The sequence below is a fragment of the Salinibacillus aidingensis genome (assembly GCF_039522525.1).
GTDB lineage: Bacteria > Bacillota > Bacilli > Bacillales > Alkalibacillaceae > Salinibacillus > Salinibacillus aidingensis.
In genome coordinates this window covers 1-57,671 of record NZ_BAAADO010000005.1, presented here as the reverse complement: position 1 = coordinate 57,671, position 57,671 = coordinate 1, and the positions used below count along the sequence as shown (strand labels likewise).

Annotated in this window: 54 protein-coding genes, 2 tRNA genes, 1 rRNA gene and 1 riboswitch (1 of these 58 running past the window's edge); of the genes, 19 read left to right on the top strand and 38 right to left on the bottom strand. The window is 36.6% G+C overall.

Annotation, left to right across the window (positions count from 1 at the left end; all coding sequences use genetic code 11):
- The 3 genes in view from ABD006_RS12600 to ABD006_RS12590 are tightly spaced (each overlapping or abutting the next) and all read right to left on the bottom strand, a layout consistent with a single transcriptional unit that may run on beyond the window.
- A protein-coding gene (locus ABD006_RS12600) for a ribonucleotide-diphosphate reductase subunit beta (RefSeq protein WP_343841649.1) crosses the window boundary here: on the bottom strand, nucleotides 1-878 show its 5' portion. It extends 166 nt beyond the left edge of the window; 878 of the gene's 1,044 nt are visible here — the first part of the coding sequence; it begins with the start codon at nucleotides 876-878; the stop codon falls past the left edge of the window.
- Nucleotides 859-1,305, bottom strand: coding sequence for a flavodoxin (locus ABD006_RS12595; protein ID WP_343841647.1), 447 nt, complete (start codon nucleotides 1,303-1,305; stop codon nucleotides 859-861). Before ABD006_RS12595 ends, ABD006_RS12600 begins: the two co-directional genes overlap by 20 nt.
- Nucleotides 1,290-3,497, bottom strand: coding sequence for a ribonucleoside-diphosphate reductase subunit alpha (locus ABD006_RS12590; RefSeq protein WP_343841645.1), 2,208 nt, complete (start codon nucleotides 3,495-3,497; stop codon nucleotides 1,290-1,292). The genes ABD006_RS12595 and ABD006_RS12590 overlap by 16 nt, the downstream gene beginning before the upstream one ends.
- A gap of 117 nt (nucleotides 3,498-3,614) precedes the next feature.
- Nucleotides 3,615-3,806: riboswitch (cobalamin riboswitch) on the bottom strand.
- A gap of 483 nt (nucleotides 3,807-4,289) precedes the next feature.
- On the opposite strand from ABD006_RS12590, the gene fdhA reads away from it, so the two are divergent.
- Entirely contained in the window at nucleotides 4,290-5,504 is a 1,215-nt protein-coding gene (gene fdhA / locus ABD006_RS12585; protein ID WP_343841642.1) for a formaldehyde dehydrogenase, glutathione-independent, read from the top strand.
- Nucleotides 5,505-5,588: 84 nt separating this feature from the next.
- On the opposite strand, the gene ABD006_RS12580 is transcribed toward fdhA, so the two are convergent.
- The 3 genes from ABD006_RS12580 to betA all read right to left on the bottom strand — a co-directional run bounded on the left by ABD006_RS12580 (nucleotide 5,589) and on the right by betA (nucleotide 10,314).
- Nucleotides 5,589-6,992, bottom strand: coding sequence for an MDR family MFS transporter (locus ABD006_RS12580; RefSeq protein WP_343841639.1), 1,404 nt, complete (start codon nucleotides 6,990-6,992; stop codon nucleotides 5,589-5,591).
- Nucleotides 6,993-7,409: 417 nt separating this feature from the next.
- Entirely contained in the window at nucleotides 7,410-8,429 is a 1,020-nt protein-coding gene (locus ABD006_RS12575) for a hypothetical protein (protein WP_343841636.1), read from the bottom strand.
- A 199-nt stretch (nucleotides 8,430-8,628) separates the two neighbouring features.
- Complete coding sequence (gene betA / locus ABD006_RS12570) at nucleotides 8,629-10,314, bottom strand: choline dehydrogenase (RefSeq protein ID WP_343841634.1); 1,686 nt, start codon at nucleotides 10,312-10,314, stop codon at nucleotides 8,629-8,631.
- A gap of 478 nt (nucleotides 10,315-10,792) precedes the next feature.
- Here betA and cudC point away from each other — a divergent pair, with 478 nt between their 5' ends.
- The gene (cudC, locus tag ABD006_RS12565; protein WP_343842195.1) at nucleotides 10,793-11,368 is read left to right on the top strand and encodes a choline uptake/conversion transcriptional regulator CudC; all 576 of its coding nucleotides are present in this window, start codon (nucleotides 10,793-10,795) and stop codon (nucleotides 11,366-11,368) included.
- Nucleotides 11,369-11,525: 157 nt separating this feature from the next.
- On the opposite strand, the gene ABD006_RS12560 is transcribed toward cudC, so the two are convergent.
- The 8 genes from ABD006_RS12560 to ABD006_RS12525 form a co-directional block, all read right to left on the bottom strand.
- A complete protein-coding gene (locus tag ABD006_RS12560) occupies nucleotides 11,526-11,936 on the bottom strand; it encodes a Spx/MgsR family RNA polymerase-binding regulatory protein (protein ID WP_343841632.1) in 411 nt (136 codons plus the stop codon).
- Between the two features lie 29 nt (nucleotides 11,937-11,965).
- A complete protein-coding gene (locus tag ABD006_RS12555; protein ID WP_343842193.1) occupies nucleotides 11,966-12,574 on the bottom strand; it encodes a TetR/AcrR family transcriptional regulator in 609 nt (202 codons plus the stop codon).
- A 723-nt stretch (nucleotides 12,575-13,297) separates the two neighbouring features.
- Nucleotides 13,298-13,534, bottom strand: a complete 237-nt coding sequence (locus tag ABD006_RS12550; RefSeq protein WP_343841629.1) for a hypothetical protein — start codon at nucleotides 13,532-13,534, stop codon at nucleotides 13,298-13,300.
- On the bottom strand, nucleotides 13,531-14,055 hold the full coding sequence (locus tag ABD006_RS12545) for an RNA polymerase sigma factor (RefSeq protein WP_343841626.1): 525 nt from the start codon (nucleotides 14,053-14,055) through the stop codon (nucleotides 13,531-13,533). The genes ABD006_RS12550 and ABD006_RS12545 overlap by 4 nt, the downstream gene beginning before the upstream one ends.
- Nucleotides 14,056-14,238: 183 nt before the next feature.
- A complete protein-coding gene (locus tag ABD006_RS12540) occupies nucleotides 14,239-14,412 on the bottom strand; it encodes a hypothetical protein (protein ID WP_343841623.1) in 174 nt (57 codons plus the stop codon).
- 134 nt (nucleotides 14,413-14,546) lie between these two features.
- On the bottom strand, nucleotides 14,547-15,146 hold the full coding sequence (locus ABD006_RS12535; RefSeq protein WP_343841620.1) for a hypothetical protein: 600 nt from the start codon (nucleotides 15,144-15,146) through the stop codon (nucleotides 14,547-14,549).
- Nucleotides 15,147-15,149: 3 nt separating this feature from the next.
- Nucleotides 15,150-15,359: a hypothetical protein gene (locus ABD006_RS12530; protein ID WP_343841618.1), complete on the bottom strand. Its 210-nt coding sequence runs from the start codon at nucleotides 15,357-15,359 to the stop codon at nucleotides 15,150-15,152.
- 1,536 nt (nucleotides 15,360-16,895) lie between these two features.
- Entirely contained in the window at nucleotides 16,896-17,354 is a 459-nt protein-coding gene (locus tag ABD006_RS12525; protein WP_343841616.1) for a hypothetical protein, read from the bottom strand.
- Between the two features lie 325 nt (nucleotides 17,355-17,679).
- On the opposite strand from ABD006_RS12525, the gene ABD006_RS12520 reads away from it, so the two are divergent.
- Nucleotides 17,680-17,832, top strand: a complete 153-nt coding sequence (locus ABD006_RS12520; protein WP_343841614.1) for a hypothetical protein — start codon at nucleotides 17,680-17,682, stop codon at nucleotides 17,830-17,832.
- Nucleotides 17,833-18,262: 430 nt separating this feature from the next.
- The gene (locus ABD006_RS12515) at nucleotides 18,263-18,430 is read left to right on the top strand and encodes a hypothetical protein (protein ID WP_343841612.1); all 168 of its coding nucleotides are present in this window, start codon (nucleotides 18,263-18,265) and stop codon (nucleotides 18,428-18,430) included.
- Nucleotides 18,431-18,787: 357 nt separating this feature from the next.
- Here the strand turns inward: ABD006_RS12515 and ABD006_RS12510 are convergent, their stop codons facing one another.
- Nucleotides 18,788-19,417, bottom strand: a complete 630-nt coding sequence (locus ABD006_RS12510; RefSeq protein ID WP_343841610.1) for a hypothetical protein — start codon at nucleotides 19,415-19,417, stop codon at nucleotides 18,788-18,790.
- A gap of 111 nt (nucleotides 19,418-19,528) precedes the next feature.
- Here ABD006_RS12510 and ABD006_RS12505 point away from each other — a divergent pair, with 111 nt between their 5' ends.
- From ABD006_RS12505 to ABD006_RS12495, 3 genes are all read left to right on the top strand, one after another.
- On the top strand, nucleotides 19,529-20,071 hold the full coding sequence (locus ABD006_RS12505) for a DUF6431 domain-containing protein (RefSeq protein ID WP_343841609.1): 543 nt from the start codon (nucleotides 19,529-19,531) through the stop codon (nucleotides 20,069-20,071).
- A 152-nt stretch (nucleotides 20,072-20,223) separates the two neighbouring features.
- Entirely contained in the window at nucleotides 20,224-21,483 is a 1,260-nt protein-coding gene (locus ABD006_RS12500) for an IS481 family transposase (protein ID WP_343841606.1), read from the top strand.
- Complete coding sequence (locus ABD006_RS12495) at nucleotides 21,476-22,276, top strand: ExeA family protein (protein WP_343842190.1); 801 nt, start codon at nucleotides 21,476-21,478, stop codon at nucleotides 22,274-22,276. The genes ABD006_RS12500 and ABD006_RS12495 overlap by 8 nt, the downstream gene beginning before the upstream one ends.
- A 191-nt stretch (nucleotides 22,277-22,467) precedes the next feature.
- Here ABD006_RS12495 and ABD006_RS12490 read toward each other — a convergent pair whose 3' ends face one another.
- From ABD006_RS12490 to ABD006_RS12465, 6 genes are all read right to left on the bottom strand, one after another.
- Nucleotides 22,468-24,246 carry a coiled-coil domain-containing protein gene (locus ABD006_RS12490; protein WP_343841603.1) on the bottom strand — a complete coding sequence of 593 codons (1,779 nt, stop codon included), beginning with the start codon at nucleotides 24,244-24,246 and terminating at the stop codon, nucleotides 22,468-22,470.
- A 41-nt stretch (nucleotides 24,247-24,287) separates the two neighbouring features.
- Nucleotides 24,288-25,058: an IS21-like element helper ATPase IstB gene (istB, locus tag ABD006_RS12485; protein ID WP_343841600.1), complete on the bottom strand. Its 771-nt coding sequence runs from the start codon at nucleotides 25,056-25,058 to the stop codon at nucleotides 24,288-24,290.
- Entirely contained in the window at nucleotides 25,055-26,611 is a 1,557-nt protein-coding gene (gene istA, locus ABD006_RS12480; RefSeq protein WP_343841597.1) for an IS21 family transposase, read from the bottom strand. Before istA ends, istB begins: the two co-directional genes overlap by 4 nt.
- Before the next feature lie 108 nt (nucleotides 26,612-26,719).
- Nucleotides 26,720-27,307, bottom strand: coding sequence for an AAA family ATPase (locus tag ABD006_RS12475; RefSeq protein ID WP_343841595.1), 588 nt, complete (start codon nucleotides 27,305-27,307; stop codon nucleotides 26,720-26,722).
- Nucleotides 27,294-27,914, bottom strand: coding sequence for an ABC-three component system middle component 1 (locus ABD006_RS12470; protein ID WP_343841592.1), 621 nt, complete (start codon nucleotides 27,912-27,914; stop codon nucleotides 27,294-27,296). The genes ABD006_RS12475 and ABD006_RS12470 overlap by 14 nt, the downstream gene beginning before the upstream one ends.
- A complete protein-coding gene (locus tag ABD006_RS12465; protein WP_343841590.1) occupies nucleotides 27,911-29,635 on the bottom strand; it encodes a dsDNA nuclease domain-containing protein in 1,725 nt (574 codons plus the stop codon). Before ABD006_RS12465 ends, ABD006_RS12470 begins: the two co-directional genes overlap by 4 nt.
- Nucleotides 29,636-30,218: 583 nt before the next feature.
- Here ABD006_RS12465 and ABD006_RS12460 point away from each other — a divergent pair.
- From ABD006_RS12460 to ABD006_RS12440, 5 genes are all read left to right on the top strand, one after another.
- Nucleotides 30,219-30,353 carry a hypothetical protein gene (locus ABD006_RS12460; protein ID WP_343841588.1) on the top strand — a complete coding sequence of 45 codons (135 nt, stop codon included), beginning with the start codon at nucleotides 30,219-30,221 and terminating at the stop codon, nucleotides 30,351-30,353.
- A gap of 71 nt (nucleotides 30,354-30,424) precedes the next feature.
- Nucleotides 30,425-30,595 (top strand): hypothetical protein, encoded by a 171-nt coding sequence (locus ABD006_RS12455; RefSeq protein WP_343841586.1) that lies wholly within the window; start codon nucleotides 30,425-30,427, stop codon nucleotides 30,593-30,595.
- Between the two features lie 7 nt (nucleotides 30,596-30,602).
- Complete coding sequence (locus ABD006_RS12450) at nucleotides 30,603-32,036, top strand: recombinase family protein (RefSeq protein WP_343841583.1); 1,434 nt, start codon at nucleotides 30,603-30,605, stop codon at nucleotides 32,034-32,036.
- A complete protein-coding gene (locus tag ABD006_RS12445) occupies nucleotides 32,029-33,630 on the top strand; it encodes a recombinase family protein (RefSeq protein ID WP_343841580.1) in 1,602 nt (533 codons plus the stop codon). The genes ABD006_RS12450 and ABD006_RS12445 overlap by 8 nt, the downstream gene beginning before the upstream one ends.
- A gap of 436 nt (nucleotides 33,631-34,066) precedes the next feature.
- On the top strand, nucleotides 34,067-34,996 hold the full coding sequence (locus ABD006_RS12440) for a PIN domain-containing protein (protein ID WP_343841577.1): 930 nt from the start codon (nucleotides 34,067-34,069) through the stop codon (nucleotides 34,994-34,996).
- 52 nt (nucleotides 34,997-35,048) lie between these two features.
- Here the strand turns inward: ABD006_RS12440 and ABD006_RS12435 are convergent, their stop codons facing one another.
- The 4 genes from ABD006_RS12435 to ABD006_RS12420 are packed head-to-tail and all read right to left on the bottom strand — an operon-like array spanning nucleotide 35,049 to nucleotide 41,711.
- Nucleotides 35,049-35,762, bottom strand: a complete 714-nt coding sequence (locus tag ABD006_RS12435) for a M48 family metallopeptidase (protein ID WP_343841575.1) — start codon at nucleotides 35,760-35,762, stop codon at nucleotides 35,049-35,051.
- A 13-nt stretch (nucleotides 35,763-35,775) separates the two neighbouring features.
- Nucleotides 35,776-38,928, bottom strand: a complete 3,153-nt coding sequence (locus ABD006_RS12430; RefSeq protein ID WP_343841573.1) for a type I restriction endonuclease subunit R — start codon at nucleotides 38,926-38,928, stop codon at nucleotides 35,776-35,778.
- A gap of 13 nt (nucleotides 38,929-38,941) precedes the next feature.
- Nucleotides 38,942-40,180, bottom strand: a complete 1,239-nt coding sequence (locus ABD006_RS12425; RefSeq protein ID WP_343841570.1) for a restriction endonuclease subunit S — start codon at nucleotides 40,178-40,180, stop codon at nucleotides 38,942-38,944.
- A 13-nt stretch (nucleotides 40,181-40,193) separates the two neighbouring features.
- The gene (locus tag ABD006_RS12420; RefSeq protein WP_343841568.1) at nucleotides 40,194-41,711 is read right to left on the bottom strand and encodes a type I restriction-modification system subunit M; all 1,518 of its coding nucleotides are present in this window, start codon (nucleotides 41,709-41,711) and stop codon (nucleotides 40,194-40,196) included.
- A gap of 205 nt (nucleotides 41,712-41,916) precedes the next feature.
- Between ABD006_RS12420 and ABD006_RS12415 the strand changes: the two genes are divergently transcribed.
- Entirely contained in the window at nucleotides 41,917-42,729 is an 813-nt protein-coding gene (locus ABD006_RS12415; RefSeq protein ID WP_343841566.1) for a site-specific integrase, read from the top strand.
- 120 nt (nucleotides 42,730-42,849) lie between these two features.
- On the opposite strand, the gene ABD006_RS12410 is transcribed toward ABD006_RS12415, so the two are convergent.
- Nucleotides 42,850-43,176, bottom strand: coding sequence for a DUF771 domain-containing protein (locus tag ABD006_RS12410; protein WP_343841564.1), 327 nt, complete (start codon nucleotides 43,174-43,176; stop codon nucleotides 42,850-42,852).
- Nucleotides 43,177-43,573: 397 nt separating this feature from the next.
- Between ABD006_RS12410 and ABD006_RS12405 the strand changes: the two genes are divergently transcribed.
- Nucleotides 43,574-43,810: a helix-turn-helix domain-containing protein gene (locus ABD006_RS12405; protein ID WP_343841562.1), complete on the top strand. Its 237-nt coding sequence runs from the start codon at nucleotides 43,574-43,576 to the stop codon at nucleotides 43,808-43,810.
- Between the two features lie 100 nt (nucleotides 43,811-43,910).
- Nucleotides 43,911-45,104, top strand: coding sequence for a site-specific integrase (locus tag ABD006_RS12400; RefSeq protein ID WP_343841560.1), 1,194 nt, complete (start codon nucleotides 43,911-43,913; stop codon nucleotides 45,102-45,104).
- Nucleotides 45,105-45,209: 105 nt separating this feature from the next.
- On the opposite strand, the gene ABD006_RS12395 is transcribed toward ABD006_RS12400, so the two are convergent.
- Nucleotides 45,210-45,422, bottom strand: coding sequence for a hypothetical protein (locus ABD006_RS12395; RefSeq protein WP_343841558.1), 213 nt, complete (start codon nucleotides 45,420-45,422; stop codon nucleotides 45,210-45,212).
- A 191-nt stretch (nucleotides 45,423-45,613) separates the two neighbouring features.
- Here ABD006_RS12395 and ABD006_RS12390 point away from each other — a divergent pair, with 191 nt between their 5' ends.
- Nucleotides 45,614-46,825: a site-specific integrase gene (locus ABD006_RS12390; protein ID WP_343841556.1), complete on the top strand. Its 1,212-nt coding sequence runs from the start codon at nucleotides 45,614-45,616 to the stop codon at nucleotides 46,823-46,825.
- An 82-nt stretch (nucleotides 46,826-46,907) separates the two neighbouring features.
- Here ABD006_RS12390 and groL read toward each other — a convergent pair whose 3' ends face one another.
- Both groL and groES read right to left on the bottom strand, forming a co-directional pair.
- The gene (gene groL / locus ABD006_RS12385; RefSeq protein ID WP_343841553.1) at nucleotides 46,908-48,542 is read right to left on the bottom strand and encodes a chaperonin GroEL; all 1,635 of its coding nucleotides are present in this window, start codon (nucleotides 48,540-48,542) and stop codon (nucleotides 46,908-46,910) included.
- Nucleotides 48,543-48,603: 61 nt separating this feature from the next.
- Entirely contained in the window at nucleotides 48,604-48,888 is a 285-nt protein-coding gene (gene groES, locus ABD006_RS12380; protein ID WP_044164095.1) for a co-chaperone GroES, read from the bottom strand.
- A 386-nt stretch (nucleotides 48,889-49,274) separates the two neighbouring features.
- Between groES and ABD006_RS12375 the strand changes: the two genes are divergently transcribed.
- Entirely contained in the window at nucleotides 49,275-49,982 is a 708-nt protein-coding gene (locus ABD006_RS12375; protein WP_343841550.1) for a CPBP family intramembrane glutamic endopeptidase, read from the top strand.
- Between the two features lie 6 nt (nucleotides 49,983-49,988).
- Nucleotides 49,989-50,198 (top strand): YdiK family protein, encoded by a 210-nt coding sequence (locus ABD006_RS12370; protein WP_343841549.1) that lies wholly within the window; start codon nucleotides 49,989-49,991, stop codon nucleotides 50,196-50,198.
- Between the two features lie 194 nt (nucleotides 50,199-50,392).
- Here ABD006_RS12370 and ABD006_RS12365 read toward each other — a convergent pair whose 3' ends face one another.
- A complete protein-coding gene (locus ABD006_RS12365; RefSeq protein WP_343841547.1) occupies nucleotides 50,393-51,058 on the bottom strand; it encodes a redox-sensing transcriptional repressor Rex in 666 nt (221 codons plus the stop codon).
- A 141-nt stretch (nucleotides 51,059-51,199) separates the two neighbouring features.
- Between ABD006_RS12365 and ABD006_RS12360 the strand changes: the two genes are divergently transcribed.
- Entirely contained in the window at nucleotides 51,200-53,131 is a 1,932-nt protein-coding gene (locus ABD006_RS12360) for an ABC-F family ATP-binding cassette domain-containing protein (RefSeq protein ID WP_343841546.1), read from the top strand.
- A gap of 340 nt (nucleotides 53,132-53,471) precedes the next feature.
- On the opposite strand, the gene tsaD is transcribed toward ABD006_RS12360, so the two are convergent.
- From tsaD to rrf, 8 genes are all read right to left on the bottom strand, one after another.
- Entirely contained in the window at nucleotides 53,472-54,521 is a 1,050-nt protein-coding gene (gene tsaD, locus ABD006_RS12355; RefSeq protein ID WP_343841545.1) for a tRNA (adenosine(37)-N6)-threonylcarbamoyltransferase complex transferase subunit TsaD, read from the bottom strand.
- Nucleotides 54,518-54,964: a ribosomal protein S18-alanine N-acetyltransferase gene (gene rimI / locus ABD006_RS12350; protein WP_343841543.1), complete on the bottom strand. Its 447-nt coding sequence runs from the start codon at nucleotides 54,962-54,964 to the stop codon at nucleotides 54,518-54,520. Before rimI ends, tsaD begins: the two co-directional genes overlap by 4 nt.
- Nucleotides 54,957-55,664 carry a tRNA (adenosine(37)-N6)-threonylcarbamoyltransferase complex dimerization subunit type 1 TsaB gene (tsaB, locus tag ABD006_RS12345; RefSeq protein ID WP_343841542.1) on the bottom strand — a complete coding sequence of 236 codons (708 nt, stop codon included), beginning with the start codon at nucleotides 55,662-55,664 and terminating at the stop codon, nucleotides 54,957-54,959. Before tsaB ends, rimI begins: the two co-directional genes overlap by 8 nt.
- A complete protein-coding gene (gene tsaE / locus ABD006_RS12340) occupies nucleotides 55,661-56,116 on the bottom strand; it encodes a tRNA (adenosine(37)-N6)-threonylcarbamoyltransferase complex ATPase subunit type 1 TsaE (RefSeq protein WP_343841540.1) in 456 nt (151 codons plus the stop codon). Before tsaE ends, tsaB begins: the two co-directional genes overlap by 4 nt.
- A gap of 14 nt (nucleotides 56,117-56,130) precedes the next feature.
- The gene (gene thiL, locus ABD006_RS12335) at nucleotides 56,131-57,096 is read right to left on the bottom strand and encodes a thiamine-phosphate kinase (protein ID WP_343841537.1); all 966 of its coding nucleotides are present in this window, start codon (nucleotides 57,094-57,096) and stop codon (nucleotides 56,131-56,133) included.
- 201 nt (nucleotides 57,097-57,297) lie between these two features.
- Nucleotides 57,298-57,374, bottom strand: a tRNA-Asp gene (locus tag ABD006_RS12330).
- A 75-nt stretch (nucleotides 57,375-57,449) separates the two neighbouring features.
- A tRNA-Met gene (locus tag ABD006_RS12325) sits at nucleotides 57,450-57,526 on the bottom strand.
- Nucleotides 57,527-57,565: 39 nt separating this feature from the next.
- Nucleotides 57,566-57,671: ribosomal RNA gene (rrf, locus tag ABD006_RS12320) — 5S ribosomal RNA — on the bottom strand; the annotation flags it as partial.

The following is a 57,671-nucleotide window of genomic DNA, read 5'->3' as shown; positions in this document are numbered from 1 at the left end:
AGCATTTTATTCGCGCGGTATTTAATATAGCCGGCCAATTCGTCAAGATCAATCCCATGGATATCGGCAAGGACATACGCTGACCATTCGATTTCGTGTTCTACCGATTGACGAAAGCTGCTGTACACCCATTCAGAAAATTCCCGAGTGTTCCATTCCGGGTTCTCGTTCAATACTGCGCGGAACAATTCGGTTATAAAGCGGCCGTGCTCCAGCTCATCCCGGTTAATGTAGCTAATCATTGTTGACGTACCGACCATTTTATTCTGCCGGGCCAGATGATAGAAGTAAGCAAACCCCGAATAAAAAAACATTCCTTCAAGAAGCGCCGAATAGACGATGGTTTTCAGGATATTTTCCATGGACGGCTCCTCAACAAATGCATTGTATTGCCCCGCTATCGCCTCATTTCGTTTAAGCAGAACCGGATCCTTGCGTCCAAGCTGAAAGGCCTCGTTCTGTTTATCCAGCGAAACGACTGATGACAAAACATAGGAGTAGCTTTCATTATGCACGGCTTCCTGCTGAGCAATCACGGCCATGATTGATTGAACAGATGGATCGGTTGCATAAAGAGATAGAATCAGTGCAGTCCGGGTCTGCGGTGCGTCAAGCGTTGATAAGAGACCGATAATTTTTAAGTATGCGTCCTGTTCCGCTAACGTCAGCGATTTAAACTGCCGCAAATCCTCCGCCATATTGATTTCATCCGCCTGCCAGTAGTTGCCTAAGAGTCGCTTATACATTTTATACCAATGAGGATAAGCGATATCGTTCCAGTTTAAAATACCGCTTGACTTCCCGTTGAACAGGGATGTTGATTTATTGGGATTCAGTGGTTCCAGCGTTTTTGCTTTCTCAAGAAAGAGTTCTGACATCGTAAAGTACTCCCTTCAGCCATGTTATCACGCGTTTTTCCTGTGATCCTCGTGGAGACTGTTCAATTTTCAAGCCATCCCACCGGCTTTGATAGAACCTTGCCAGTTTATCGACAGCAAGACAATACAGATCATCCCCGCCGAATTGCGTATCTCCAGTACCAAATACAGCAACATGTTCAGGCTTATAGCCAACTTCCAGCACGAAATCCTTAACCTCATCAGGTGTTGCCCCCATTTCCCAGGTGAATGTCCCGATAAAAATCAGATCGTATATAGAGACATCCACAGGCAGATCAACACCAATCCTGTGCATGTCAACACTAATCCCGGCATTTTCGAGATAATCAGCTATGATTTCGGCTGTTTCCTTGGTGTTTCCACTGTAAGATAAATAAGCCACTAATGTCCTCAACTTTGGCACCACTCACACTCTTCAACATCATTGGCCGTTGATCTTACATAGTACGTTGTTTTCAGTCCTTCCTTCCAAGCCTGCAAATGCAAATCAAGAAGAAAGGATGCCTGAATCGTATTCGGCACGTAAAAGTTGAAGGAAATGCTCTGATCAATATGTTTTTGCCGGACTGCATTCTGTCTGACTGACCAGCGCTGATCCAGAATATAGGCTGACCTGCGATAGGTCTCATACGTATGATGATTCAGCTCCGGAGCGGTTACCGCAATTTTGAAGTCCTTCTTTTCTTCAAAATAAAAGGGCTTGAATACTGGATCAATGCTTGCCGTAGAGCCTGCAATCATGGAAGTGGATGAATTTGGGGCAACTGCCATCAGGTAACCGTTACGGATACCATAAGTAGCCACATCCTGCTTCAATTGATCCCAGCTATCTCCTGCATAACCTTTATCAGTAAAGTACTGACCTGTATGCCACTGACTCCCTTTAAACGCCGGATAGGTGCCTTTAACCCGACTCAGCTCCATGCTTGATTTAATGGTCAGGAAGGCAATCTTCTCATAGAGTCTGTCCGCATAATCAACAGCTTCCTGTGATTCCCACGAGATCCGTTTTTTTGCCAGCAGGTGGTGCCATCCAAATGTACCAAGTCCAACTGCGCGATACTTTTGATTCGTCCTTTGGGTCTGGGGTAGTGGCAGCGTATTGATGTCGATCACATTATCAAGCATGCGAACCTGGATGGGGATCAGTCTCTCCAGTACTTGATCCGGTACCGCCCGTCCGAGATTAATCGAGCTCAAATTGCAGACAACAAAGTCCCCGGGTTTGTACTTTTTAACGATAGTCCCATCCGGTTCCGTCAGCTCTTCCAAAAGCTCCGTCGGCGACTGGTTCTGTGTTATCTCCGTACACAAATTAGAGCAGTAAATCATACCTTGATGCGGGTTATTATTTTTTCGATTCACCTCGTCCCGGTAAAACATGAACGGGGTACCGGACTCAAGCTGTGATTTCATAATCCGTTTCATAATATCGATAGCTGGAACTACCCGTTTCGTAAGCTGATCCGATTCGACGCACTCCATATAGCGCTCCCTCCACGAACCTGCACCTCTCTCCTCATCATAGAATTCCTCAAGAGAATAGCCCATTACCTGGCGTACTTCATGGGGGTCAAACAAGTACCAGTCGCCCCGGTTCTCCACCTGCTCCATGAAGTAATCCGGCAGACAGACACCTGTAAAAATATCATGTGCACGCAGCCGTTCATCCCCGTTATTCAGCTTTAAATCAAGAAAGGCTTCAATATCTGTATGCCACACATCGAGATAAATCGCAATCGCGCCTTTACGTGTACCTAGCTGATCGACACTGACCGCTGTATTATTAAGCTGCTTAATCCACGGTACGACACCACTTGACATATCCTTAAATCCTTTAATTGAGCTCCCACGACCACGGACCTTTCCCATATAGACACCAATCCCGCCACCATTCTTGGACAGTTTGGCAATGTCTGTATTGCTGTCGTAAATCGACTGAAGACTATCATCCACGGTATCGATGAAGCAGCTGGATAACTGACCATGCGTTTTACCAGCATTCGTAAGTGTAGGTGTGGCAACAGTCATGTATAAATTGCTTAATGCCCAATACGCCTCAGCAACATACCGACGACGATCAGCCGGGTCCTCCTTCTGCATGAGATGCATAGCAATAACCATCCACCGCTCCTGAGGCAATTCATAGGTTCTTTTTTCGTGATCACGGGCCAAATAACGGGTTGCCAGCGTATACAGGCCAAGGTAATTAAACAGCAGATCACGTTCGGGCTCAATAAGGCCTGCATAGTAGTCAATTTCTTCCTTAGGGTATATTTTTAAAAGCTTTTCCGTGTAAATGCCCTTATCTGTCAGTATTTGAATTAATTCATAAAAATTCCCGTAGCACACACTTGGAGCGTAATCCCTGTTCGATGCAGCCTGGTAGTACAGATCATCTAAATAGATTCGACTGGCGACAAATGTCCAATCCGGGCTGCCTTCATCTATATGTTCAAGTGCACGTTTAATGAGATCATTCGTTTTCCTGGTGCCAGTCCTATGTACCATTTCTATAAAGGAATCTTTATCCACATGTAACCCTTGCATAATCCAATCGATCCATTTTGTCTGGGTATCTGTCAAAGCAGTCGTCATTATTTTTCCTCCCTAAAAAAATTAAAACCGCTCACCCCAGGGATGAACGGTTATAAAGGAAACGACAGATTATATGAACCTTGTTCTGTCGTTTCATTCTCTCTTACCCCGGGGAAACGAAACGTCCGAGCTGCGGCAGGTCTCCTGACTTGTGCTTCAGCCTACTAGGGGCCTTCCCATATGAAAACCGTAAAGCCATTCATACAGTGGATATCCCGTTCGTCCACACTCACAGTTGCGGGGACAGTTCCGGATTCTCACCGGATTCCCTTTTAAGACATAACTGTCACCACAGCTCGCGAACACTATATATAGTGATAATTTTTATTTTTTAGCAATATATTGTATCTATTAAACTATCACAGTTTTTGCATAAGTTCAATCATCGATTATTAATAGCCTGGTAAAAACGATATTTCATACCAAGGCCAGCTCATTCCCGTATAGTTCCAAAGTAGGATTTTTATAAATTTCGTAAGCGCTTACAAAGTTTGACACAAAAATGGTTTTGGTAAATGTTATCTTCTAATTACTACTCAAATATACCTATGTTTCCATTAAGAAAGAAATAGAAATGGAGAAAGGCTTCCAGAATTCTTCAAAAAGATAATCGTACAAGCACACAACCAATGCCTGGACTAATGATCCTGCTTTATTAAAGGGGGGGATTCATACAGCTCTTTAATGCAACTTCATCAAAAGAGTATTTCAGTCAGTATCAGCAGGAGTTCAACCGTTATGAAGTACTTCTCAGCGTATAACAGAGGTACTATCACTTTTAGGAGGGTTATCATGGCAGGCAATCGAGGTGTCGTTTATGAAGGTCCCGGAAAGGTTTCGGTTAAAGACATTGATTTTCCCGATTTAGTGTTAAAGGATGGTCCAGGTGTTCCTGCTTCTAATGTGGGACGCAAATGTGAACATGGTGTCATTCTTAAGGTTATTACTACGAACATATGCGGCAGTGACCAGCACATGGTGCGCGGACGTACAACAGCACCTGAAGGACTGGTTCTTGGACACGAAATTACTGGTGAAGTCATAGAAGTAGGAAGAGACGTCGAATTTATTAAAAAGGGAGATATTGTTTCTGTTCCATTTAATATTGCATGCGGACGTTGTGATATGTGCCGTCAACAAAAAACACATATCTGTACAAATGTTAATCCCGAGCGCCCTGGTGCTGCTTACGGTTATGTAGATATGGGAGGATGGGTTGGAGGACAATCCGAGTATGTCATGGTTCCATATGCGGATTTCCAGCTCCTCGTCTTTCCTGATAAAGAAAAAGCCATGGAAAAAATACTGGACTTAACCATGTTGTCCGACATTTTTCCAACAGGCTTCCATGGCGCCTATTCAGCCGGGGTAAAAGTGGGGTCAACCGTCTATGTAGCTGGAGCTGGTCCTGTCGGCTTGGCTGCGGCCCATTCGGCTCAACTATTAGGAGCCTCCACTGTTATCGTAGGCGATTTAAAAGAAGAGCGACTGGAACAAGCCAGAAGTTTTGGATGTGAAACCGTTAATCTTAGTAAACATGATCGTTTAGGTGAGCAGATTGAACAAATCCTGGGTGTACCGGAAGTTGACTGTGCTGTCGATGCCGTTGGTTTTGAAGCATCCGGCCATGGAGCCAACGCAGGAGAACAGCCGGCAACCGTTTTAAACGCCATTATGGATATCACACAGGCAGGTGGACAGCTCGGCATTCCGGGTTTATATGTAACGGAGGATCCCGGAGCAGCTGACACAGATGCACAAACAGGATCATTAAAAATACGGCTCGGCCTTGGGTGGGCAAAAGCACATACATTTGTCACCGGACAGACTCCTGTCATGCAATATAATCGTCACTTGATGAAATCCATTTTCTCCGGTAAGGCGCAAATTGCCAAAGCTGTTAACGCAACAGTTATCAATCTCGATGAAGCCCCGCAAGGCTACAGTCAGTTTGATAGTGGCGTTGCCCGGAAATTTGTTATTGATCCACATGGTTCGATTCGCTGATTTAAACGTATATTCTATAAGGAACGTTTTAAGGAGCTGAAAATGGCACTGTGCCCTTCAGCTCCTCTCTTATTTCCCCTGACTTTATTCCCCCGCATGCCGTTTCTTTTCTCTTAAAAAGAACGAAAGTATCAATCCCGTAATGGCAAATATAAAAGCAACCAGAAAGGCTGTTTTTACACCGTTCAGATAAGCGGAAGGATCCAATGCTTCAGAGCCGGCAGCTGTTCGACTGATAAAGGAAATAATAAAGGTTAACCCCAGCGATCCTCCAAATTGCCGGGCCGTATTGATAACCGCTGTTCCATGCGAAATCAGGTGATCAGGCAAAGCATTAATACCTGCCGTCATAATTGGCATATTAATCATGCCGACACCTGCCATAGAAAGCATAAATAAGACGATGGTCATGACGAACGGTGTATCAAGTTCAAGAATCAAGTGAAAACCAAGTGTGCTTAGACAGAGTAAAACAAAGCCGATGATGGCAATCGTTTTCCCACCGTATCGATCAAACAATTTCCCTGCAAACAGAGACATTGATGCAAGGGTCAAAGCTCCAGGCATCACAATCAACCCACTATAATAAGCTGAATATTGCTGTGCGTTCTGGACATACATTGGCAAAATGGTCTCTGTGGAAATGAGTAAGCTGAAAGAGAGCACTGAAATAAACGCTACAAGCGCAAAAACAGGTACTTTAAGTACACGCAGCTCCAAAATCGGACTCTTTAACCGCAACTGTCTGCGCGCAAATAATCCTATTGCCAGCATACCTGCAATCACACTGCCAAGCGCACCAGCATCTGTTATTCCTGCCTCTTCAGCCCTGTTAAACCCGTAAAGAATTCCTCCAAAGCCAATGGATGACCATAATATAGATAAGACATCGATTTCCGTCTTCCGCTGTTCTGTAATATTACGCATAAACAAAAATACGCAGGCCAGAATACAGGCTGCAACGAAAAGGATTAAGAGAAACAATGCGCGCCATTCAAAATAGTTAATCATAAGACCTGATATGGGAGGACCTATCGCGGGAGCCACGTTAATCACGAGTCCTGCCAGCCCCATCGCAGCCCCTCTTTTTTCTTTGGGATATAGAAGAAACATGATGGTCTGCATTAAGGGAATCATAATTCCTGAGCCAATGCCCTGCACAATACGTCCTGCTATCAGGAATGGAAAGGAAGGCGCAAAAAATCCGAGCAATGTCCCTGCAAAAAACAGAAGCATTGCACTCATCATTAATGTTCTGGTTTTAAACCTGTCAATGAAATACGCCGTTATCGGAATAAGTATGGCAGCTGTTATCATATAACTGGTCGTCAGCCATTGAACGTCAGTGGAATCAATCGCAAACTCATCCATAATTTTTGGAAAAGCTGTAATGAGCAGAAATTGCGTAAGCACCGATAAAAAGGCTGCAGATAATGTAGTTGCGATTATTAATCGTCTATGTAAAGGTGATAAGTCCACCGTATTCATACTGTTGCCGCTCCTTTCCCATCCTCATAGCCCGGCCCATCTCATGAATTCATTAGCGATAAGCTGTCAGCCTCCTATCCTGTAAAAGGAACAATGAATCTATTCATCAAGAGCTCTCGATTTCTTATGATAAACGAAACTTGATGGATATACGTATATTTTGCTTCTTTGAGGAGAAACTATTTCGTAAAGTTTTCCATTTACATAGGATATCAAAATACAGCCTGTAAGTTCCAACTAAGGAGGTATGAGAAAAAAATGTTTAATGACAGTGCGGAAGAGCTTGCAAACAAAATATATGAGGAACAAAAGAAGAAGAATGAGGAAGCGATTAATGAGGCCAAAAAAGATATGAGCGGGAATTAAAAATGGTTAGGATCCCCTAACCATTTTTTTGTCTATTGTCTTTTTAAATCTTTATTTATGGCTCGAGTTTTGGTTATCTGAATCAGTCTCCTTGTTTCCCCGACCAAATTTTCGAATGATTTCAAGACAGAGCCAAAACAATTGAAAGCTTGTCTCCAGGTTCAGCCTCCCATTATTTGTATCTAAATTCAGTTTTTCCCGTTCTTCTGCATCGGTTTCATCCAGGTGAATATTAACAATCCATTGCTCCCCGTTTGTTAAGTCCATTCTTTTTGAAATGATGGTCCGGTCTTCTGAGGGTAACATTTTGTCTGTTCTATTTTTCAAAACGTTTATCAGGTGCGACGGAGAGCTATCCAGGCTGACACTGCTCCCTAATTTTTCAGGCTCTAAACCCTTTCCGTCAATAAATGAGATTGTCTGTCCGTCAATTTTATACAAAGAATAATCACAGCCAAAGTCCAATTGACTCAAGGTTAATTCATCTTTTATAAGTGTTGATAAATTATTTCTGAGCTGACGGAGAAAACGACTCATTTTGTTGTAACGCTCTTTGAAATGGTAAAAACCATCCTGAGTCTCCTGTAAATTTTCGATCAGTCTCTGAATATGTTCGCTATAATCCATTAATTTTTTCTGTGTTTCTTCTGTATCCTTCTGTAGATCCTTAAAAGAGAAATCCCGTTTATCAATAAAAGGTAAAAACAAACGATATTCCTCTTCCTTCACCTTTTCATAAGCCTCCAGATTCATCTTTTTCTGTTCAACCCTGGACAAGTCAATCACTGCATATAAGTAAATGATCCATATGAAGAACACAACTGAGGTTCCGACTAAAAGATAAACAACATATGGCTCCGGCAATAATGTAATACTCAAAGAAATACCCAGTATTCCGAGCAGCTTTACAATCGTCATCATCATACGGTTTATTGAAAAAATTTTTCCCAGCATTGCTTTAACCAGGGAACTGAGCTTTAATTTATTTCTTCTTGTTGAATGAAAGGCATTATGAAGCTCATTAACATAATCATCGATGTTCTTTAAGTCATCCTGCATTTTTGAACTCAAAAAAATATCCCTCTTTCTTTTGAGTTTTATTCCATCCTATTACAGCTTCCGGAATAATATTTATGAAATTCCGATATAATTCGGTTTTCTCAGGATAGTGGATGACTGAACAAACAAAGAAAGGCCTCTTCCAAAAATGTATGTTTGCATGGGCAAATACATTTTGAAAGAGGCCTTCTCTAAGAAAATATTTAAGGGTTTAACCTGTTACTGTACCTGCATCAGCCGGATCTACTCCATGACGGTAGTAATCAGCATGAATTGGCTCAAGCGGTTTACGTCCAAGGATGATATCTGACGCTTTTTCCGCAAGCATTAACACAGGTGCATGGATATTCCCGTTTGTTACATATGGCATAGCGGATGCATCAACCACACGCACATTGTCGAGCCCATGGACTTTCATCGTTTGCGGGTCCACGACAGACATAGGATCTGACTCAGGTCCCAACTTTGCTGTACAGGACGGATGAAGGGCTGTTTCCGCATCCTTGGCCACCCAGTCCAGGATCTCCTCATCTGTTTGAACGGAAGGACCAGGAGAAATTTCACCTGAGTTGTAAGGTTTCATCGCTGGCTGAGACATAATTTCCCTTGTCACTCGAACGGCTTCCACCCATTCGCGACGGTCCTGTTCGGTTGAAAGATAGTTGTAGACCATGCTTGGATGCTCTTTAGGATCCTTTGAACGAATCTTTAATGATCCACGGGCATCAGAGTACATCGGTCCAACGTGGACTTGGAATCCGTGTTTTGTAGCCGCTTTTTGTCCATCGTACCGTACAGCAACCGGGAGGAAGTGGAACATGAGATTTGGATAGTCAACATCCTCGTTTGAACGTACAAATCCTCCACCTTCGAAATGGTTGGTTGCCGCAGGGCCTTTACGTCCTAGTAACCACTGTAAGCCGATCCAAGGCATCCGAGCTTTATTTAAGCTAGGCTGTTGGGAAACCGGTAATGGACAGGAATACTGGATGTAAACTTCCAAGTGGTCCTGAAGATTTTCCCCTACACCCGGCAGGTTAACTTTTGGCTCGATACCAACAGAGCGCAAATGTTCAGCGTCACCTACACCAGAAAGCTGAAGCAGCTGTGGTGTATTGATGGCACCTCCAGCAAGAATCACTTCGCCTGCATTGACATGATGAGTCTTTCCGTTTCGCTGATAGGTCACACCACCGGCACGTTTGCCTTTAATGTCGATGCCTGTAACGAAAGCACGTGTTTTCACTGTAAGGTTCGGGCGTCGCATCGCCGGACGTAAGTAAGCACGTGACGTTGACATCCTTCTTCCTTTATAAACATGTTTATCAAATGGGCCAAAGCCTTCCTGACGATACCCGTTTACATCAGGTGTTCGGGAATAGCCAGCTTCGACTGCTGCATCAAAAAAAGCTTGGAACAATGGATTTGTCGCAGGCCCGCGTTCCAATTTAATCGGACCATTATGGCCACGAAGCTCATCATCCGGATCTGATCCCAAGGCATTTTCCAGGCGTTTAAAATATGGAAGGCAGTGGGCAAAGCTCCACGATTCCATGCCCGGATCGGCACCCCAGCGCTCATAGTCCAGTGGGTTCCCCCGCTGATAAATCATACCGTTAATGGAACTCGAACCCCCAAGCACCTTTCCTCGAGCGTGCTTGATACGGCGACCATTCATATAAGGTTCAGGATCAGATTCGTATTTCCAGTCGTAGAAGCTTTTTCCTGCCGGGAACGGTAAAGCTGCCGGCATCTGAATTAACAGGTCCCATGGATAATCACTGCGGCCAGCTTCCAGGACAAGAACACTTCTCTTTCCATCTTCACTTAAACGATCGGCAAGTACAGAACCTGCACTGCCTGCTCCAATAATGACATAGTCAAATTTTTCGTTCATATTCCAGACCTCCTTAATTGTTGAAAAAACGAAGAGTCAAAACCAAATAAACATAATTCATTAAAATTTGCTTTAGGATTAAGATTAGTTCCATACATTGACTTCTTCGTACACGATGATGTTTATCTAAAATTTCTACACCCCGATTAGAATCAGGACTCGAAATGCCAATAAAAGATCAGGTGGTTCTTTGTATTCATCCAATCCCCACCTGCATCACTTACGGCCCAGGGTGAGACATATGAATTCCACCTCTGCCCGAATTGCTTCTTCATTAACTTTGTTAAATATTTATTTAACATATTGAATATTTTAAATATACCATAGTAAAATTTTTTTGTAAACCTGCGTCTATTCTCTTTTCATTTTTTGACATTTGCTCCAGTTAGGTTTTTAATAGTGGTAGATAATTAAATTTATATTGAATTAATTGAACCTGTAAAACATATGGAGAAAGGTGAGATTTTCCTTGGGAGAAGTGGATGGTAAGCAGAAGAAAGCTGAAGAATTGGTTGACCAGGCAGAAGGTGCAGTCATTAACTCAATTTCCGAGACCATGGATCTGTACGGGGTCACTCCGTCCATTGGCAGATTATACGCAACGATGTATTTTAAACATAAACCGATGACACTTGATGATATGAAAGATGACCTTGGCATGAGTAAGCCAAGCATGAGCACGGCCGTACGTAAATTACAGGATATCAATATTGTCCAGAAGGTATGGAAAAAAGGATCACGGAAAGACTTGTTTCTGGCCGAGAAAAATTTCTTTCAATATTTCTCCCTGTTTTTTGGTGATAAATGGGAAAGAGAAGCGAAATTGAATCTTAACGCGATTAACTACGCAGAAGAGAAGCTGCAGCAAGTCCTGGATGATGAGGAAGCAGGAGAAGATTTAAAGGAGCGAGCGGAACAGGACATACAACAGCTGGAGGACTACAGAAAATATTGTCACTGGCTGGAGCGACTTGTCCAATCTATTGAATCCGGTGAGATTTTTGAGTTTTTACCGATTGAGGAAGAAGATTCAGCTAATAACGAAAACAAATGAACACTCCCAAATTTGAAATGAAATGACGTAACCTAATTTCTAACTCAAAATAATTTCCAGCAGTAAAAAAGCGATGCTTCTTTTAAGCATCGCTTTTTCTAAATGGTGAGTAAAAAACCATGGCCTTCTTCGGTACATATCCATGGTGCGGTAGGTGTTAATTAGTTGGGTTAACGTTAAGCAGGTTCAAACGGCTCATCCTCCAGTTTAAACGGGAATTCCTGGGGAGGAACTGTCGGATCCCTTCATCACTATAGCCTGCCTGCAATCTTTTTTCATCAACAATAATAGGACTTTTAAGTAACTTCGGTTGTCTGTGAATCAATTCAATGAGCTCCTGAAGTGATAATTCATCAAGGTTAAGATTCAAATCTTTATATGCCTTAGACCGCGTGGCCATAATTCCATCGGTCCCATCTTCTGACATGCGTAAAATATTATGAATTTCACTTACAGTTAGAGGTTTATGTAAAATATTCCTCTCCACAAAAGCTATTTCATTCTGTTCCAGCCACTTTCTCGCTTTCCTTGTTGATTTACACCCTATTCCATAAATCGTAACCGTCATTGGGAGTCCCCCTTTCATTTTTTGAAGGCTTAGGTTTCCTGGTAGACACCATGTTTTAATAATTCCATCTGAACTTTAAATTGTTCAGTTGCCTCATCATCCGATAATTTATTCGATAATTTTACAATTATATTATGGAAGGCTACAGCAGACATCACTTGCAGAATGGAGAGCAAATCCTCATCCTCTTTAACCTTCAATTTTTCTCTGTTAATGGATTCAATCACTTTATAATAATGGTTATTGTCATACGTCGAATCAAATATTGAGGTGAAGGAGTTTTCCACTTTATTCGTCGCATATAACAGTGCATTTTTTATAAAGTTATGCTCCTCCTCATCAGGCATCATGACCAGAAATTTGTGATACATATCCACCATAGCTTCGAAAATATCGCCATTATGATGATCCAGTATAGATACAAAATACCGTTTACTCTCATCTAATTTCTTATCTAATAAATAAAAATAAAGGTCCTCTTTATCCTGAAAATATTGATAAAAGCTTCCCCGCGGAATACCAGCTGTTTTTACAATATTTGCAATGGAGGCTTCAAATAGAGCGACCCTTGCAAACTCCTTTTCGGCTGCATCTATCAATTTCTTTCGTTTATGATCCGGCAAATTAAAAAACGTCATTTTTGGCAATGTTATTCCTCCAAAAATATGACAGCGTGTCATTTTCTGATACGTTTATTTTATATGACACACTGTCATATGTCAACAAATAAAGATGGCAAAAGTCATCTTTAATCCGAAGATGATTGATCTCCATCTTACTTCATTGAGCATGAAATTTCTAAACCGCATAATATTAGATTAGCCAAAAAGAACTTTTACATTCCCCTCTTTTTTGGCTGTTGTTAAACAAGTGGAGAAAATGTGCGGTGTTCTATATCATCATTCCATGAAAGGACAGAGCAGTCAAAACTCAAATATTCAAAAATGCCAAACCTGAATTGCTTAATAATAGATGAATAGGTATGTAAAAAGGAAAGATTGGATTGAGAAACGTCCAATCTTTCCTTTTTACAGATTTATTTCCTTTTTTTATGAATGAATAAGCCTGATCCGCTTCTTGCAGCATTTGACAGGTCGCAGCATAAGTCTCGCGCCCATCACTTGGAATATCATAGTTATCGGTAATTCTGCGTAACTCTTGAAGCTTCCCATAAGTCTCGTAAACTCATGGAAAAGGAACCCACTATTTTTCATTAAAAATTACTCCCATTAGATTTTTGCTAATCATAATATGTATTTCTTAAAGAGGGTCCGTCTTTGCTTCAGCCTGCTTCCGTTCCAAATATTTATTAATTAGATTTACTATGGCTTTATATCTATTGCCCATTACCGGAATTCATTTCAAATAAAGAAAATGGGTGTGAAGAATAATAATAGTACAAAAGCCAATGGATAGAATACAAGGCGACCAATGGAATTTCCGCTTATGCCCAATATCTCCAGTGGATCCCGGGCTGGTCCGTAAATCCAGTTTGGCAGTCGTTCCAGCTTACTGCTTTTCATCGGAAGTTCCGGTACTTCCACGTGAAATTCATCTAATTTGTTTTGAATCTCATTCGGAATCTCCTTATTACTCATTTATTACCCTCCAATAATGCTTTTAATTTTTTTAGCGAAGCATCCAGTCGTGATTTTACGGTCCCTATCGGAATTTCAAGAATTCCAGAAATATCCTTCTGTGTAAGATCGTGATAGTAAGTTAAAAGAATAACTGCTCGTTGTTTATCGGGGAGTTGTTGAATTGCTGCTTGAATTGTAAATTTATCTTCGTATGATAAGTTCTGTTGCTGACTATTCACATATAAAAAAGGCAGTATCTTTTTCATTCGACTGCGTTTTTTAAGGCGGTTGATCATAAGTTGGTAGGCTATGCGAAACAAATAGGTTTTGATATTGGACTTTTTTTCGTCGAAGTATGCCTGATATTTATGAAATTTGACAAATGTATCCTGAACAAGATCAAGGCACAGTTGTTCATCCTGGCAGTATCGGAAAACAAACCGATAAATTGGCGCCTTATAAATAACAAATAATTCCTCAATCGTATGCTCAACTCGCTTTTTACTTTCGTAGGATGCAGCATCATTATTTGAACTCATCGGACCACCGCTCTTTTATCCCTTTAAACACAAATGCGATTCTGGTGATGAACCAAATAAAAGTGATTAATGAAAACACAAACGTTTGATGAATAAAAAACTGTATCCAAGGACTGTCAATATTTTCGCCCCTAAGCAGGAATAACATTAAACCTGTTATACACAAAAATGTATAAAGAGAGGCTATAATGATGACATAATCCCATCTCGTCCAGTAAAAATAAATATCGGACTTCCTAAAATCAATGTCTCCCTTTTGTCAGGTACAACCTTTTTATTCATTGTCCCAATTAGGATTGCAAGAGTTGTTCCGAGAATTGCTGCTACAATCAAACCAATTAACCATCCCAAAGCCATAAGTAATCGACTCCTTTTCATCCTTTTACTAACTTATACAGTTGAACTGATGAAAAGGTTCACTTATATTTCAAATTTTTATTTATTCCGCAAAAATGGCCCATTTGCGGAATTCAACACACACGATACCGTCTTTACTCAGTTGGTTCATTCCATAACCTCTCAAAGGTTCCCCCTTTACTATCTGCAATAATAGCAGATACTGCAAATATTGTACCTACATATGGAACAAATGATAAAATACCAAGTGCAATACTCTCAACATCACCTTGTAGTTTAGTATTATAGGAAGTTGTATTAACATAGTAATATGTAAAGCCATCTTTTCCTTTAAAATACTTTGGATTAGTATAACCATTTGGTGATATTTTTTTAGAATGATTTACTTCTATAAAACGTTCACCATCTAAATATATATTTCCATCAGCATCTGTGGAATATTTTTTTTCATTTCCGTTAATATCCGTATAAATACCTTTTGTTTGGTTAGAATTTGTAAATGTTAGCTCAACCTTATTATTAGTTTTTTTATTAAGTGTAGTTCTTGAATTATCAGTTTGAGTTACTTTAAAAGTATCATCTTCATATAAGACACCATTCTTCTTAATATTAAATTGTTCAATTTGATTTTGGGGAGTCTCAGTAGCAGCTTGTACAGCTTGGACTGGTAAAGAAGTTGCTAAAATACAAATGACCATAATAAGAGATAAAGATTTTGCAATACTTTTCTTCATAAATTACAGCTCCTTATTTTTTGATTTTTCTTTTGAATATAAGTGTATATTGAACAAGATACCTAGAATACTAATAAATCCAGATATAATAAAAATCAAATCAGCTGTTTTTTTCCATGCAATAACAGAAGTTATAAGCATACATATTATTAAAATACTTGAAACAGCAATGATTACATTAAAAATTTTGTTATTAAGATTTTTATTACTCATAATAGTCTCCTTAGAATAATATTATGTGAACCTATTAGTGATTATAAAACAGTAGAATTGAAAAATAATACATCTATTCAAAAGTTACTATTTACCATATTATACAACTAAAGCAAAGGAAACCTGGATGTACTCAGACATATTTGTATTTGACCAATGTCGTTATTTATATAACTTAATCCCATCAATTGATTTATTTAAAGAATTTTTCAATGAAAATATACAAAACCAAATTAAAATAAGAGCATGTATCGATTTAATATTGAGAAACCACCATGACATCGATCCTCAACTATTTCGGGGTGGGTCTATAGAAAGCCTATATGGTTATAACAAAATTCCTTATTCAGGACTAACTGATCGAAAAAACATAAATAAGAATATTAAATGATAGATTAAACATGATATGTTTTTTTAATCTGCTAAGGAAAAAGGCTTCCAAAAAGTACTGGAAGCCTTTTTTAACAAAGCATCTTAATACATGAGCAAAAACATGAGCAATCATGAATTTGAAACTTTAAAAACCCTGTTATAATAAAGTTTTATAAGTTATATTACATCATGCCGCCCGTAAGCTTTGAGAGTGTAATATCGTTAACGAGAGGTGCAAAATGTGCGGTGAATCAACGTTTTGGATATTTTTGGCTGTAACATCTTTAACGTTGGTTTACCGTTTTTTATGGGATTGCGTTAACAAAATGTTAGCATTTTGTTAACTCCTTTTATCAGTTTTATTTGATTTCATCGCTATCAAAATTAAAACAAGTAAATGAATTGACAAATTGAGTAGTTCTTAGGCATATGGCAATAAAGCAAAAATATATAGCGTCCCCTCCCCTGTCAAGAGCGTTTTGGGAGATTTAGCAAGTTCATTTAGTTAAAACAAGCTCGATCAAGTTCTTCGAGAACACATTGATAAATTTTAGTGTTTAGATTCACACTTTTGACAAAAGGCTCCGTGTAATGTTTCGCGTTCAAATACTATACCACAATCGGGACTAGTATCACTACTTGACATACAGCTTTCACAAACAAACCCACCTGAATTATATATGTATTGCCCACTTCTCTTTACGTAATTTTCATTTTTCAATTCTATAATACTACATAAAAATAACTCCCTCTAAGTAGCAGTTTAATTTTTAACCTGTCTACTTAGAAGGGAGCATATCAGTATAGATATTTCTCTTGAAAATTAAGTTTTTCAAGGCGGTTTTCTCATCTTTAGTAGAATGTTCCATAAAAGAGCAAATTAATAATAACAATAACAACAGGCGTACCAAAGATTAAAAGGGCTGATTCTTTTCGAGAAGGATTCTTAAACAAAAACTCCGATGTAATCATTAAATACATCATAAGGTAGTACCAAGCCCTTGACGGAAAAATTTGATTAAGAGTCACAGAAATTAAGATTACAATGAATATATAAATAGATTGTTTTTTATCAGCTTTCATGAGAATACACCCTAACAGCAAAAGAACACTGATTTACGTGCTACTTGCCATAATTTCCCTTCATTTAGATTATACTATATTTTAAGTATGTTCAACAACGGAATATTGAGTGATTAAATTGTTTCTACCTGAATCTGAATAAACATAAACTTCGTATTTTACGTATACAGTATCAGTCTTATCAATATCATAATATTTTTCAGTTGTCCACCATGTGTTTTGATCTTTGGGCACTAGTTTTGAAACTTGTTTCCCGATAGCAAATCCAGCAGCCTGTCCAAGTAATCCTTTCTTGATTAATTTTCCTACTTTTCCCCCAGCGTAAATAATTGCTGTATCTGTGGCAACTTTCGTTATGTTATTTACTGCAACATTATCCCTTTTAGTAGTTTCCAAATGCTTCCAATCAAACCCGGTACCAAAGCCTGGATCTTCATAAGCAAATGGTTTAATTCCAGACGAGGTTTGTGCAAAGCTGGTAGTCGTAAATAATGACATCACCATTACTAAAGCTCCTAAAATTGTTAAAGTTTTTTTCATTTTAGTTCCTCCCCTATTGTAAGAATTACTAAAATTGATTTCTAGTATTTGCCATTCTAGCAAAAAATATTTAGTTGTAAATAGAATTTTAATAAAGTTATTATAAGTGTTAATATTAAAAAAATAGTGACAAAAATAAAACGATTCCTCAGAAACTTTATCTGTAACTGCTAGATTAAGTTAACAGTTTCCGCTAGATAAGATTGAACACTTTTTCTCCAAAATCACCTCAATTCATCTACTATTAAATAAGAATAATAGATGAGTTAGAGGGTGAATATTGCCATTTTTTGAGCCACCTATAACAAAAGGGAACCATTATCATTTGAAAGCAATTATTTATAAATCTAAATCACCTTTATTGAATTTGGAACGTAGCTTCGGAAAAGTGGTGATGCTCAAAAAACGTCAAAAGGTTGAAGAGATTGAAACAACTCCGATTGAGGAAAGAAAAGGTATTTGGAGCGGTGAGAATTAGAAGAATTTTTAAAGGTAGTCCGTGAAAATGGCTTAGATTTAAACCTGGAACGTTTTTTTGTTAGCCTTTTCCAGGATGCGGTCAAGGGAGTCGCGCGCTCTCAAATGGTCGGATATTACATTTAGTAAAAAGGAAGTAATAATCACGAAATATTATGAATTGACGCCTACATAAGACAGGATCCATTCATACGATTAATATGGAAGATGAAATCATACAACTCCTAAATCCCATCGTTAAGGGCATATCAAAATTAAAATGAACACCGTCACAAAATCAAGGACTGCGCATGATTCGACTTTCATGTTTTGTAGGGAGAAAGGTTATCCGTTTATCCAGAAAACCATTTTCAATAGAATGAGTCGGTTGCTCCAATATACCAAGATCACAAAAAAGCGACTCCTCACATTTTAGACACTCTCATATTGGTATGATGGCAGAAGCAGGGATCGATTTAGCGACCATTATGGAAACTGCTGGTCATGAGGATGTGAAGACAATCATAAAAATTATACACGTAACCAATAAAATAAAAAAGGACGCTTCCGTAAAAGTAAAATCTTTATACGAAAACGCCCTTTCAGAAATAATTTTATAAAAAATGTGATTTTTATGTGACTTTTTGCATCATATTATGAAATAACACTTGCCACAAACATTGTCACATCAGCGATTACGGGCGATATTACATCATGCCGCCCGTAAGTTGAAAGTGTGTAATATCTTTAACGTGGGGTGCGAAAATCGCGGTAAATCAACGTTTTTGATGTTGTTGGTTGTAACATCTTTAACGGTGATTTACCGTTTTTTATGAGATTGCGTTAGCAAAATGTTAGCATTTTTATTAACATCAATTGACAAAACTAAATATACTTGGGTTATGATTACCTTTAAACTACTATATAAAAATTAGTTTTTTTAGATGATAATTCACTTAATTTGAATTTTACAGTTATTACTTAGAGGAATGTACATTAGAGCTAATTAACATTTTATCTTTGTTGTACGATAAGAACGTGATATTACCAATTTCATTGTCTTCTATATTTAATTTAGAGTTAATTAGTTTAAAAAAATCATTATTATGTGTACTTAAAAAAATTTGCTTTTGATTTCGATTTATAAGTGTACCAATCACATCCACAAAAGAATAAATGTTTACATCATCTAAATTTTGAAATGGATCGTCTATACCTAATATTTTAAGGTCACTCCAACTATGCGTAGTATTAAGTGATAAAAATACACTTAGAGCCAAAATGGTTGATTGTGCAGCACTAAAAGTAAGACTTGCATTTACTTCTTGCTTTAATTCTTCAAGATCATCATTTATAATTTCTCCATCTTGTTCCATAAGTAAAATATATAGTTCACCTTTTGCTGCAACTAACTTAATTTTTTTATAGAAAGCATGCGGTGAAATTTGCTTAAAATAATAGTTAATGTTCTTGCTTTGTTCTTCAAGGTACTTATTTAAGAGACTTGTTTGTACTCTTTTATGCCCCTTTAAAAATAGGTCAATCTGATCTAATAGATTATTGTTCTCATCGAGTTTTATATTTAATTCATTAATGTGAATCAGCATTTTGTTTCATACAAAACCGCCCGAATTTAATCAAAATTTTTAAGATAGTCCTCTAGGCCCTTCTGATATAATGTGCTAAATTTTAAGCAGATTATTTCAGGGGGAATTTTTATGGCTCAGTTATATCATAACTTCGAAGTTGATTTTAAAACTTACGCTAGATTAGGCCAAAACAATTGTTTTCCTGACTACGATTCTTGTCCTGAGTGCCATTCTAAAGATCGATTGTCTCGTCATGGATTTTATTGGAGGTATGGTGTGACTGGTATTATTACGCAGAGAGTTCCTATATGTCGGTATCGTTGCCGGAACTGCAAAAAGACATTTTCAGTCCTGCCCAGCTTTTTTATTCCTTATTTTCAACACACTTTAGAGACTGTTATGGATATGATTCATGAAAAACTAGTAAATAATAAGAAGAAGAGTTATAGACAATTAGTAGACTTCTATGTCAAACGATTCTTTAGCCAACTATCTTGGGTTCATATGTGCTTGGCTGACTGGGGGAATATCATTGATTTTCAAGAGGTGCATCAACAAAAAACAAAAGCCATAAAATATATGACAATGATCCGAGATTTTGGCGAATCCACCTTCTTACGAAGGTCAAAGGGTCATTTATCATCTTATTTTATGGCTCCTCCTCCATCATAGCATAAGCACATTATTTGGGGAAATGATGGGGGATGGTTATTTAATTCAGCCATTCCACACACCTTTTGCATAGGCAGGCTTGAAATCTGGCAGTAGAATAGAGGTATATGGATGGCCGGCCGTCCTTCTTATTTAGAAGGAGGTATCCAAATATGGATGAAAAAACAAGAGAATCCATAGCACTATTTAGATATGGAATGATTACACCATTATTAAATGAAATAGTAGAGCCAAAAGATTATTTAGCTGAGCAGAGTGGCAAAACGCATGATATTCCCTACTATGGCGAAAAACGAGTAGCTGCCAAGACGATTCAAGGTTGGCTGTCAACCTATCGGAGATATGGATTTGAAGGATTAAAACCAAGTAAACGCAATGATCGTGGTCAATCTCGCAGACTATTACCTGACCAACAGGATCATATTATTCAGTTACGCAAACAAACCCCTGAAATGCCGGTTACCGTATTTTATGAGCAGTTGATCAAAAACGGTGAAATCCGAGCTAATGAGGTTTCTTATTCAACCATACGGAGACTAATCAATAAGCATCAATTGAAAAGTCATCGCTCATCATCACCTGAACGAAGGCGTTTTTCACACAATCAAATCAATGTCTTATGGCAAGCAGACTTGTCTCACGGGCCATATGTCCCAGTCCAAGGGAAAAAGAAAAAGACATTTTTAATTGCATATATTGATGATTGTTCACGACTCGTTCCGTATGCGCAATTCTTTTCTTCCGAAAAGTTTGATGGTCTTAGAGAAGTCACCAAAGAGGCCTTTTTACGGAGAGGGTTGCCAAAAATGATCTATGCGGATAACGGGAAGATTTATCGTTCTGAAACCCTTCAGTTCGCCTGTGCGCAATTGGGGGTTACATTGACTCACACTCAGCCATATGACCCCCAAAGTAAGGGCAAAATTGAACGATTTTTCCAAACCGTACAGACGCGCTTTTACCCATTATTAAAAGCGAATCCCGCACTCTCATTAGAGGATCTGAATGAACGTTTCTGGAGATGGTTAGAAGAAGATTATCATCGGAGGGAACATGCCTCCCTTGATGGTGACACACCTCATGCGGTATTTCACTCACAAATTGATCGTGTTCGATTTCTGGATGATCCTTCGATTCTTGATACGATTTTCTTAAAGCGAGAACATCGTAAGGTGAAGGCTGATGGAACCATTTCTTTAAACAAGCAGTTATATGAGGTTCCACCTCGATTTATAGGTCAAACCATCGACATCCGTCTGGATGATTCACGTGTGTACATCTACGAGGAAGGTCAAGTGATAACCGAGATCACTCCCGTATCCTTAAAGGATAATGCCCACGTGAAGAGACAGCAATCATCATCACTTTCTTTCTCAAAAATGACGGAAAAGGAGGATGAGATTGATGTATAAATCCTATTATTCATTAGCCCAGGAGCCTTTCACAAAAGAGGCAAACACCTCCGAGGCATTTACTTCTTCTCCGTATCAAGAGGCCCTTGCCCGCTTGGATTATTTACAAAAAGCGAGGGGTATGGGGCTTATCGTGGGAGAACCGGGCGCAGGGAAGACATTCGCTTTAAGGTCCTTTCAAGAGTCCTTGAATCCTTCATTATATCATGTCGTTTATTTTCCCTTATCAACGGGAGGTGTTATGGATTTTTACCGGGGGATTGCGTATGGATTGGGGGAAGAACCAAACTTTCGTAAAGTGGATTTATTTCGTCAAATTCAAAGTGGCATTGAGCGTATGTATAAAGGGAGGAATATCACCCCAGTATTCATCCTTGATGAAATGCATATGGCCAAAGATGCTTTTCTGAATGATTTGAGTGTCCTATTTAACTTCCATATGGATGCGTTTAATCCATTTATTCTAGTGCTTGCGGGATTACCGCATTTACGAATGCGGTTAGGTTTAAACCAAAACCGACCACTAGCTCAACGATTAATCATGCGATATCAAATGGAGGCGTTAAATAAAGATGAAGTCTCGGAGTATGTAGCACATCACCTCAAAGCAGCTGGAGCTAAGATGCCCATCTTTACCGAACCAGCGCTTGAGGCAATCGCTTTACATTCGCAAGGTTGGCCACGTCTTATTAATACTTTAGCGACCAATAGCCTATTATTAGGCTATCAAATGAAAAAAGAAAATATTGATGAAGAAGTCGTTCGTTTGGCCGCAGAAGAGAGTGGCTTATGATAAAGCTTAATACAAATTCATATCTATATGATTGATTATAGACCATGAATGGCCCCTTTGTGAAGCAAAGGGGCCATTTTCCAAAGTATAACAACTTAAAAATTTTGAAAAAGGAGATGGAATAATGTGCAAATCTGATACATTGTGAAAATGTATCCAAATTATTTCAGATTTTAGACTCAAATAATGTGCTAAAGCTGACCTGAAATAATGTGGTGTTTCACATCATTAAGGTCTAACAATACTTTGTCTTTTTCTTTCTTTAATTTTATATAATCATCCTCATTGATGAAAGAGTATATAGATTGGGTAATATTATCAATTTCGAAATTAAGACTCTGTAAATTAGAATATGTATTTTGGATACTCTTCATCAATAATTCCTCATCTAAAATACAATGACTGTAATTAAGCTCATTTTGATATTTTTGAGCTAAATCTAATATTGCAATTTCTCGTTGCTTCAACAAATTAAGATTACTTATTTTATTATCAAGAATTTCTTCTAAATAATTATTTCTTTCTTCAACTAGGTCAATATAATTTCTATACATAGAAACCTTTTCATTAATCTTCTCAGTTGAATCATTATATATTTTATACCTTGAAGGTATGCTCCTAATAATGCTTTCTTGTAATACCTTTAACTCTTTTAGAGAATCTTCTAATTTTCTCTTTTGTTTCTTCTTATTTTGTATAACACTAATATTATTAAATGTTTGCTCATAGTCATGTAAAAACTTTTGGATTGATTCAAGATTTTTTTTGTTTTTAACTAAGCCATTGTCTTCTTGTACACCAATTAGGTTTGATTTTATTTCTGTTATCTTTTCAATAAGTTTATTAATGTTCTTGGATATATTCTTTCTATTTTCTTCCATTCCTTCAATTTTACTTGAAACAGAAACATATTTATCTTCAAATTTATTATATTGACTAACAAGCTCTAACTTTTTTTGTTGTTTTTCATCTAACTTTTTTTCTGACTTTAAAAGTGTCTCTTTCACTTGCGCTTGTAATGAATTATTAAATGATTTAAAATCAGTCCCACATACAGGACAATCACTACTTGTATGTTCTCCATTTAAAATATGTTTTTGAACATTATAAATAATCTGGTTTATCTTTGAATCTTCTTCATGTTTAAGTTCTTTATTTACTTTTTCTAGTTTACCTTCATAATTTAATAACTGCTTTTTAATAGATTGAATTTCTTCGTTCTCTTCCTTATGTATCTTATCTAATTTCTTTAATTCATTTTTTAATTTTGCAACCTTACCTTCATATTCATTTACTTTTATCAAATTACTAAGATCATCAAGTTTTTCCTGCTGATTCTTATAATATCTTTGAAACTCTTCTAAACCCTTCCCATTCCAAATTTCATTTATATCTGCAGTATATATTAGTGTTTCTATGTTATTATTTAACTCTTTAATACTTATCTGTTGTTCATTTATATCATCATTAATTTCTAAACTCTTCGTAATTTTTATTCTCACTTGGTTTAAAGTGTTCATTCTTTGATGAGCCTTATCAATAAACAGTTTTTTTATTTCAATCTTATCTCTTGTAAGCTCAATCTGATTATTAAGCAGTTCAATGTTCGCTTTTACATTTAATAAATTTTCATTATTTAGACCTTTAGTCAAACCGCTATCTTGAATACTTTTTAAATTGTTTATCTTTATAGCCAGTTCCTCTTTAAAACTTAATAATTTATCAAGATTTTGCTGATTGATTTCTTTTACTTCTTGAGATACATCGTTTATTGGTAAGAATTTATTTTTTTCCATTATGGATTTAAGACTTTCTAGCAATTTCTTCTCAGTCATACCACCTAAATTATCATACAAATGCTTTTTCTCAGACAATTTAGCTTCAATAATATTCTTCTTATTATCTACAGTAGCTTTCTTCTCTTCTAATTCTTTTATTTTTGTATCTAACAAAGATTTAGAACTATTCAAGTAGGTGTAAGTGTCAAGTAAAAATGAACACTTTTTGCTAATTAACTCTGAACACTTTCTGTCTGAAAAATAGAAGTTCGATACTTCATTCTATGACTATCTTCCTTACGAAACTGAATCACTTCCACACGATGGAGGATACGATCTAAAATAGCTGCCGTTATGCCAGGATCGCCTAATAGTTGCCCCCACTCGGATGGCCCTTTATTAGAAGTTAAAACAACCGAGTCACTATCATGTAAATCATTAATTAAATGGAAAAAGAGGTTTGCCTCACGTTGTTCCATTGCCATGAACATGAGATCATCGATTATAACCAGATTAGAATCTCTGATACGTTTCATTTTAGTCTGTGCCTTTTTTGTAATGTCTTCAGACTTCAAGGTACGAATCAGTTCCTCCATTGTAATAAACATGACCCGGTAACCTTGGTTAATCGCTTCTATACCAAGCCCTGTTGCCAAATGGGTTTTCCCGACCCCGGCTGGTCCAAGAAGGACCAAGTTGTATAATTGGTCAATCCAAGTCAGCTCTTTAAGCTGATTCATCTGTTTTCTGCTTAGGGTTTGTTGTTCCTCCAGGTTATACATATCTAGAGTCGTATGAGCGGGAAATGCTGCCCACTTCAGCCGTCTCTCCACTTGCTTTTCTTCACGCCTCTTTAATTCATAACCAGTCAATTCATGTAAGAAAGACTGATAGGTCCAATCTTCCGATTCTGCTTGTCGTATCAAAACTGGAAGATAACTGGCTGTTTCTGATAAGCGTAATGTTTTTAACTGTTGTTGTAATTGTTCAAGGGATTTCTTCATTTTACTGCCCCTTCCAACACTTCGAGATAAGGTGCCAGATCTCTTTTTTCCGGTGTCATACTTTCATAATCTGCTTCCTTCCCATTGATTTCTTTTGGTATCTCTACTTCCGTTTTAATGGATGTAAGCTGTTTTTCCAGGAAGGAGACGACATCCCTGAATTCCGTGGCACTATACAGACTACGCTTTACACACTCGTCTAAAGCTTCTTGTCGAATGTCCGAAGAAACAGACTTTGCCGCATGTGAAATAATTTCCAGTTGATCCCGAATATACCGAGGGTATCTCTGGTGAACTTCCTGTAGATATAAAAGAGCTTTATCAGTGTTCCTAAACTCTTGCGAAATGGTTGTAATGTAGGAAGCAATTCCCTTAGTACGATCTCTCCGATGTTGTGTATCTTGGATAAGCTCCCCTTTATTTTCACAGAGTTTATGCTCTGCCAGCAGGGGTCCGTCCTTTTCTTCACGTATTTGCAGTCTTCCATCTTCTGTTGTGTTAATAAACACATTCTTATCTTTCTGATACGTTCCCAATGGTACGGAGTAGCGATTTGATTCGTGTAAAATTGTATTGTCCTTTCTGACTATCCTTGTTATACTTGAATTGATATTTGAAAGAACTATTTTCTTAGTGATCGGCTTAAGGTGTTTCTTTTCGACGGAGAACACTTCAACCGGTCTCTTTTTTATGGTGTTATGAACTTTACCGTTGCCTGTCCTGTCCAACCATGACCAACATAATTCATTCCACTTATCAATTTGACTGAATACACGATTTTTAGCGAAGTTTTGCTTAATGAATTTCACCGTGTTTTCCACTTTTCCTTTACTCTCCGGATCAGCCTTCCGGCATACAAAAAGCTGAAATTCTCTTTCGTTATGATACTTTTGGAAGGCTTCCGTTAAAATAAGATCTCCACCATTCTCACTCACTACAATCAAGGAATCCTGGTCGTAGACCAATTCGTAGGGGATGCCATCAAAGTATTCAAAGGCATTCTCATGAGTCCTTATGACATCCTGAGTAGTGAAAGGCTTGTCTAGCCATTCCGCGTACTTATAACGCGAGCGGGAAAGAACGAAACTGATAAAATACATCTTTTTCCACCTTCCTTCTGTCGTTTTCTGTTTCGTCTCCCCGAAATCTACCTGAGCCTGTTGCCCCATCGGACGATCGGGAATGGCTTCATAAACACGAGGAGAAGCAGCCTTCGGAATCGCATATTTTTCTCTCAATTCCTGAACAAAACTGCGAGCCGTACTCTCCCCGACTTCCAGTTTTGGAAATCGCTCACTAAGCCAATCATAAACCTGTGCTCCAGAAAGATCAGGATGTTCACTGAGCCATGTGTGAATCAGCATTTCATATTGGTCTAATTTCCTCCGCCTTCTTTGAGTGGAAGCCATCCATTCACTCATCTCTTCTGGTGATTTTTCAAGATATTTATAAACTGTGGTTCGTGAGAGACCTAATTTTTTTGCAATTCTTCTGATCTTGAATCCCTGTTGTTTCAATTGATAAATTTCCATGTACATTTTCCACTTTTCCACCTTTTTTCCCTCCATCTGATAGATTTCACATATCTATCATACTATGGAAGGTGATATTTTTGATTGAAAAGTGTTCATTTTTATCAAGCAAAAATGGTCTACTTTAATTTAGCAGTTACAGTAGGCTTTAAAATCTTCACCATATTTCTTAAATCCTAATATTTTTTCTAACTTCTTATACCTTTCTCCCGGCTTGTTTCCCCGCACAAATTCATCTAGGTCCTCTTGCGATAGTAATTGCGTAGATGATACCAGAGAGGCTAAATCAATGTCTTCATCTTCAGAAACATCCATATTTTTATCACTGATTAATATATTCGCAATGCATTTTGTTGCTTCACTAAGTTGTATTTGTTGACCATCTATGAAGACCTTTTCTGAACTATTATGTTTTATTTCTCTTTTTACAGACCTAGACCTACCATTTTCATCTATAAATTCTATATGTACAAATGTTATATAAGAACCTTGTTTTCTTGCATTATAATTAACTATATAACTAAACCTTTTATGCTCAATTGACCCCGTATAACGATTTAACTTCCCCATTAAACACCAGTTAAGAGCATCAAAAATAGTACTTTTCCCATGGCCATTTGGACCATTAATAAGTATTATCTTTTTATTGGTAAAGTCAAATTCATGGTATCCACTAAAGGCTCTAAAATTCCTTAAAATTAACTTACTTATTATCATAACCATCACCTATTTCCAATGCCTCTAAGATTTTTGTATGTAGTACTTCATCTTCATAATCAACAAAATCTTGTTTAAAATATAAATCAACTAAACTATTAATAGTTTTTTCATACTGCGATCTATTTAGATGCTCAAGTAGCGGTTCGTCTCTATGAAGTATTTCAATATTAGTAATTGTTTCTTTAAAAGTTTTTATATAATCAAAACTAACTTCCCCAGTAATTTGATTTATCAGAAAAGGAATTTTAGATAAATCAGCCGTATTTTGTAAAATATATTTTTTACAAACATAAGAATCCTTTTCAATTTTATTTATTTCCAGTGATAAGTCTTCACCTTCAAAATTGAAATCAAGAACTATAAAGAAATATAAATTCTTCTTCTGTTTACCTGTAAAATAATCATAATAGGAGGCAATGATAGATTGATCATTTACCCACTTATAAAAAGAAGATTCAGTTCTAAACTCTTTTAAGAAAATTACTTTTTCACTTTTTATAAATAATTGCAAATTACTTCCATAAAGTGCATTTTCAGTGTCTTCTATTGTAACGTTTTCATAATTCTGCTCTATTAGTATGCTAATTACTTCTTCAATCTTCATTTAAAACTCTCCATAGGTGCAACCATTTTTCTCCAACCTTCCACAATTTTTTCGTTTTTCAATGTTGACACTTGACTGTCATCAATTACTTTTAATTTTGAAATAAATTCATCCATCTTCACTTTATTAAAGAATTTTAAATCATGGACACTGTCAATCAGTTTTGGTTGCTCTTCTTTTATAGTAGTTATACCAAGTATCGCTGCAATTTCATCGTCATTCTCACTTCCGCCAGTTATTTTTTCATCCACGACTAAACAATAGAATTCCTCACTTACACTATTAGTTATATTGCAATATTGTATTGTAGTAGCAATATCATTCTTAACTCGTATTACGTCTTTTCTATTCTGTGCATTAAAGATAGTGAAAAGTAATTTTGGTTCATTACTATGCTCGCCAGAATGAAACAACAATTTTGCTTTTTTAAATTCAATTTTCTTATCAAAGTAAAATGCAAGACAGTTAACAATATACATTATTGAATTCTTTAGAAAATATTCATTTTCACTGTTAACATAATCTTCACTTGGTAACTCATTATTCATTTCAAACAGTTTATTTAAAAAAACCACTAAAAACTTAGGGTCTCGATCAAATTCTTCTTGACATGAGTTATAAAACCAACTTAGAGTGTCTAATAAATCCTTCCTTATATTTTCATTTTTATAAATAGTATTAATATCGATAAACGATGAATTTACCGCTCGTTTGAACATAGAAAAAACACTACTATTATTTACGTTACTTGCCAGTATTTCTCTTCCTTCTATCTTTCCTTCGTCAAATAATTCTTGAACGAACTCTTTACTAAAGGTCAAATCTTGAAGTGTTATATTAGGTGCATCACTCGATGTACCCGAAAATACTTTGTCAAAAAATTTATTAAATATATGAAAAGCGATTGAACGATTTTCTAAATCTGAAAAACCGATAGTTTCAGTAATCATGTCAAGAATTGTCTGTTTAAGCTCTATAGAAGACCCTAAGTGATTAATAAATAATCGATTTAAATAATACTCCAGATCCTTTTTCATTATTTGATTAAAAGTAACTTCTTCATTATCATTTACTTTTACACTAGAAAGGTGATTTAAAAATTTATCATCATCTGGAAATTTAGAATTAAGATTAAAATTGTAATTAGTGGAATATGTTAATCCATCATAGAATGGTGAATTAGTTGCTAATTCGAATTCTGGTAGGGTGTACTTTTCATCATCCTCATCTTTTAAATGATTATCTAAAAAATAATCATAATTATAAAACAGCTTATCTATCCAACTATTAAAATAAGAAGAAAAATCACTCGTTTCATCATCCTTTGGATGTTTTCTATTATAATAATCAGAAGGAGTTAACCTTTTACCAACATTTTCACGAATAGTCTTCACTTGAACAAACCTAACTTTATCTTCACTTAATAGAGTAACATCATCAAAGTATTCCCATACTACAATATTCCACCATGCATCTTTTTTAGGATAAATCATACTTACCATATAATAGATTGCAACATAATATTGATATAAAAATCCTCTAATTGCAGTAAGGCCACCAATATCTCTAATCTTCCCCGTCATTAACTTATCTATTATATCTTCTGAAGTTTCTTCAAGCGATATATTTTCTTTCTCTAAAAAATCATTTAACTCTTTTATTCTTTTAGCACGAGTGTCAGTGCCAGCATCAGTAGTAATTCTCATAATATTTTCACCCAATGCATCTCCACATTTCCCCTTAATTCAACTATATATGACAATTATATCAAAATCCTAAAGCCATTTTAATTAATTTTTACAATTATTGGTTCTATCCTATTTTTATTCCTAAATTATTAATTATTAAATTAGTGTATAAAACTCCCCTTTTTCGCCAATAATAATTAGCAGTTGTTAGTGCAACTTGTATGTCAGACAGGGAAGAGGTATAAGCAACACCTCTTCCTTTTGTTAAACCTCTAACTAACTTTCAACACTCCAAAAAATTTCCTTTGACTCTTCAAATATCAAAATCCCAAGATATAATGATTTCAGATTAACCGGTTAATTAATCATAATAAGTAACCATAATAAGCGAAGTCCGCAGGTTACATGATTTATCTACCAAAAAGTAGATATTCATGTACTGCGGACTTTTTACGTAATTCGAGGTTATATGCAAAAGGAGTAAGTAGAATGAAGGGGAACTTTTCTGGCCATGAGTGGTTAAAACGGCTGCAGGATAATTGTGAATCAGTAGGTGTATCTAAACACATTATTGAACGGTTCTATAAATTTTATATGAAAGAAGGGAGGGGAGTTCGTGCAAAATCTATTACAACTTCTACAAGATCTGAACGTTCCTCAAAGTGAACCAGAAATCATTATCGTTCCGATTGATAACCAAAAATCTAATAAGGATCTAGCATATCAGTTAGAACTAAAAATAGATGATTAAGAGATTTACTAAGTATAAATCAAATCCCTCTCGTCCATATTGAATTAATAATATGTGACGGGAGGTATTAGATGTCGAGAAAAGCTGTGTTAAAAGTATCTTTTAATGAAGATCAACAAGCAGAATCCTACCATTTTATTAAGAGGTTAATAGAAAAAATGCTTTTAGACCAACTGGATTTAGACCCCAAAACCAAAGGATTGTTGTTGATGGAAAGTAGAGATATTATCGAAAAGGAGTAAAAACGAAATGAGTAAACCCGAGAATAACTTAATGTATTTTGATTACGAAAAGATATACAAAGATTTTATTGCTGTCTACAGCCGTGTTAGTACGGCCCAACAAGATATTCAAAAGCAAATTGGTCTTGCTGAAGCTTATATTAATAATCACGGGATTCCAGAAGAAAATGTCATTTGGTTAAATGATAATGATGTATCTGCAAACAAAGTTGGGTTAGATGAGCGAAATGGATTACTAGAATTAAGAAAAAAGATTAAGCAAAAACAGGTGAAAACAATTATTGTTTATAGTCGGGATCGTTTAGCACGCAACTTTTATGAATATGTAGCACTCGTAAAAGAATTCTATGAACATAACGTAGATGTAATATTCACCTCAACAAAACAGCCTGCGTTTTCCAAAAAGTTAGCAATTGAAGCTTTATATGGAATTTTCGCTCAAAGTGAGGGGCAGAATATTACGAGTAGAAAAAGTGACACACAAAAGCAGTTTCCCTCGTCAATATTTGGTTATATCCGGGAAGGAAAGAAAAAGAATGTTAGGTACATGCCCAATCCTACTCTTATAAAAGAACTTACGTCCTTTTTCAAAGATGTAATGAATACTAAAACTACTAATGATTTTTTTGACATTCTTTTAAAATACAAAAAGTTGTTCAGGAATAAAAGCTACCACAATTTATTAAAATATCTCTGTAATCCTTTCTATTGCGGCTATATGTCAACGCCATATGGATATGAAAAGTTAAATCATGTAAAACCGCTCATTTCATTCGAAGAGTTTATGAGAATACAAGAAGTAGTTAAAGAAATGGAACAAGCTACAAAAGATGCCATTATAAAAGCTTCGAACAGCGCAGTCATTCATCCAACATGCTGTGAGTGCAAGAAACCCATGATTTTTCGATCATCCGAACTTGGAAAAAGTGGGTATTTTGTATGCAAAAGAAAACATAAAGAAATAAAAATTGAGGTAGACAAATTTAATCAAATTATTTCAGAACATTTAAATCCTATTATTCATGCAATAGATACCGATGCAATGAAAGGAGATCTTTTCTCCTATTTAAGAAAAATTGAAGTGAAATATAAACAGGAATTATCTTCCTTAAACTATGAGTTAGATTCAGTTCATCAACAGATCACTAGAAAGTATTCGCCAAATTGCTCAAAAGATTTCAAACAACTTGTAATACAATCAAGGAATATCAAAAAAGCAATTGAAATTATTTATGTAGAGATTTTAAAAATAGATGAAGCACGAGTTGGTATAAAAGAACATATTGATTTAATCAAAAACAATCTCTCAAATGTACTTCAAGAATACGATTTATATTTTCTTGCCAAACTTTTTTATAAAGACGTTGAAGTATCTAATCATTCATTAATTTACCACATGGCATTAACAAAGTACTTTAAGGATGGTGATATCATTGTATAAATTTTGCTATAAAATAAATGGCACCTATACTTTAACTGATTATCAACTATTCGATGTTGAGCAAAGTGAGCTTCCCTTTAATGTTTATAAAGACGGTGTGAAAATTACTACTGCTTATGTACGTTGGTCTGATATATATCAAACTGATAGAAACTCTTTAAAAATTCAAGTTAATGAAGTAGTAGCTCGTGCTAAACAAGAAGGTTTTCAAGTAATAATTTTGTTTGTAGATCAAGCTAAATCTGCCTATCATATTCCTGCACAAAAGCGCCCAGAAATGCTTAATATGAAAGAATATATATTAAGTTATTCCAATGTTCTAGCAACAATTTTCTATGAGGAAAGTCGCGTAACTCGGTTAATAGAAGATTTCGTATTAAATATTCTTGGTCCTATTAAAGACGTAAAACCTAATTTTAAAGTTTATTCAACAAAGACAGAAGGTGTATGGGACGAAAATAATCCATTTGTTCAAGCAAAACTAGCACTAGCCAATGAAGAAGTCGAAGAAAAATCTTTTAGAGCTTTTGACTATCATGCAACAGTAATCAATAAGTCTAGCAAACGTCCGGAATCTAGAAACCCATATGGCTATTCTTTAACTAATGATGATATTGAACTCAATGAGTATGCTCCAATTGTCATGTTCATATTCTATCTATATAGTTTTGGGCATAGCGATAAAAAGATAGCAGAGCTTTTAAATAAAGCAAACACACCATTACCAACTAAGAATGCAATCTCATGGTCCGATTCGTCTGTTAGGTATATACTAAATAACTTATGGTACGTTGGCGACCTTACATGGTTTGCAAGAACTAGCTATGAAAAAAGCAAAAGAAAACCGTTAGACGAAGTTACGTTAATCAAAGAACATCATGAGCCATTAATAGGACCCAACCTTTGGGAGCTTACACAGTATTTCCGTTCATTTAAGAATAACAAAGATCGTATGAATAGTCCGTTTATGTTGAGAGATCTTTGTTATTGCGTTAAATGTGGTGTTAAGTTGAAAACTAAAAATATGACACCTTCTAAGTCAAAGAAGAAATATTTATACTATCGCTGTCCTTCTTGTACCAAAAAGGTGAACATTGACGTTTTACACTCGATAGTTCTTAAAGATTATTCTCATAGGTGGTCAAGAGATATCCTAAACTATAAGGATACCCTACAAAAGATATTAAATAAATGGAAAAAATCCATTTTAAAAAATCAAAGTAAATCAAATGAATCCATTAAAATGCTCCGTTATAAACTAAACACTTTGACACAAGAACATGAGTATTTTAAAGATATTAAGGAAGCTTTTGAATTACAATTAAATAACCTTGAAAGAGAGAAAGTATCCCTAGCCAAAATAAGTGAAAAGCTGGAGTTATTGCAACAGGATACCAAGCAAATAGAAATAATAGATAGGTTTAAACAAGAGATATTCAGTTATTCAACGGAAGAAAAACGATCATTATTACTGCTTGCCATTAAAAGAATTGAAGTTGATTTCACTCAAAACGCTAACCCATCTATTGAATATCGTCTAACACCTTATGTTGAAATAGAATCATTAATAGATTCTAACAGTGATTCCTCATAACTAGCTGTTGCTCTGATGAGCAGCAGTATTTTTTTGACTACTTTCTTTACCGAATTTAATCATTTAGTTCTGCTCATAATACCGAAGTTTTCTGTTATCTAGTTCTATTTAAAAATTAATTGAACACTGAATCCCTTGATATCAAGGGATTTCATGTGTTTATTTTCGGTTTTAAGAGTATCTAGGGATTCCTCGATGCTTATAATGCCGAGAACTTATATTACAATACTGCCCACTTTACCGAAGTTTAAACATATCTCTAATCCAAAAAACAGCTTTACTGTTTTTACTTATTCTAATGATAAAATTATAGACAAAAATCAGTACGTTGTGATAAAGGAATTTTGATAATGATATAATATAATATAGTATGAATTAGTAATACATTTAATAATAATTTTTATTATGTGAATTAAATTAGGAAAGGGAGAATGAAATGAACACTAACACGGCACTATGTCTAGATACCAATATTCTACTAAATTTATTCGAACCGGGTCGATACGAAACCGTGACTTTCAACAAATTCCTTACAGCTGTTTTAACATATAGGTGCCATCTAATAGTTACGGACCAAGTATTAATTGAATGGCAACGACACGTAAATAAAACTCAGGAAGATTTTATAGAAAAAAATAAAATAAACATAGACGAATATAAAACTCTAATAGAATATTTGGATAGTGAGCAAGAAATAAGGGAAATGGAAGGAATTCTAGAAAAAATTAAAAGAATGGAAAATAGAAAATATAAATATAATTATGGAAACAGGGCAGAAAAGTTGAATGAACTCATGTCTGATTCTAACTATACCAAAGTAGTCAACCGTACTAATGTAGCAGAGAAAATATTAGTCGAAAAGTCTATAGATAAGGAGGCTCCCTTTTTTTATAATGAGTTTTCGCAAAGTAATAGTAAAGTGAAAAATGAATCAGCAGATGCGTCTATTTTTTTCACTTTATACGATCATATAAAATGCGGTACGATAAACTATGACAACATATACTTTGTTACGGATAATAAGAAGGATTTTAGCGATCCAGCAAACCCCTCTAAAATCCATGATAATTTAAGCGTGTTTGCCGAAGAAGTAAATTTGATATTTTCAAATAATCTAAAAGAAGTACTTGAATCATTGATTAGTACAGATGAGGAAATCTTGAATTTATTTGACTCTGAAGAATCCATGAACCAATTCCTAATTGATAGATATTTCACTAATTGTCCTAATTGTGATGCGGAAGTTCATTTAAATGCTGATTCATATGTAGGTAGTGGACCTCCTCACACTCAAACATATTGGTTAAAATGTAAGCAATGTAAACATACATGGGATACTGGGGATTTAGTTCATGATTACTACTAATTTTATTATTAACGGTAACATCCCAAAAAGGATTTCCTTTGAGGAAATCCTTTCATAAATCCATCCTTACTCCATACTTCTTCAACCATTCTTTTCTACTTTCATAGTCAGGCATTACCGAAGCCAACATATCCCAAAACTCTCGTGAATGGTTCATATGATACATATGACACATTTCATGTACTACAATATAATCTAAAACATACGATGGTGCCATAGAGCAACGCCAATTAAATAAGAGATCATTGTTAGCTGTACAGCTTGCCCATCTTTTTTGTTGCTCTTTAACCTTGATATCGTTAGGTTTTCTATTAAAGTAATGTTGATAGTATTTTACTTTTTCCATAACCTTTTCAAGCGTCTTTTGGCGATACCAGTTTTCTAGCGCTTGTTTCATTAATTTTTGTTCTTTAGATGGAGACTTAATATAAAACTTCCCTTGGAATAATTTCACCAACGGTTTCTTAACCGTCTCATCAATAATAATTTGTAGTGAATAATTTCTTCCTAAATACATAAACGATTCACCATTCACTAATTCCCTATTTATCTTTTGATACTCGATATCTCTAAATAAATATAACTTTTGAACAATCCAAGATGCTTTCTTTTTCACTTTTTCCGTAATCATTTCTTCTGAAGTATCAAAGGGAGCAACAACACATACATTATCAGGTGGCTCTACACTGATCTCCATCGTCTTGCGCTTTTTAAACTCTACAGAAAACTCAATTGTCTTAGTACCATATTCTATGGAACGAATCATTTATCTCAACCTCTTATTCTCTAGTTGCAAAGTGCTTTTTCGCTAATTGAAGAAGCGGACCTACAAGTTGTTTTCTGACTTCTATTTTAATTTGTTTAAAATACTTTGTTGTTAACATCAAAAAGATAGATCGCTCAATATCCGCCGTTTTTGACGGATTTGTTGTCCAATCTACTACCCAAGATTCCGCCACTATGTCTGCAACATTCTGGGCAATCTCTTTTGATAAGTCAATGATATCCTGACTTATATACTGCTCTGATGCTTCTTTGACTTGAGATGTAGATGTCGTTTCTTCTGGTTCCAAATGTTTCTTAACCACTTCAAAAAAGGCGTATTCTCTTTTAGATAACCCTAGTCGTTCCGCTTCTTCTGTTTCACCAGTCTCCATATCGTTATTTATAAATTTCTCTAGCTGCTTTTTTCTTTCTGACCAATCGTTCTGTGTATCCTCCAGAATCTGTTGGAGTTTTTCAAGTAGAGAAGTATAGTAAACTGGATTATCATCCATTTTTACACTTATTACATGCTTAACAGCGTGTTCCATGTTTGATGCTATTGCTTCGTCTGATTGCAATGTTTCAAGTTTAGATTGATAATCCTGATCAAACAAAGTAATCGGTTGGATCCATTGCTTAACACCAAGAGATGTTAAATGTTCATTTATGATTTCGCGAACTTTTTCTCCACTATCTGCAATATCTAGTTTCTTATCAGGTTCAAATCTTGCCTTAGCTGCTGCACGTATATAAGATAGCCAGCGTAAATCGTTCGTATTTTCTGTAGTTACATGACCGGGCATTAGTTGCTCCATCGCCCCGGCAAATCGTTTATAAGCTAATTCAAACTCTGCTCTTTTGTCTTCAGCTTCCAATTGTTTTACAAGTTCATCTAAGTTATCTTTATCAATTCCCCTAAACATCCCCATTACGGATTCTCTATATGACAACATCTGCTTATGAACACCATCTAATGACTCCATTGGCTCTCCAACATCATCTTTGTCAAACACTTTTAGTGCCTCTTCAAGATGATTGGATATACCATAATAATCAACTACGTAGCCGCATTTTTTTCTTTCTCCGTAAGTCCGATTTACACGTGCAATAGCTTGTAATAGATTATGTTCTTTTAACGGTCTGTCTAAATACATGACTTGTTCAACAGGGGCATCAAAACCAGTTAAAAGCATATCCTTCACGATGATAAAACATAACTTACTCTCTGAAACGGGCTTTGTAAATCTATTAATAATTTCTTCTTGCTCCGCTTTAGTCGTAAAGTGTTCTTTTAAGTGTGGAGGATCATTAAGGTTTCCTGAAAAAATAACTTTAGCATCAAGTTCCTCACCCATGATTTCCTTCATATGTTTCTTGAGAGCATTATAGTATTTCACAGCTGCTTCTCTAGAAACGCAAACTACTTGGGCTTTGAAACCATTAGGATAAATATACTCTTTATAATGTTTAAGCATATCTTTAGCAATTTCGTCGACTCGTTCATCGGCTTCAACAATAGCCTTTTTATTAGCATATTTTTGTTTGATAGCTTCCTTTTCCTCATCCGTACGATGTTCAAAAGCCTCGTCAAATAACTGTTCTAACGTATCTGCCTTAACTTGAAGTTCTGGCTTCCTGCCTTCATAGACGATTCGAACTGTGGCACCATCATCAACTGCTTCTTGTATTCCATATTTATCAATGTAGGAACCAAATGTTCTTGGCGTTGACTTATCTTCCTTTTCAACTGGTGTTCCAGTAAAACCTATAAAGGCTGCATTTGGCAAAGCATGACGCATATTTCTAGCAAATCCTTTATATTGACTGCGGTGAGCCTCATCAGCCATTACAATTACATTCGATTTAAGTGTTAATACAGGAAACTCTTTTTCGAATGTTAAAGTCGAAGTTTGAGAAGAATCTTCTAATGTATCTTGTTCCTCTGTTTCACTCTGAAACTTATGTATTGTTGTCATAATAATTTGCGGTTGAGCATTAGATAACAACTCTTTCATTTCACTAACTTTATCAGCTCTAACTGGAGTTGTGATAGTTGATAAAGTTCTAAGAAAGGTTTGATAAATTTGTTTATCTAAGTCAATTCGATCTGTAACAACAACTATTGTAGCATCCGATAATTCTTGTAACCGGCGAATTTTTCTCGCAAGAAAAACCATCGTTAGAGATTTACCTGAACCTTGCGTATGCCAAATAACCCCGCCTCTAGAAACAGAATCTCTCCCGTAAACTAGACGGTCCAGTGCTTTATTAACAGCCCTGAATTGCTGATATCTACAGATTTTTTTAATTTTCATAGACGTGTTAACATCCACTTCGAACAATAAGAAGTTTTGAAGGATATCCAATAAATTATGTTTCTCCAGTAACCCCTGTACAAAGACATTTTGACCATTGTTGCCTACATCTTCTATTTGCTCCTTCGTAAATGGATATGGATCTTTCCACTCAACATAGTGACTGTATCCCGAACTAATTGTCCCAACATAAGCACGGTACTTATTTAGAATACCGGTGAAAAAGTTAGTATAAAAAAGACGGGGAGCGCCCTCGATAGTATTGGAATCTCGCAAATCCATATAACGTCGTAATTGTTCATAAGCTGCTTTTTTACCGATATTCTCATTCTTGCCTTTTTCTAAAAAGGGAGACTTACATTCTAAAACAACTACAGGTATTCCATTTACAAAAACAACGATGTCAGGAATGATTTTTTCGTTAGGCCCTTGAATTACAAACTGTCTTGTTACTAAGAAGTCATTGTTCTCAACATTTTCCCAGTCTATAAACTTCACCGTATGGTAATCTTTCTTACCTTTTCCATCGATGTCTTGATCAACAGTAAAATTAAAATGCACAAGAGCCTCATATATCCGCTCATTGATTTCAAGTAGATTCGTTCCAAGATGCTCTGGCCTAGTTAAAAATCTAACAGCTTTATTTAAGTTAGAATCATCTATCCACGGGTTTAGACGTTGTATTGCTTTTTTCAATCGTTGAACGAGAATCACCTCATTCAACGATTCTCTCTCGTTATAGTCTGGTGTTAATTTTTCACCATGAACGAATTTATAACCTAGCTTGTCCTGAAGGTAATCTATGGCGGGTAGCTCAACAAGCGTTTCTTCGTTTCCTAAATACGAACTCATTTGAATTTCCCCTTTATACCTTTACACGAATTTTACCTGAAAGAAGTTTTTGCATTAAGCCTTTTTTTAGATCAATAAATTTTTGTTTATTTACACTGTATTGTTTTATTTGCTTATCTGTAGATGATAAAATACTCGCAATGTTCTTCTGCTCATCAAGTTCAGGAAGTACGACTGGGATATTATAAAAATCTCCATGTTTTAGGTCTGGAATTGTGGTAGTTCCTGCTAATCTCTTTATAATATTTTGAATAATATTTGATTTTAAATAGTAAACGAGAAAATCTTTATTGATAAGTTTTTTATCATAATCTACTTTAAAAAAATTATTATGAAAAGCACCTTCTACGTTTGAAATTACTACACCAGTATTTCCTGTCCTAGTCATTAGGATATCATCCTTATTACACAATACGCTCTCTCGAGGATTTTCAATAAAGTAAGTATTTTCTTTGTTATTTTTGTCATTAAGATATTGTATAGTAATATAAAAATATCTATTATGTCCGGGTTCCTTATATCTGTCAGTTATAGCTACCTGTAGTCCCTGACTAATTGTGGAAATATCCTTAAAAGTTACTAATCGCCATTCGTTAGGTATGTTACCAACTACTGTCTCTTTAAATTCTGAATGCCCTATACCTTTAAACAATAACTTTTGCATTAAACCTTTTTGTAATTCTTTTGTTTTTGTAATAAGTTGGTCTGTTTGTTCAATTTGTTCATTAACAGTGGTAAGAATTTCAGCAATCTTTTGCTGTTCTCTAAATGAAGGAATTGGTATTAATGCATTAGATACATCTGTATTATTAACTGCAGGATAGTTAGAACCAACCATTTTCCTAAGTAATTGACTTAAAAATTTATTACTAAATGTATAGTGATAAATGAACCTTGCACTTATCCCTTTTTTTGGACGTAAAACTGCAAACCCGGTTGAACAAATTAAATTTTCTCTTGAATCTTCTACTAAAGTAAATGCTTTCAGGTATGGTCTAACAGTCGAAACAATTACATCATTTTTTCTCACAATTCTTCTTGCCCTACTAGGTGCTTCTTTAAATGCTAATATTTTAGTACCTTTAATTTTTCCTTCTTTTATACTTTCAATATCAATATATTCTATAATTTCATTCTCCGGAGTTTTTGGTGATAACGACTCAGGATTTACTTCGGCTATACTTGATAGTGTCTCAATACGCCAGTCACTTGGTATCTTTCCAATTCCAGTTTTTTGAAATTCTTGGACCATTTCCTCACCTACTTTATATTCTTTCGTATCCTATTTCTATTAAGAAATTATTTAGTTTATTTTCTGTTGTATTATATTTATCTTTGATTTGCCTAATTTCTTTAATAACTAAATCAATATCAATTTGTTCTTCTTCCTCTGTAATATCTACATATCGACTCACACTTAGGTTATAATCATTATCTTTAATAGTTTCTATATCAACTAATGTTGCATATTTCTCTTTATCCTTGAAATCATTAAATATATTTACTATTTTCTGTATATCTTCTTCGCGAAGTTTATTTTTATTTCCAGCTTTCTCATAACCCTGACTTGCATCAATAAACATTACTTTATTCTTTCGGTCAACCGATTTATTCTTATTAAGAATTAATAATGCAGCTGGAATACCTGTTCCATAAAAGACATTTGATGGTAAACCAATTACAGCTTCAATAAGATCATCTTTTATATATCCTTTACGAATCTTACCTTCTGCCCCTCCACGGAATAAAATACCATGAGGTACCACTGTTCCCATTTTGCCTTTTTGATTCAAACTAGTAACCATGTGTGAAACAAATGCTAAATCCCCATATGATTTTGGAGGTATTCCATAGATAAATCGGTTATAAGGATCTCCCTCGGCTTCCTCTCTCCCCCAATTTTTTAAAGAAAATGGCGGATTAGCTAAGATCTTATCAAATGTTTTTAATGCCCCACCTTCTGTATGCATTGGATTTCGTATGGTGTCTCCTTTACGAATATCTGCGCCTTTAGCGAAATGGAATAGCATATTCATCTTACATATCGCCCATGTACTAAGATTTATCTCCTGACCAAATAAGGAAACATTTTTTGAATTTCCTCCATGGTCTTTTATGTATTGCATGGACTCAATAAGCATACCGCCGCTTCCAACAGTGGGATCGTAGATACGATCTCCTTCTTCTGGTTTTAATATATTTACAAGTACTTTTACAACTTCTCTTGGTGTATAGAATTCTCCACCTTTAGTTCCACCATCATCAGCAAATTCTTTAATGAGGTATTGATAAGCATCACCAAGTACATCAGGATTTTCAAGATTCTCATATGCTAAGTTATGTTTATCGAATAGTAATAATAGTTGTGATAACTTTTTATCTGGAACTCGTTCTTTATCATTATAATTAGCAGTAGTCAGAACACCTATTAATTCCGCGTTTTTAGGTTCATCTTCAATGGCCTTAAATGCCTTATCCAATTCAGGTCCAATATTTAGAGTTAAATTTTTTAGCTTTTCCCATCGAGCTGCTTCTGGTACAAAAAAGGTTTCATACATGGTTGGCTCTTCTAATAACATCTCAACTTCTTCATTGTCCATTCCTTGCTCTGTGAATTCCTGTTTTTTATTTTCACACTCCATTGAAAACTGGTCATTCATTCGTTTTAAAAACATTAAACCAAATATGTAATCTTTATATACAGCTGCATTTAATTCCCCGCGAAGGATATCCGCAGCGTCCCATAATGTTTTTTCTAATTCCTGTAACGTCAATTTGCTCATTTTGTTACCTCCAAGTTTCTAGCTTCATATTTAAAATATAACACATATTCTTAATTTCTTTTAATGAACTCTACTTTCATACAATTTAATAAAAAGATAATAAAATTTGTTTAAACTACTTAAAACGAGAAAAAACAGCGAGTAAAATGTTTCAGATTTAGCTTTTAGTAACTTTAAAAAATAAGTAAGTAGGAGGAAATACAAAATGACAATTAGAAAGATAAGAATAGGAGAACACACAAATTATAAGGTTATAAACGATTTAGGAAGAGGCGCAAATGGTACGCGTATTCTGAAACAGTGGACTTTTAATACATTAGAAGAAGCTAGAGCATTTGAGGAATCAGGAATAATTGGAAAAGGTGACACACCAAAGAAATACGATTCAATAGAAAGAAATTCAATAGCTTCTAAAGGGGCAGATCAATATCAACCTTACAAGCTGAATACATGGAACAATTCTGAAGTTGAGCAATTTATAAAATTAGCCGAAAAAGAAGATAAAGATGTATTGTATGATACTGTGCTAAATACAGGATTACGAAAAGCCGAAGTTCTTGCTTTATCATGGTCGGATATTGATTTTACAAAGGGGACGTTAGCAGTTAACAAATATATTTCTCCCCAACAAAAAGGGAGGAAATACACTCCCTTAATTGCACGAAACCGACGAATAGTTCAGTTACCTGATCATATTATACAAAAATTATCAGTGCATAAAGAACGACAGAAAAAACTAAGAGCTGAACTAGGTGAAATTTATATAAACGAATTTAATCTTGTTTTCACAAGTGCTACTGGCGGTGTTCTTAACCCTAGACTATTAGATTCCCAATTTAAAAAACTAATAGGTATGGCTGGCTTGAAAGAAATATCCTTTCATGATTTACGTCACACTCATGCAAGTCTTCTAATACTAAATGGTACAAATCTCGCCATAGTTAAAGATAAATTGGGTCATCCATCCATTGAATCAGTATTAAATTTTTATTCACACCTTTGGACTGATATCGATTAAAGTAATTCATGAGTCTGTATTCTACAGATATTTAAAATATCAGTAACAAATTAAAAGGGCAGCGAATTCAATATGAATTCGCTGCTTTTTTATATCTGCTACTCTTCCTTAATGAATAACCTAATCAGCTTTTTGAAAAATCAAACTAAAATTTTCATCTAAAAATTTTGCCATCCTACTCGCTTGAAAACTCCAAGTTTGTCCTTTTGTTTTTGGGTAAAAGACAAATCCATTATTTTCACAATCTAGAGTTTTTCGAAACCTTGATGGATAGAGGATATTATCTTTAATCCATTCAGACTTTCGATTAACACGTTTTTCTAAATCTTTCATATTCCAATAAACTCCTAACAGTTCTTGTTCTTTAAGCTCTTCTAATTCAACTTTTGAAATAATAACAGATTCAGAGGGTACTGGAATGCTTAAATTAACATTTAGTTTTTGCATAAGTATCCACCTTAATTTCATTCTTCTTTATTAATAACTCTTATAGGGAAACTTGTTCTAGTCTAATAAATATGATTCTAATCACAAACAAGACCAGCCATTACTATATAGAGTGACGGCTAGTCCTGCTTCATCAGACAACTCATAAACGACTTATTAATAATTAATTATCCCCAAATTATAATACTCTTATTCATTAACTAATTAACGAAGGTTTACCCAATTTAAAATTACTTTATAAAAAAATATTTTTTTCTTCTAAGTACTTAAAACGCCAAAAAATAGCGGCTATAATATTTCAGAATTTAATCGGTAAATTCTACAAAAGGAAATTTAAATTAATTTATTCAAATATGTAACAACAAGTTTAATAACTAATTATTTAGGAGGACTTTTTATGGCTAGAAAAAAAGAATATACCACTTGGGAGTCATTACCAGATACTATAACTGCTCAGCAAATTGCAGATTTCCTAATTATCTCAAGAAGAAGAGTTTATGAATTATTCAAATTACCTGTTGAGCATGGGGGAATTCCGTACTTCTCCATTGGTATAACAAAAAGAGTTCAAAAAGAAGATTTTAAGCAATGGATAGTTAGGAGAAAAGAAGAAAAAACAAACTTTAAATTATAAAAGTTTTAGGGAGGAAGAGTAGGAATAATTAATACATGAAACTTAGCCCTCTTCCTTCATTAAATTTTAATAAATAATAATATAGAGAGGATAAAAAATTATGAAAGGACATTTTAAAAAAAGAGGGTGCAAGTGTGATGATATGGAGGTATGCACTTGCAAATGGACTTTTGTTATTGATAATGGGGTTCATCCTGAAACTGGCAAGAGGCGTCAGAAATCTAAGGGGAATTTCAACACAAAACAGGAAGCTCAAATGGCTGCAATAGCCTTTTTAGAAGGAGATCAAGTCGAAGAAGACGAGACTACATTTAAAGATTTTACCGAAGAATGGTTAACCCATTACATTCACAGAAACGCACCTAAGCCCGGAACTTTAGACAATAGGCGATATAGTATCAAAAAATTAATGCCTTACTTTGCTTATCTAAAGCTAAAGGACATTACAGATAGTATGTATCAAGAAGCATTGGATGATTTAAAAAGGAAAAATTTATCTAGAAGTACGTTAGAAGGCATTCATACCACCGGAAAAATGATTTTTAAATATGCAATGAGGAAAAAATTAATCACTGAAAATCCCACAATATATGCTAGTATCCAAAAGGATGAACAAAAAGTAATTGAGGATGATGAAGAAGAACTCCCGAACTACTTTGAAAAAGAGGAACTTCTTTTATTTCTGGATACTATTAAAGAAAAAGGACTTTATATGGATGAAGCCATATTCACTACATTTTCCTTTACTGGTATGCGTATAGGGGAATTAGTTGCTCTCAAGTGGAAGGATATAGATTTTGAAAATTGTACAATCCGAATTACTAAAACGTATTACAACAAGAAGAATAATACCTTGAAATATAAACTGGTTCCACCGAAAACACTAAAATCTCGTCGTAAAATCACGGTAGACGAAAGTGTAATTATAACTCTAAAAAAACATAAGGAAGAGCAAGATAAATTAATCTCGCATTTAGGAGATTCATACACTGACATGGGATTTATATTTGCAAACTTTAGAAAATATCCCGGCTACCCTGTATTAAAAAAGTTTGTTAAAAACAGAATGGAGAGATTATTAAAGAAGGCAGAACTAAATGTAAATCTTACACCACATTCACTTCGCCACACTCATACATCACTACTTGCCCAAGCTGGAGTGGATCTAGAAGAAATTATGGATCGATTAGGCCATCATGATGATGATGTAACTAGGAAGGTATATCTTCACATAACTCCTGAGATGAAAAAAGATGCTTCTGATAAATTTGGCGATTTTATACGAGGTAAGTAATATTAAAGTTGAAAGCAAAATGTTAACATTTCGCTTTCAAATACATAATTATAAATTTTATATTCTTCGGTAACCGAAAGTATTTTCAGCCAATGTAACAATAATTTATTCAGCTTCTTTCATAGGAGTTATTAAAATACTCAGACCTATCTCCCCATTATCCCACATTTTAACCATAGGAAATGTACCATCTGGAAGTTCGAACAGCCTTTGTTCCAACGGTTGGATAGGTTCTCTTGATCCAATACACCCATCCGAGAATGTCGCTGGATGTACTGCCACCCTTCTTCCAGTATCGTTAAAATAAATAAACTTCATTCCCCTTCCTCCTATACTTAAATGTTTATATGTTTTATTAGTTTAACACACCTCTGAAAAAACCTTACCAAAAAGTTAAAAATTAAAAAACAATCCTTCTCTCTAGCCTAACGAAACGATTATCCGTGACCAAAATGGGAATAATGAATTTTTGTAACAAAATAACAAAGAAAGTGAGGTTTTTTAATGAAATGAAAGGATATTTTTACAGAAGAGGATGTAAGTGCAAAAAGAAAAAATGCTCTTGTGGTGCAAAGTGGGCTTTTACCGTTGATATTGGAATCGATCCAGTTACCGGTAAAAGAAGACAAAAAGTTAAAAGCGGGTTTAACACGAAGCAGGAAGCTGAAGAAGCTGTTGCTACTCTAATCCATGAACTAAACGAAGGAACATATTTAGAGGAAACAGATAAAACCTTCAGCGACTTTGCAATTGAGTGGCTTCCCATCTACAGTGAGTCAAAAGATGTAAAGCCCGGAACAATTCGAGTCCGTCTCCATGAAATTGGAAAAGTGTTACCCTACTTTGCTCAATTAAAATTAAGAGACATTACAAGAAAAATGTATCAAGATGCTCTCAATGATTTAAAAGATCAAGGGTTATCTGTTAGCACAAGGGAGGGGATCAATCGAACGGCAAGAATGATTTTTCGAAAAGCATTAGAAATGGATCTAATTAAGAAAGATCCGACTGAATTCGCTTATGTTAAAAAAGACAAGAAAACGATTGAACAATTAGAGGAAGAAGAAGGACCAAAGTATCTTGAAAAAGAAGAGCTTGCCTTGTTTTTAGAAACCGCAAAACAAAATGGGCTGGAACATGATTATTTGGCGTTTTTAATTCTAGCCTATACTGGTATTAGAGTTGGAGAATTAGTTGCTCTCAAGTGGAAGGATGTCGATTTCTTAAACCACACGATAAGTATTACCAAGACGTATTATAATCCAAATAATAATGCCGTGGAGTACCAATTAGTCACACCGAAAACCCGAAAATCAAGGCGTAAAATTGTAGTAGATGAAGGTGTTATTCAAGCTTTACAAGATCACAAGGAAGATCAAAATCAAGTAATAAAGCGATTAGGTGACGACTATTACAACAAAGATTTTATCTTTGCAAAGATGGAGCGACAGTTTGGTTATCCGATTGTGATAAAAAACGTTCGAGACCGTATGAAAAGGCTGCTTAGAATAGCTGGCCTAAAGGAAGAATTGACTCCTCATAGTTTAAGACACACTCATACGTCACTTCTTGCTGAGGCAGGTGTCTCACTCGAACAAATTATGGATCGGCTCGGTCATACAGACGATCAAATTACCAAAAATGTGTATCTCCATGTAACCCAAGAAATGAAAAAAGAAGCCTCTCAAAAGTTCAGTGAACTAATGAGAAGCCTCCGTTAATATCCTCAATGTGAGCAAAATGTGAGCATTTCACTCTCATCTTACTTAAAAACCCACTCATATCAAGGGTTGGAACGGCTTATTACATCATGCCGCCCATTCCGCCCATGCCACCCATGTCAGGTGCTGCGCCGCCGCCATTGTCTTCTTCTGGAAGGTCAGCGACAACTGCTTCTGTAGTTAAGAACATCGCTGCTACAGATGCTGCGTTTTGCAGTGCTGAACGGGTAACTTTTGTAGGGTCTACGATACCTGCATCGATCATGTTTACCCACTCGCCATTGGCAGCGTTGAAGCCGATGCCTACTTCTTCATTCTTCAGGCGTTCGACGACTACAGAGCCTTCAAGGCCGGCATTGTGAGCAATTTGACGTACGGGCTCTTCAAGTGCGCGAAGCAGGATGCTGGCACCTGTTGCCTCGTCATCCGTAAGATCAAGCTCAGCTACTTTATTGTAGATGTTCACAAGAGCTGTTCCACCACCAGCTACAATACCTTCTTCTACTGCTGCACGAGTAGAGTTCAAGGCATCTTCAATGCGCAGTTTACGCTCTTTCAATTCCGTTTCAGTAGCCGCACCAACTTTAACTACAGCTACACCGCCGCCAAGCTTAGCCAGACGCTCTTGCAGTTTTTCTTTATCGAATTCAGAAGTTGTTTCTTCTAATTGAGCACGAATCTGGTTTACACGTGCAGAAATATCGTCGGCATTCCCTGCACCTTCAACAACAGTTGTATCTTCTTTTGTAACAACAACTTTAGAAGCACGACCTAGGTGTTCAATGGAAGCACTCTTCAGATCAAAGCCAAGGTCTTCTGTGATTACAGTACCACCAGTTAGCGTTGCAATATCTTCTAGCATAGCTTTACGACGATCACCGAAGCCTGGAGCTTTAACCGCTACAGCGTTGAATGTTCCACGAAGCTTGTTCACAACTAAAGTTGCAAGAGCTTCACCTTCAACATCTTCAGCAATGATAAGAACTGGCTTGCTTTGCTGTACAACCTGCTCTAATACAGGAAGGACCTCTTGAATGTTTGAAATCTTCTTATCTGTAATGAGGATATATGGATCTTCCAGTTCAGCAACCATTTTATCCTGGTCGGTTACCATGTATGGAGATGCATATCCACGGTCAAACTGCATACCTTCTACAACTTCAAGCTCAGTGTTGAAGCCTTTGGATTCCTCAACAGTGATAACACCGTCGTTACCTACACGCTCCATGGCTTCTGCGATTAATTGACCCACTTTATCATCGCCGGAAGAAATGGAAGCTACCTGAGAAATCGATTCTCTTCCCTCGATTGGGTTGGAAATCTTTCTAAGTTCCTCTGTAGCAACTTCAACCGCTTGTTCAATACCACGACGTACACCTACAGGGTTTGCTCCGGAAGCCACGTTTTTAAGTCCTTCCTGAATCATTGCCTGTGCAAGTACTGTTGCCGTTGTTGTACCGTCACCAGCTACGTCGTTTGTTTTGGATGCTACTTCAGATACAAGCTGTGCACCCATGTTTTCGAAATGATCTTCAAGTTCAATTTCTTTTGCAATGGTTACACCGTCGTTTGTAATCAATGGAGATCCGAATTTCTTATCTAAAACAACGTTACGTCCTTTTGGTCCAAGAGTAACTTTTACTGCATTTGCTAATGAATCTACTCCGCGAAGCATTGCGCGACGAGCGTCTTCACTAAATTTAATCTCTTTAGCCATGAATAGATGCCCTCCTTATATTTTAAATAGGTTATGATATTTCAAACGTTCCTCCGTGATATTAGCCGATGACAGCCAAAATATCACTTTCACGAAGAATTAAGTATTCATTACCTTCATATTTCACTTCTGTTCCCGCATATTTTGAGTAGACAACAATGTTTCCTTCAGCAACCTCAGGTGCAACACGTTCACCATTGTCGGTTACTCGACCGGAACCAACAGCTACTACTTTTCCTTCTTGTGGTTTTTCTTTTGCAGAATCTGGAAGTACAATTCCGCTTGAAGTTGTTTCTTCCTGCTCGACAACTTCAATGACAACACGATCACCTAGCGGCTTTAACATATCAGATACCCTCCTCAAATTCTTTTATTTTGATATTGTTAGCACTCTTTTTCAGTGAGTGCTAATTCCAATTATTATAATAATGAATTTCCTTCCACTTTGCAAGTAAATGAAATGATTTTTTTCTTATGAATTTTTCGTTTATAATAAGTAAAGAGTTCCATTCATTAAAACGATATACATACAACCCAAAAATCCTGCGTAAATATGGACAAGGATAAGGGTAAACGGTAAAACGTGCTGGTTACAAATCATTTTAATGTATGATCGAAATATGAAAAACTCTACTTTAGAGTATCCATGAAAGAATATGTTTAAACCTTTGAAAATATATTCTGTTTATAGAGAATTTCATAAAGGAATTTACGGAGAAGGAGTCGTCTTAATTGCCTAGAAGATACTGGTATGTTATTTTAACTTATGCTATTGGACAACTATCGGGAATCATCGGGGGACCACTGTTACGCAGTTTCGGGGTCCCGAGGGAAGATATCCCCGGCATATGGTCCATCATCATCTTCCCTATCATGACAATTATTGTTCTGCGATTATTAAAAACCGATATGCAAAAGGCGCGAAATCAGCGTTCCTTTCAAGCCGGTCGAATCATTTTATGGGTGATTGGCGGATTTTTCTTTGTCCTGTTTGCCAATTATTTAGCTGCCTATATTGAGATGGCCGTCGGTATTCAGCCTGGCTCAGAAAATACGGCTGATTTAGTGAATATAGCAAAAAGCTTTCCGTTATTTCTGATTGTAACGGCTATTTTGGCCCCTATATTGGAAGAAGTGATCTTCAGAAAAGTGATTTTTGGTTCCATTTATCAAAAATATAACTTTTTTATTGCTGCCATTATTTCTGCCCTGATTTTCGGAATACTACATGGAGAGCCTGAGCATATGTTAATCTATACATCTGTTGGTATGGTTTTTGCTTTTCTATATGTCAAAACAAAAACGATCCTTGTACCAATCCTTACACATATCTCCATTAACACGTTCGTTTTTATCATCAATTATTTAGTAACAGAAGAAGACCTGGAAAGATATCAGAAACAACTGGAAGAGCTCCAGACTATCTTAATCGGAGGCTAAACATTTATGAGAGCATCACCATTATTTATGTCCACCCTGTACTTGTTTATGGGGATTCTATTTACGTATATTGCAGCCCAGAGTGTTGAGGAAACCTTATGGAACTTCACTACCATTATTCTGGCTGTAGTGGCAACCTTTGATTTTGCTGTTGCCGTTCGCTTAATCAATCTTCATATAAAAATTAAGAACTCAAAAAATAATAATAACAAATAAAGTGAAACTTCCATCAGTGGGGGGGTTTTCTCCATCCCCACTGATGGTTAGTTGAACTTGTCAGGTTTTTACTGGCCGTTTATCCCCCTTAGTCTTGTTGGGTTACCCTCAAAACTTGAAGTGGGGGTATTACGGCCAGTTAATACGTGATAAAGAAGCTCCCCTTGCCTTTTCGAAACAAGGGGAGTTATGTATTAATGAGGATCCTCTGTTATGTCTTCCTCCAATGGATAGTGCTTTAAGAAATAAGCCAGCGATTGCAGTTCAATGGATAAATCAATATGATGAATGCGTATTTGAGGTGGAACCGTAATACGGGCGGGCGTAAAGTTTAAAATGCCCTCCACTCCACAATTTACAACGCGATCGGTAATCGGTTGTGCAGACTGTGCCGGTACAGTCAGAATAGCTATATTAATATCAGAACCGATTTTTTTCTCCATCTCATCAATATGATAAACCGGAACTCCCCCAACCCTGGTTCCTACTTTCTCAGGAGCGGCATCAAAGGCCATCTCGATTTTCGTATTATTATTTTTGGTGAAATTATAATTTAAAAAAGCTGTTCCTAAATTTCCCACTCCGATTAGGGCTACTTTCGTAAAAATATCCTGCTCCAGCGCCTCTCTGAAAAAGGAAAGCAAATAATTAATGTTGTAGCCATATCCCTTTTTTCCCAAAGCTCCAAAATAAGAAAAATCTCGACGTATGGTTGCTGAATCTACTTTAACCGCCTCACTTAATTCCTTTGAGGAAACACGGGATTTCCCCTGATTATGGAGGTTACTGATAAAACGATAATATAGTGGAAGCCTTTTCGCTGTTGCCTGCGGTATTTTGTGCTGATCATGATTCGCCATACTCATCCCCCTACTTATACTATAATGAAAAATAGACATTTCCTGAGTTGAAGAAATATTCCCCACTTCACGAAGTTTTTCTATATCTTGCTATCCTGCTTAATGATAAGATACACTTAACCAAGTTGAGGTGAATAAAAAATGATATTAATGCAGTTAAATAATATAGAAAAATATTTTGGCGCTGACCTTATTTTATCGAATATTAAATTAGAAGTACATAGCCAGGACAGGATTGCCATCGTAGGACGAAATGGAGCAGGAAAATCCACCTTGCTTAAAATTATGTCCGGAGAATACACGTACGATAAGGGCGAAATGATCAGGCCGAGGGATACCAGCATCGGCTATTTGGCTCAAAACACCGGACTGGAGTCATCATTAACGATATGGGAAGAGATGGAACAGGTTTTTTCCGAGCTCAAACAAAGAGAAAAGGAGCTCAGAAAACTGGAAGAACAAATGGCTGATCCAGATCTTTTGGAGGACCATTCCACTTACGAAGAGATTCTTGAAAGTTATGATGCAGAACAGGAGGAATTCAGGCGGCTTGGCGGCTTTGAATATGAAGCGGATATAAAAGCCGTCCTCAACGGATTGCAGTTTTCCAATGTGGATACATCCATCAGTGAACTGAGCGGTGGACAGAAAACAAGGCTTGCTCTCGGTAAGCTGCTTTTATCTAAACCTGATATCCTCATTTTGGACGAACCTACCAACCACCTGGATATCGGAACCCTTAATTGGCTTGAGCAATATCTGCAGAATTATCAGGGTGCAGTTGTCATTGTTTCCCACGATCGTTACTTTTTGGATAAAACGGTAAACGTAGTCTATGAGATTTCCTTTCAGACATCCAATCGATATACAGGAAACTACAGTGACTACCTTGTGCAAAAAGCCAAGGATTATGAGCAAAATGTAAAACAGTACGAAAAACAGCAGGCTGAAGTCAAAAGGTTAGAGGATTTTATCCAGAAAAATATTGTAAGGGCATCCACTACAAAACGCGCCCAGAGCCGACGGAAAAAGCTTGAAAAAATGGAGCTTATGGACAAACCAATGCTCGAAAATCAATCCGCCAAATTTTCCTTTGAAATTGAACGTCAAAGCGGAAATGATGTGTTAAAGCTTGAAGATTTATCGTTCCGCTATCATCCGGATAAACCTGACATTTTTCAGCATGTCAATCTCAGCATACATCGCGAGGATCGCATCGGGTTAGTCGGACCTAATGGAATCGGGAAATCTACTTTGCTTAAAACGATTATCGGGCAGCTGAATCCGCACCATGGGAACATTGCTTACGGAACCAATGTTCAAATTGGTTATTATGATCAGGAACAGACCAATCTTTCCAGTAACAAAACCGTTCTTGATGAATTGTGGGATGAATATCCGCTAAAACCTGAAAAAGAAATCCGGACCGTTTTAGGAAATTTCCTGTTTTCAGGAGACGATGTGTTAAAAACAATCCCTTCCCTGAGTGGTGGTGAGAAGGCACGTCTGGTTCTGGCAAAATTAATGCTGCAAAAGGCGAACTTCTTAATCATGGACGAGCCGACAAACCATCTGGATCTGGATAGTAAGGAAGTGCTTGAAGCAGCCTTAATGGACTTCCCAGGCACGATTCTGTTTGTTTCACATGACCGCTATTTTATTAACCGGATTGCAACCAAAATTGTAGAAATGTCAGAAGAGGGAACGAACCTTTATTTAGGCGATTACGATTACTACCTCATGAAAAAACAGGAAGAGAAAGAAATTGAAGAGCTTAACGCTGCTCAAGATGAAACCACTCATTCACAGGAAGACAAAAACCAGTTCCTGCAGGATAAAGCACAAAAACGGGAAATCAGAAAGCTGGAACGACGTGTGGAAGAGCTGGAGGGTCAAATTCATGAATTAGAAGGTAAGATAGAGGAAAATGAGCAGCACATGGTACAGCCGGAATTCTTAAAGGATCATGGAAAATTGCAGGACTTAACAAACGAAAATGAACAGATGAGCGCCAAACTGGATGAACTGATGGAAGAATGGACGAATCTTCAGGAGAAGCTGGCGGATATTTAGGAGCTGAACGACTTTTGTTCAGCTCCTTTTTACCTATATTGTAGTTATCAACAGTTATTCACAGACTTATGCACATATAACACGTGACAATATGCCCACTGAATGGACTTACCCACATTATCCACAGCTTTATGCTCGGTTATCCACAATTTTTACTCACATCCACAGGACTGCTATCATCGAATTTTGTCGATTCTATTCACATCACCAGATTTTATTTGTGGATAAAGTAAGCTTCCATCAGTGGGGGGGTATTACGGCCAGTTAATGCGTGATAAACAAAAGCCGATACCATGCCTTAATCTGGTACCGGCTTTTGTTTATCAATATCCTGTTTTGTTTATCCTTTTGTTACAGTGGAACGCTTCCTATATTTTTCAATACTTAAAGAGGGATTCGCATTTAAATCAAGCCCTGCCCGATGACCTTGCTCGTAGGCAATACTGGCAGCCGCCCCAATCATAGCTGCATTATCTGTACATAAATGCAGGGGCGGAATTAAAACCTCAACATCCTCATTGGTGAATTTTTCATGGAGTGCTTTCCGAAGACCCTGATTTGCAGCAACGCCTCCAGCTACAATTAATTGCTCCACCCCATACTCTTTCACTGCACGATAGGTCTTTGTCACTAACACATCCACCACACTCGCCTGGAAGCTCGCTGCCATATCCGCTGAAGAGACCTCTTCCCCTCTTTGCTGTGCATTATGGAGCGTATTCATTACGGCTGTTTTTAACCCACTAAAGCTGAAGTCATAGGTGTCCTCATTAATTAGGGCTCTTGTAAAAGGGAATCGCTCTTCTCCTTCCTGCGCCAGACGATCGATTTGAGGACCTCCAGGATAAGGCAGATTCAAGGTCTTTGCTACTTTATCGTAAGCTTCACCCGCTGCATCATCCCGGGTTTCCCCAATGACTTCAAATTGTCCATGCTCGTCCATTAAAATCAGCTCAGTGTGACCCCCTGATACGACCAAAGATAGTAAAGGAAATTCAAATTCTTTTAATAGTCGATTCGCGTAAATATGACCGGCAATGTGATGGACTCCAATCAGCGGCTTTTGATGAGCAAACGCCAAGGATTTAGCTGCAGACACTCCTATTAGCAATGCCCCTACAAGCCCCGGTCCTTCTGTTACCGCAATGGCATCCACGTCATCCATAGTAATACCTGCCTGCTTCAGGGTTTCTTCGAGTACGACGGTAATCTGTTCAATATGGTGACGTGAAGCAATTTCCGGTACAACACCGCCAAATCTCTTATGGCTTTCAATTTGCGAGGCCACAACATTCGATAATACTTCACGTCCATCTTTAATAATGGCCATGGCTGTCTCATCACAGCTAGTTTCAATTGCAAGAATTAACTGATGCTCATTTTCGCTCATAATTTCACCCACATTACAATTGCGTCTTCATGATTATCAATATAATAATTTTTTCGAATCCCTACTGGAACAAAGCCAAACTTCCGATACATTTTCTGTGCAATAATATTGGAGGTTCGTACCTCCAGTGACATTTCACGTGCTTGAAGGGCCCGCGCCTCATCCAATGCATATGAAAAAAGCTCCTGCCCATAGTTATTCCCTCTGTATTCCGGTAAAATAGCAATGTTTGTAATTTGCGCAGATTCATACACCACCCACAAACCACAGTAGCCAAAGGGAATTCCCTCATCTTCTATCACATAATAATGTGCAAATTTGTTCTGCTCCAATTCACTCTTAAAGGAGCCTTCATCCCATGGAGTATTAAAGGTTTTTTGCTCAATGTTTATGATCTGATGAAGATCACTTATCCTCATTGGTCGAATCGAGACATCACTCATGGCTTCTCTTCTCCTGATTTTTTTCTAACCATTTCGCCTCAGCCTCAGCCAGCCTCAAATAATTCGGAGTCAAAGCATGTACATCTTCTGCTGCTTTCGTTTGGGCTATTTGAGCCAGTGCTGATGCCCGTGGCACTGCTAAAAAGTCTGGCGGAAATTCCGCTTGTTCCCCCAATACAGCTTTAATATTGTCTTTATGTATATGCAAATCATTGCTGATAAATAAAATGGGTTCATCCTGCTTCTTTAAGTCCTCCAGCCAATCCGTAAATAAAACATTTTCTTCATCTCTGACAGCTGTTAACTGACGATTTTCATTTTTGTACAGGCCTGCGTACACTCGACCTCGTCTAGCATCAAAAAAGGAGCATATCCTCCCGTTAAAATACAAGCCATTAAATGCTGCCATTTCCAGGCTGGATACAGCAATAATTGGAATATTCAAGCTGTAAGCGAGGGATTTCGCTGTTGTTACTCCTATTCTCACTCCAGTAAACGAACCAGGACCGTGTGCAACCACAATTTGATCAAGATCAGCTGGAGTCATTTTTGCCTCTTTCATAGCTTCATCGATGGCCGGCATCAGACGTACAGAATGATTACGCTTCACATTCGTTGTGATTTCGGCAACTATTTGCTGATTGTCCAATACGGCGACACTCATCACCTGATTGGATGTGTCCATTGCTAGTACCTTCATTCCACTAACTCCCTGCACAGTTTTTCAAATCTTTCTCCTATGGGATTTAACTCAATGACTCTCCCATCATCCTCTGTATAACGAATCTGAATGTTGATATACTCTTCTGGTAATTCCTCTTTAATAAATTTCGCCCACTCAACAACGGTTATTCCATCACCCTCAAAATATTCATCAAAACCCAAATCCTCTTCATGATCCTCTAATCGATAAGCATCAATATGATATAAAGGATAAACACCCTCATACTCTTTTATAATAGTAAAAGTAGGGCTATTGACCGTTCGTTTAATATTAAGACCTTTTGCCAATCCTTTGGTAAAAGTTGTTTTCCCGGCTCCAAGGTTTCCTTCTAATGTAATCACGTCACCAGGCTGTAATTGTTTTGCTAAACGGCTGGCAAATGCCATGGTCTCATCGGCACTTTTTGAACGAATTTGATACGGATTCATGTATATCACCTATCTCATTGTAAATGAACATAGCCCGACTTAGACAGTTTCTCTCTGCGTCCATCTGAGCATAAAATTACACAAGGATTTTCTGTTGATGGTTTGACTGTTCCAATTTTAGTCACCTTAGTGTTCGTCTGTTCAGCCGCGGCCTGTATCCTTGGCCAATCATCTTCTGAAACTGTACCAAGCAATTCAAAATCCTCTCCACCCGAGAGCACCCATTTTTTGTGGTCTTTCAATGTATGGTCCTTAATTTCCGGCCGTACAGGCAGGTCTCCAAAGTTTATCTCAATGTCGATCCCCGAAGCCTGAGCTATTTCATTGGCTTCACTGGCAATTCCATCACTGATATCATTTAAACATACCCGCTTTAAAGGCTGCAGGGCCTGAGCAAAGGGAACCCTTGGCTGCGGCATTTGATGTCGCTTGATAAATGGGTTATCTGTGCTTTTACCCCGTTCCAGTAATAAATGAAGGCCATATGCTGAATCACCAAGGTATCCTGTGGCAAATACATAATCACCCTCGCGAGCCTGGCTTCTGTATCTTGCGTAACCCTTTGGAACATATCCATAAACCGTCACGGTTACCACAAACTGATGACCTGAAACAGTATCACCCCCGATTAAATCCATTTGATGCTCCCGGGCATGATCCTGCATACCTGCATATATTTCTTGCAGCTGCTGTTTCGACCAGTCTTTTGGAATCACAATAGAAACCATGTAATAAGCCGGATCACACCCCATTGCTGCCAAATCACTTATATTAGCAGCTAATACTCTGTAACCAATATGATAGGGGGTCATGGTAGCTAAACGAAAGTGGATATCTTCTACCATTGTATCCGAAGCTGTAATCATATCAAACCCATTTACAGGCCGGACAACAGCAGCATCGTCTCCTATACCTTTAATAATAGAAGACTGGCGATAATATTTCTGCATGATGGAATCAATAAATGAAAACTCATCCATTTTCAAAGTCTCCTTAAAAGCAACCTTTTAATCCTTATAATAGCAGAAAAGGGAAGGATTCCAAAAGACAAACATGAGACAGACGACTTTATTATGTAAACGACGTACAGAAACAATAGTTCATATTGCATTATAAAAACCTTAGGATTATCCTAAGGTTTGTGTATACGTAAGTTTTTATGTAATTATATTTTTAATTAATGGCGGTCCGGACGGGACTCGAACCCGCGACCTCCTGCGTGACAGGCAGGCATTCTAACCAGCTGAACTACCGGACCATTGGTTGCACCCTAAAGGGCACTACTAATTTCATCTCGCATTGAAGATTATCAATGTAGTTTGGATAAGTATTTTGGTTGCGGGGGCAAGATTTGAACTTGCGACCTTCGGGTTATGAGCCCGACGAGCTACCAGACTGCTCCACCCCGCGATAGTGTTGTGAAATCACAACTATAATATTTTAACCCAAGCCCAGCAACGTCCTACTCTCGCAGGGGAAGAACCCCAACTACCATCGGCGCTGGAGAGCTTAACTACTGTGTTCGGAATGGGAACAGGTGTGACCTCTCCGCCAT

Coding starts and splice junctions, on each gene's coding strand:
- ABD006_RS12405 (WP_343841562.1), top strand. CDS start 43,574: ATGGCTAGAAAAAAAGAATATACCACTTGGGAGTCATTACCAGATACT.
- ABD006_RS12540 (WP_343841623.1), bottom strand. CDS start 14,412: ATGGCTTTGGGATGGTTAATTGGTTTGATTGTAGCAGCAATTCTCGGA.
- istB (WP_343841600.1), bottom strand. CDS start 25,058: ATGAAGAAATCCCTTGAACAATTACAACAACAGTTAAAAACATTACGC.
- ABD006_RS12535 (WP_343841620.1), bottom strand. CDS start 15,146: ATGAAGAAAAGTATTGCAAAATCTTTATCTCTTATTATGGTCATTTGT.
- ABD006_RS12410 (WP_343841564.1), bottom strand. CDS start 43,176: ATGCAAAAACTAAATGTTAATTTAAGCATTCCAGTACCCTCTGAATCT.
- ABD006_RS12470 (WP_343841592.1), bottom strand. CDS start 27,914: ATGAAGATTGAAGAAGTAATTAGCATACTAATAGAGCAGAATTATGAA.
- ABD006_RS12390 (WP_343841556.1), top strand. CDS start 45,614: ATGAAAGGATATTTTTACAGAAGAGGATGTAAGTGCAAAAAGAAAAAA.
- thiL (WP_343841537.1), bottom strand. CDS start 57,096: ATGGATGAGTTTTCATTTATTGATTCCATCATGCAGAAATATTATCGC.
- ABD006_RS12435 (WP_343841575.1), bottom strand. CDS start 35,762: ATGATTCGTTCCATAGAATATGGTACTAAGACAATTGAGTTTTCTGTA.
- ABD006_RS12455 (WP_343841586.1), top strand. CDS start 30,425: ATGTCGAGAAAAGCTGTGTTAAAAGTATCTTTTAATGAAGATCAACAA.
- ABD006_RS12555 (WP_343842193.1), bottom strand. CDS start 12,574: ATGACGTTTTTTAATTTGCCGGATCATAAACGAAAGAAATTGATAGAT.
- ABD006_RS12440 (WP_343841577.1), top strand. CDS start 34,067: ATGAACACTAACACGGCACTATGTCTAGATACCAATATTCTACTAAAT.
- ABD006_RS12580 (WP_343841639.1), bottom strand. CDS start 6,992: ATGAATACGGTGGACTTATCACCTTTACATAGACGATTAATAATCGCA.
- ABD006_RS12590 (WP_343841645.1), bottom strand. CDS start 3,497: ATGACGACTGCTTTGACAGATACCCAGACAAAATGGATCGATTGGATT.
- groES (WP_044164095.1), bottom strand. CDS start 48,888: ATGTTAAAGCCGCTAGGTGATCGTGTTGTCATTGAAGTTGTCGAGCAG.
- rimI (WP_343841543.1), bottom strand. CDS start 54,964: ATGAGTGATGTCTCGATTCGACCAATGAGGATAAGTGATCTTCATCAG.
- ABD006_RS12425 (WP_343841570.1), bottom strand. CDS start 40,180: ATGGTCCAAGAATTTCAAAAAACTGGAATTGGAAAGATACCAAGTGAC.
- ABD006_RS12515 (WP_343841612.1), top strand. CDS start 18,263: ATGATGGCAGAAGCAGGGATCGATTTAGCGACCATTATGGAAACTGCT.
- groL (WP_343841553.1), bottom strand. CDS start 48,542: ATGGCTAAAGAGATTAAATTTAGTGAAGACGCTCGTCGCGCAATGCTT.
- ABD006_RS12400 (WP_343841560.1), top strand. CDS start 43,911: ATGAAAGGACATTTTAAAAAAAGAGGGTGCAAGTGTGATGATATGGAG.
- ABD006_RS12530 (WP_343841618.1), bottom strand. CDS start 15,359: ATGAGTAATAAAAATCTTAATAACAAAATTTTTAATGTAATCATTGCT.
- ABD006_RS12415 (WP_343841566.1), top strand. CDS start 41,917: ATGACAATTAGAAAGATAAGAATAGGAGAACACACAAATTATAAGGTT.
- betA (WP_343841634.1), bottom strand. CDS start 10,314: ATGAACGAAAAATTTGACTATGTCATTATTGGAGCAGGCAGTGCAGGT.
- fdhA (WP_343841642.1), top strand. CDS start 4,290: ATGGCAGGCAATCGAGGTGTCGTTTATGAAGGTCCCGGAAAGGTTTCG.
- ABD006_RS12420 (WP_343841568.1), bottom strand. CDS start 41,711: ATGAGCAAATTGACGTTACAGGAATTAGAAAAAACATTATGGGACGCT.
- ABD006_RS12360 (WP_343841546.1), top strand. CDS start 51,200: ATGATATTAATGCAGTTAAATAATATAGAAAAATATTTTGGCGCTGAC.
- ABD006_RS12365 (WP_343841547.1), bottom strand. CDS start 51,058: ATGGCGAATCATGATCAGCACAAAATACCGCAGGCAACAGCGAAAAGG.
- ABD006_RS12510 (WP_343841610.1), bottom strand. CDS start 19,417: ATGCTGATTCACATTAATGAATTAAATATAAAACTCGATGAGAACAAT.
- tsaB (WP_343841542.1), bottom strand. CDS start 55,664: ATGAAGGTACTAGCAATGGACACATCCAATCAGGTGATGAGTGTCGCC.
- ABD006_RS12560 (WP_343841632.1), bottom strand. CDS start 11,936: ATGACGGTTACGATTTATGGAATAGGGTGTAAATCAACAAGGAAAGCG.
- ABD006_RS12475 (WP_343841595.1), bottom strand. CDS start 27,307: ATGATAATAAGTAAGTTAATTTTAAGGAATTTTAGAGCCTTTAGTGGA.
- tsaE (WP_343841540.1), bottom strand. CDS start 56,116: ATGAATCCGTATCAAATTCGTTCAAAAAGTGCCGATGAGACCATGGCA.
- tsaD (WP_343841545.1), bottom strand. CDS start 54,521: ATGAGCGAAAATGAGCATCAGTTAATTCTTGCAATTGAAACTAGCTGT.
- ABD006_RS12430 (WP_343841573.1), bottom strand. CDS start 38,928: ATGAGTTCGTATTTAGGAAACGAAGAAACGCTTGTTGAGCTACCCGCC.
- ABD006_RS12505 (WP_343841609.1), top strand. CDS start 19,529: ATGGCTCAGTTATATCATAACTTCGAAGTTGATTTTAAAACTTACGCT.
- ABD006_RS12525 (WP_343841616.1), bottom strand. CDS start 17,354: ATGAAAAAAACTTTAACAATTTTAGGAGCTTTAGTAATGGTGATGTCA.
- ABD006_RS12450 (WP_343841583.1), top strand. CDS start 30,603: ATGAGTAAACCCGAGAATAACTTAATGTATTTTGATTACGAAAAGATA.
- ABD006_RS12550 (WP_343841629.1), bottom strand. CDS start 13,534: ATGAGTAATAAGGAGATTCCGAATGAGATTCAAAACAAATTAGATGAA.
- ABD006_RS12495 (WP_343842190.1), top strand. CDS start 21,476: ATGTATAAATCCTATTATTCATTAGCCCAGGAGCCTTTCACAAAAGAG.
- ABD006_RS12500 (WP_343841606.1), top strand. CDS start 20,224: ATGGATGAAAAAACAAGAGAATCCATAGCACTATTTAGATATGGAATG.
- ABD006_RS12370 (WP_343841549.1), top strand. CDS start 49,989: ATGAGAGCATCACCATTATTTATGTCCACCCTGTACTTGTTTATGGGG.
- ABD006_RS12545 (WP_343841626.1), bottom strand. CDS start 14,055: ATGAGTTCAAATAATGATGCTGCATCCTACGAAAGTAAAAAGCGAGTT.
- ABD006_RS12395 (WP_343841558.1), bottom strand. CDS start 45,422: ATGAAGTTTATTTATTTTAACGATACTGGAAGAAGGGTGGCAGTACAT.